The sequence below is a fragment of the Chitinophaga pinensis genome (assembly GCF_007896845.1).
GTDB lineage: Bacteria > Bacteroidota > Bacteroidia > Chitinophagales > Chitinophagaceae > Chitinophaga > Chitinophaga pinensis_C.
Genome location: NZ_VOHS01000009.1, coordinates 57,672 through 115,342, shown reverse-complemented (window position 1 = coordinate 115,342; position 57,671 = coordinate 57,672). Strand labels below are relative to the sequence as shown.

Genomic DNA, 57,671 nt, shown 5'->3' with positions numbered 1-57,671 from the left:
TAATCCCTGTTCTTACCACACCACCACAGTTGGTGATAACAATAGGTTTAGCGGCGGTACCTACGAGGCTGCCGAGCTGAATGAATTCGTAATCACCCGCAGGGATACAGAGTGTATCGCCCGGGTTCAGGCCAAATGCACTCATGGCATCAGGGTAGTACATACCATTACCAATGTTTGGTCTGGCATTCACCCTCTTATTGCCGGTATTGGGTTTTGAAGGTGTGCTCACCTTACCACCTTTCTCATATTGCAGCATCCATTCGTAGACGTTCAGACCATCTTCTTTATAAGAAGGGTCATAGGCTTTGGACCATGCGTCGTGACCGGAAGCGTTGAAAATAGTGAGTTTAGGCTGAGGTGTAGGACTAGGTTTGTAGGAATCCATCATAGAAGTCCAGTCCTTGGAGTATTGAGAAGGAACTACCGGGTCATTTTCATTGTGCAGGAACCACACCGGCACATCATTCTTCGCCATCACTTTGGGAGCGTTGGTAATCTGCTTAGGGTTCATATTACCTGCAACAGCTACAACGGCGGCGGGAATCTGTGCATAGGAATCATTGGCGCTCGCGAAATCTTCCGTTGCACCACCTCCCATACTCAATCCCGTTACATATATACGTTTACTATCAATTCTGAATTTGCCCTTCAGATAATTCACGAGACTCAGCACGTCCATTGGGCTGGGAATGTTCTTAAACTGAGGCGAAGCAACGATAAATGAAAACGATTTACCACCTACTGTAAAAGAGGCTGGAAACAGTCCTTTATCAATGAGTTTAGGCACCCCATTTCTGAGTACCGCGGGCAGGTTGCTTGTACCGTTACCCAGTTCTCCTATCCCATGAATAAAGATCAGTAAAGGAAAAGAGTCCTTACTGGCAGCATAGGATGGCGGAACATATTCATAGTAACCTCCGGAATTTGTAACCCTTGTTCCGGCTAAGGATACCGCAGTTTGTTGTGCGGTGATAGTTAGAGTTGTGAACAGCATAACTGCAAGGCAAGCAGCTAACTTTCTGAACATAGCAATAGTGTACAAATGTTTCATCAGTCAGGTTTTTCAAAATTATATGGTGTGCTTGCGGGGCCTATCCCCGTACCTAAAAAAATGACAAAGCAATCAGTTGAAAGAGGCTAAGGCACGCTGGATGTAATCGTGTACGTTGTCCCGAAAAAAGGTAATCTTCAAAATCGTATCTTTCAGCACGAAATCAAGTTCATAAGGGCGTCTGTCTGATTATTTCTTTACTGGTGAGTTCCAATCATCTGATAATCTTCTACTTCTTTAGTATTTTTCAAGATCCGACGGCAAAGTACAATATTTTTATTTGTCAAATAAAATATTTTTAATATGTAATTAAAGTTAATTATAAAGCATTGAAAAAACTAATATATAATGTGGTAAAAAATATTATATTGATGGGACTGTCGGAAATTAAATTTTGTCAAACTTTTGCATTATGGTAATATTGCATCCGAGGAACATTCTCCCCAAATAACCTTATCCTGTTAAAAAGACCGCAGAAAATTTCAATTCACTGGTTTTATATCATATACATGGGATTTAAATTATTATCGGTAATTAACAACAGGCATTTTCACTCCTTATTAGGTAACCTCGTCTCTGCTTTTCTTAACGTATTATCCTTTGCGATTCTCGTTCGTTTACTATCTCTCTCGGCTTTTGGGGAATGGGTTTTATTCATCGGGACATATACAGTGCTGGACCAGATTCGTACCGCTTTATTACAATCTGGTATCATTAAATTCTATACCGGGTCGGATGAGAAGACTGGCAAGGAAGTGGCCGGAAGTGCCTGGTATCTGGTACTTATACTGACAGTTATTTATCTGCTCCTCAATCTGATTGTAGGTGTCGCCTTATACGGACAATTTGATGAAACATGGCGCTTTTTTATGCGCTGGCTGGGTGTAATGATGGTAGTATCGGTACCATTCAACGTTGCCAGCTGGTTCCTTCAGGCAGAACATCGTTTTGACAAAATATTACAGGTCCGCTTCTGGCAGAACGGTGGCTTCCTTGTATTGATACTCGCTTTTCATTTCTTTAGCACGGTTACCCTGCCGCATGTATTATTCGCCTATATGGCCGGATTGGCAGCTACCAGCTGTTTTACATTAATCAAGGGCTGGACGAAGGTTCGTCAGGTGGTACATAGTACTAAAAAACAGGTAATCGTACTCGTGAAATACGGATGGCTGATCGTCGGCAGTATGATCTCTTCCGGCTTCCTCAACTATTCTGATAACTTTCTTATCCGTACGATGATCAGTCCTGCGGCTGTAGCGATTTACAGCATCCCGCAGAAATTTATGGAGGTGATAGAAATTATCCTCCGCAGCTTTGTCGCTACGGCACAGCCTACACTATCCGGCGCGGCTAACAGGAATGACTGGGCGGGTGTATCTCGTGCCTTCTCCCGTTATACCGGCGTGGTGAGTATTGTGATCATTCCTTTTATTATTGGTCTGATTATTTTCACGCAACCGCTGATCATTATCCTCGCAGACAAGGCCTATCTCCCGGCTACGGATGTAGTGAGAATATTCCTGCTTTGTGCCATCTTCTACCCTATTGACCGCTTTATAGGTGTGGCGCTGGATATGATCAACCGTCCGCTGACCAACTTCTACAAGAACTTCCTGAAACTGGTGCTTAACGTCATTGGTGATATCGTATTTATTCTGCTGTTCCATGACGTGCGTTGGGTAGCATTTGGTTCGCTGTTGAATATGATCATCTGTGTGGTGGTAGGTTACTATATGCTGAAGAAATATGTACCATTCACACTGAACGATATTGTGAAACTGGGTTGGGCAGAATGCCAGACCCTGCTGGGAAAGGTAACAGGGAAACTGAAACTGGTCAAGTAGCCGACGGCTGACGCTGACATAACTTATTATATGAAAATAAGAAGCCCCCGGAATGATCCGGGGGCTTCGCTCCTTTTAAAACAATCCTGTTTATACTAAACTCTTTTCAGCACTTTTGAACGGATGATACTTCTGCAGATATCTGTAAAAGCACGCGTTGCCTCTGCCAGTTCTTTACCCAGCGAACGCTGTGGGAAATAATGCAGCACCATTTCACGTGTCCATGGCTCCTCAAAATATTTCAGGATATCCTTATCATCCGGATTCACGATAAAGTCAAAACTACCTTCCCACTCCACACGCATAGTATGCAGATTAGGATGCGTTCTTTCCATGATTTTATAGCCAATAGACGCCTTTGGCAGATATTCCAGAAACAGATCCCCAAAGTCGAAACTGGTCGGGAAAGAGATCCTTTCCTTGTCTACCATCACTACCTTGTTATCTACCTCAAGCAATACCCATTTGTGGGACTTCTTCGGATACAGGTGTTCACCTAACAGAGAAGGCGTTTCCATATAACCTCTCTTTGCCACGCGGAACTGTTCACGGAGAAATGAATGGGGGTTTTCTACGTGTTCCAGTACGTGATTACAGATCACATAATCAAACTCTTTGTCCTTGAATGGCAGGTTTTCACCATCTGCATTCATGAACTGCTGGTTCTTCAGCACTTTTATATCTCCACTACGATGTGTATTGTCATCTACGTATTTGTCTACCACAACATTCGACCTTGGGTGCGGATTGTGGCCGCCTCCAACCTCAAGTACCCTGTCCGTCTTTTTAATGTCCAGGTCAAAACGGGATTGGGGATTTCTGATTTTCATGCGTAAAGTTTAAGAATATTACAATGGCGCCAGCACTTGCTGATACACCGTTTCAATTTTATGGGTCATATCCCGTACATCAAAGTTTGCTTTCACACAGCGGCCTGCATTTTCCTGCAATTGTGTGCGCAGTGTCTGGTCCTTTATCAGTCTTTCCAGAGCAGTCGCAAGGGCAGCTTCATTTTTAGGTGGCACCAGTAGTCCGGTCACTTCATGCTCTACGGCCTCCCGTGTACCATCCACATCGGAGGCGACGACTGCCTTTGACATGGCCATAGCTTCCAGTACACCGATCGGGAATCCTTCCCAAAGTGAAGGCAGACAGTAAATATCTACTGCATTCAGTACAGCGGGTACATCCTGACGGAAATTATCGAAAACGACCCTGTCTGTAATCCCCAATTCTTCTGCCAGATTCACGGCATCTGCTTTCAGGTCGCCCTCTCCTATCATTAACAAGGTAAGATCCGGAAAGTTGGCGCAGACGCTTGCATAGGCCCTGAGCATACCGAGAGGGTCTTTTTGCTCGGTAATACGCACAATATAACCAATTACAAGGTGATGTGCAGGGATGCCATAAGCGGACTTTATATCGGGATAGCTGCCGTTACGGTTGAACTTGTCAAGGTTAACGCCATTTTTCACTACAGTGGACTTAAAACGGCCAAATTCCCTTACGCCTGTCTGATGATTGGAATCAGACACCGTAATATTGAGTCTGGTACGTTGCGTAATGAACTTTTCAGCCAGAATACGCGCTTTTTTGTTCCAGGCCGGCAGACTGTCATGAAAAGACCATCCGTGAATAGTATAGATCACAGGCAGGCCCAGAGACCGGGCTGCCCAGAGTACATTCGTATTGGCACGGGTACCGTGTACATGCACGATATCCATCTGTTGCTCTTTCAGGAACTGTTTTACTTTTTTCCAGACACCGATATCAAAAGCGCGTTCGGTATGAATGACGTGAGCAGGCACTCCCATCTGGGTAAGGGAAGTGATCATCGGACCATCCGTAAAGGACAGCACAACCGGCTCAAACAGACTCTTGTCGAGATAACGTACGAGGTCCAGCACATGGCTTTCACCCCCGCCGATCTTACCCTGGCGGATGGTTTGTAAAACCCTGATCTTTTTTGTCGCTTCCATCTGTTTACAATTGTTCCATCCACCTGCTGTACCATAACTGGAATACGAGGATGTTCCAGAGTTTCTGGTGGCTCACCTTTCCGCCGTTAAAGTAGTTCTGCTTCAGTGTTTCGATGTGTGAGGGATCAAAGATGCCGGTCTGTTTCAGTTTGGCCGGAGACAGATAGTATTCCATCTGTTCTTTCAGCTCATCCTTAAACCAATGCGTCAGCGGAGCGATAAACGGACGTTTGGGACGGTCCATTAATGTTTTAGGGATATACTGGTGTACAATCTCCTTCAGAATGTACTTGTTGATCTTATTCTTCACTTTTATATGCGCAGGCACTTTCGCGAGGAACTCTACCAGTCTGTGATCCAGCATGGGCTCACGGCCTTCTATGCTGACAGACATCGTTGCTCTGTCCACCTTCACCAGATTATTATCAACCAGGAATGTTTTGTAATCTACAGACAACAAACGGTTCAGAGGATCATTGATATTATTCAGTTCCCCGTTCATATCAAAGTTCGTCTTATAGGTAGAATGTGCTCCACCCAGATAGTTGGCTGCTTCTGATTCCGTAATATACTGGCTGATATACTTCAGGGCCTGTTGCGATTTGCCGGATTTCCATATGAGCTTCATTTTCTCATAACGGCTGGCAAAGTTGTATTGTTTATTGAAGTAAGGGATACTGGCAGGGTCTACCATATTCATCACCTTGCTCACCATACCCTGCAGGGATTTCGGAAAACGTTCGGTATACTGCAGGGACTGATTGAATTTGTTATAACCGGCAAAGAGCTCATCTCCTCCATCAGCAGAAAGAACTACTTTCACCTGCTGAGCAGCCAGTTTGCTGACCAGAGTGGTAGGTACAGTAGAATTATCTGCGAATGGTTCATCATAGATCTCCGGCAGATGTTCCAGAATATTTTTTGCATCAGCAGGACCTACGATCCATTCTGTATGATCTGTACCGAGATGCTGGGCGATTCTGCGGGCTTCTTTAGATTCATCGAATGCGGCTTCTTTATAACCGATCGTGAACGTCTTCAGACGGCTGCCGGAAGATGCCTGTAAGATAGCCGCCACACTGGAGCTGTCATAACCGCCACTCAGAAATACACCGACAGGTACATCGGCTACCATTCTGTAGCGATAGGCGCTTTCCATCAATTCTTTGGTATGACGGATGATGTCGCCCTCATACATGTCTGTAAGTGGCTGGCGATAAGCTTCCAGTACGCTCCAGTATTCGGAGGTGGTCAGTGCTTTATTGGTAAGGGACAGATGCATGAAATGTCCCGGTTTCAGTTTGTGCGTATGTTCGAAAACCGTGTAAGGCGCGGGAATATAACTGTATTGCAGGAAGAGCGACACTGCATTTACATCGATCTTTTTCTCGAAAGCAGGGAAACGGCTGAAGCTTTTCAGTTCTGAAGCAAACAGCAGCACGTTATTGTGCCAGTAGTAGTAAAGTGGTTTTACGCCGGCTCTGTCGCGACAGAAGATGACTTGTTGCTCCTCTTTGTCATAGATCACAAAGGCAAACATACCAATACAACGGTCCACGATCTTCTCTTTCCAGCAATCGTAGCCTTTGATCAATACTTCCGTATCACTGGTGGAAGTAAAATGATACCCATTTTGCTCCAGTTCATGGCGGATTTCTTTGAAATTATACACCTCACCATTAAAGATCATGGTGTATTGTTTATAGTGCATGGGCTGATGGCCACCACTGGAAAGATCGAGAATAGACAGGCGGCGCTGGCCCAGTCCGATTACTGCATTGGGGTGTTCATACACTTCATAGCCACCGTCATCCGGACCGCGATGCAGTAGAGCATCGGTCATGTCTTTCAGTACGGATAGATTGGCTTTTTTGGAGAAATCAATAAACCCTGCTATGCCACACATGGTAAAAGATTTAATTGACGATGTTTTACGTTCCACATAATGCCTTTCCAGAAAGCCTTTAAGTGTTCCTTCTCCCGTTTGAGCAGGAATTGTAACGTATTCTTCGGAATGGTAAACAAGGTCAGGTACAGTAAAAAGATGATTCGGTTCGGTAATGCCACATTTCTACGCATGAACAGTATTCTGTTTCTCGTGAGGTAATATGTCTTTAATGGACTATTCTTACCGGTGGACATTGATTCTTTATGATAGATAAGTGACTTATATTGATAGTAGATCTTATAGCCTTTACGTTTGAATTGCTCGCACCAGTCAAACTCTTCATAGTAGAGGAAATAAACTTCCGGCATGAGCCCCACTTCTTTCAGTACAGCAGCTGTTGTCATCATACCACCACCATGCGCGTAATTGGTAGCGGAGACCTGATCGTACTGGCCCTGATCAGCTTCTTTACAGCCGATCATGCTGTTACGGCCGGTGAATACATCTACCGACTGATAACCGGCATATTCGATCGTGCCTTTATGAAAGTAATAATGAAATTTGGGGCTTACCATGCCTGCATCAGGATGCGATTGAAAGACTTCCTGTAAACCTTCTATGAGGCCATCTGTGAATTCGGTGTCATTGTTCACCAGAAAGATATACTCACCGGTAGCGGCTACTATACCGAGGTTATTTCCACCGGCAAATCCTTTATTGGTCGCGCTTCTGATTACTTTAACAGCGGGATAGGCAGCCTGCAGTGCTTCAGTAGGATCTTCTTTGGATGCATTATCCACGACGATCACTTCCACATTGCGATAACTGTTGCTGCTGATGGAGTGCAACAATTCACAGGTAACGGCGGTGGTATTGTAGTTAACCGTTACGATGGAAACCAGCGGTGTTATGTTATTTTCCTGCGACATTGACCAGGGGGTTATCGATACTTGTTTTGGAATGTTTTGTATGAATGAAGGTCTTGTTGGCGCCTTTAAGTTTAAATACCAGCGCCAGCATAATACCTACCACACGCGGCAGATTCAATATCACGGTGAGCAGATATTTTGAGTAGAATTTACCCGGCAATGGCAACAGCATACTGACAATAAATGCACCAGCTATCATCGCCCATGCATAAAAAGGAACTGTCAGATAATGTCCCAGTATCAGATAGATGAACGTCATAAAGAATACGCCTGCCAGCAACAACATACGAGGCAACAGCATGTTCTGTCCTACAGCCATGTAGAAATAATCTATACGGCCTTTGAGCAGGGCGCGAAAGCCTCTCAGAAAGTACTGGCGCAGGTATACCAGCTGACTGGACAACCAGCGTTTACGCTGATTCTCGAAAGCGGCTGCGTTTTCTACTTTTTCATCAAACATCAGTGCTGATTCAAGGTAGTGGATCTTGTATCCTTTATCTACCAGTAATTGTTGCAGCACTTTGTCGAAACCGCCTGTTGCTTCCGTCTCCTTCAGCGCCTGTTTTATCAGCTGATATTCGAATGCGATACCAGAACCGATGATGGAGGCAGAAAGCCCGAGGGCGTTAGCCCCTTTACGGTTGATGTGATTTGCAATCATTTCATTGGCCGCGTCCAGTATGGCGAACGGCGTGTCCAGATTTTTTGCTACACGTTGCGCCTGAATAGCGTGATAACCTTGTTGAAAGGCGATATTCACTCTCTTCAGGAAATCTCTTGCAGGGATATTATCCGCATCAGCGATCACGGCCATATCGTATTTATCATCGTGCAACTGGGCAAAGGCAGCGTTCAGCGACTTTGCTTTTGTGCTTTTATTGAATGATACAGGTATGACGGTAATGCCCTCAGCGCGTAAAGTCACGATAGTTGCAGGCTGCAGGGAGTCTGCAATAACGATCACTTCGTATTTGTCAGCCGGATAGTCCAGCGATTCATAACTCTGAGCAACGGAGAGGATAACTTCATCCTCTTTGTAAGCAGGTACCAGAACGGCAATCCTGCTGTGAGACAGTGTATCGGCGACAGTTTTGCCTTTCTTTGGAAACAGGCGTCCTGCTACTGAAAACAGGAAGTTATAAAACACGCAAGCCCCCAGATAAATCAGTATAATAAGTTCAATCGTAAAGAGCATTACACGTTGTCTTTTTGTATTAAGGCTTTGGGGGTGTTTGCCATAATCCACATGTCATACCCGAAGTTGTGCTGGTTGGAATAATCGATATCCAGCGCGATTCTTTCTTCAGCTGACATTTCCTTCTTTCCCCTTTTGCTGATCTGCCACAGTCCGGTGATACCGGCCGGAGCAAGGAATCGTTGTGCCCACTCGTCAGTAGTCAGAGTTGATGCCTCATATAATGGTAAAGGTCTGTTGCCTACCAGAGACATATCTCCTATTAATACATTAAAAAGTTGCGGGAGTTCATCAAGACTTGAGTTTCTCAGAAAGGAGCCAAAACGCGTTACGCGCGGATCATTGGACACTTTGTAAAAAACGGGACCGTCACCGCTTTTGTACTGGTTCATGTGCTGCAGCTGTTGTAATTTCTTGTCAGCATCAGCTACCATTGTTCTGAATTTATAAAATTTGAACACCTTGTAGTTTTTACCTGCGCGTCTTGCAGCATAAAAGATGGGGCCTCTGGATTCAAACTTAATAATCGCAGCAATAACGAATAAGACTGGGCTTATCGCGATGAGCGCGGCGCCCGCAACAGTAATATCAAAAATTCTTTTGAGTACCGCGTTGATGGTACGTTTATGATTTTTTCTTTGCGCGGTACCACCTACAACTGTCAGCGGAGGGAATGCGTTCAGTTGTTTGAATTTATTGATGAAAGTTATTTTTGAAGCTAATTTAGGCAAACACTTATCAGTGATAATTTCATCGATGAAAGGATACTGTTTTGCAGCAGCTTTCATCTCGGGGCTTACATTTTCTGTATACAGGAGGAAGGGGATGCAGGCGCAACTGGTCTCCTGCTGGAAAAACTGTTTCCACGCATTCAGTCCTTTATGATTGTCAGTATGAGATCGATAAATGATAACACCCGGTTTCCTGCGAAAGACAGACTGTAGCTGTTCGATCGTCACGATGGCGGTATCATAATCCTGTGCAAAGAAACACTTGTAGCCCTGCTCCTCCAGTTCCGGAGTTTCAATATGTTGCCCTACAAACAGTACGATATGACTGTCAGCAACAATCTGGCGGGGCAGTGTTTGTTCACGTTCTTCAAACTGTTTTGGGGCCGCATTCTTCAATACGCTCAGTTCAGGTGTAAATGTATTCATGCTAACAAAGGAATTAATGGTTACATACTGATTATAACAATATAATTATATGCTAAGAGAAAGCAGGGACATGCTGTGCTTTCAATACATGATCAATTGTATCCAGTAAGATAACCGGATCAAAAGGCTTTTTGATAATCGTTTTGATATTTCCGGGACGGATGTTTGCAAAAGACTCTTTAGTGTCGTGTACGCCGGAAAGCACCATTAAAGGTATATGCTGGTACAGATTGCTTTCTGTCATGAACTCTATGAGTTCCCATCCGTTGATGTTTGGCATCTGGAGGTCTGTGATGACGAGATCGGGGATGTTGCCATTCTTGAGCCAAGCCATTGCAGCCAGACCGTCGCATGCTGATACGACGTTGTATGTTCTGTTTAGCATTACCTCAAGTAAATATCGGATGGGTAAACTATCATCTATTATTAAAACTGTTTTTTTCACCTTTAACCAATTTAATATTACTAATCGATCCAATACCATTTCCGGATATCAGAAGTTTATGTTCGTTGGCTTTAAATTGGATAAGGTTTTATGGAACTAAAAACAGTTTCTCAGGGGATATGAAAGAAATGACTCAAATATGGTTTCTCAAAATACTTACACTAAAGTACAAAAGTAATTGATAAAGTGCAAGCGCTAAAATTTTCTTAAATGATTGTTTATACAACAACGATGTAAAAATATAATACTTTATTCATTTCGCCATATGTTTTTCGTAAACGGCGGCTTTTTTTGGGTGAATGCGCTATAAATTATCGTGAACGGATATTCTTGCGGGTCAGCAGATTATTTTTTTTAAATGTAGCATGCACTGCTGAGAAAATACTGCACATTTATTCTACTTTTGCTCCGGATACCCATGTGGGATTGTTATGTAAACACGCTACAGGCACTCCGATTACCCCTTAACTACTTTGATCTATGACTGTGATCTCACTGATTTTCTGGTGCAGTATTTTTTTAGTTTGCTATAGTTATGTAGGCTATGGTATATTACTATATATAGTAATTAAGATACGTCGTTATTTCGTAAAAATCCAACATATTGGAGACGAAACTCCCTATACCCCCGAAGTAACTTTTATGGTAGCGGCTTATAATGAAGCTGCCTTTATAAAGGAGAAGATCCTGAATACACTTTCATTGAATTATCCTGAGGATAAACTGCAGATCATCTTTGTAACAGATGGTTCTTCTGATGACACCAATAATATAATAAGGAGTTACCCTCGTATCAATCTGCTTTACGAACCTGAGCGTAAAGGTAAGACCATGGCAGTGAATCGTGCCATGAAATATGTAAAGACGCCCTTTGTCGTTTTTTCTGACGCCAATACCTTATTAAATAAGGACGTGGCGCTTTGCCTGATGCGCCATTTTAAAAATGAAAATACCGGTGCGGTAGCCGGCGAGAAAAAGATCCTCGTCGCCGATCAGGCAGAAGCTGAAGGCGCCGGAGAAGGTATGTACTGGAAATACGAATCCCTGCTGAAAAAATGGGACGCTGAGTTGTATAGCGTGATGGGTGCCGCCGGTGAACTGTTTGCCGTGCGCACCTCCTTATATGAGGATATTCCGGCTGATACCATTCTGGATGACTTTATGATCTCTTTCGGTATTAATAAGAAAGGATACCGGGTAGCTTACGCCCCTGATGCCTATGCACAGGAAACGCCTTCCGCCTCACTGGAAGATGAATATAAACGCAAGGTAAGGATTGCAGCAGGCGGTTTTCAGTCTATGAGCCGCTTGATGGATCTGCTGAATTTCTTCCGTTACCCAAAGATCACGTGGCAATATGTGTCACACCGGGTATCCCGCTGGACAGCCGCTCCCTTATGTCTGTTATTAGCACTGCTTACTAATATTATCCTCTGCGCAACAGGTGCCCCATTCGTATATTGGTTGTTTCTGGCAGCACAAATTGGTTTGTATGGCATGGCTTTAGTAGGATATGTGCTGGCCAAACGGCAGGTAAAGAGTAAATTATTCTATATCCCTTTTTACTTCGTCTTTATGAATGTAGCTGTGTATCAGGGTTTCGGCCGTTTTCTTAGAAAAAAACAGTCCGCCGTATGGGACCGTTCACAACGCCAGCTGACCGTGGGCTAACGTGTACCTTTTACACTTACTGTTGAGTTTTTTGTTTCACGAACGTATTTATATCATTCACCGTCAAAAAACAGATTTTCACTAAAAAAGTATCCAACTGTAAAAATATACACTTACTTTTGGAACTTGAACCGAGTACACTAGGCTTATTCCTTATCTATCGACATAAGAGAGCTTCATAGTGTGATATAATTCCTAACCTCATCCTACATAAAAGCCAATCTTGAGAGTTGATCGATTTCTCGTCTGCTCCATTCTAATTTTACCATCTCCTCTGATCTGACCTGCACTACGTGCTTTGGGTTATTATTTTCTATTTCGGCTAATTACCGGGTTCAACCCCGATTGTCCAATAATTTATAATTCTTTTATGAAAAGAACTGTACACTTACTTATCGGCATTCTGATGCTCTTTGCAGGTACGGCTCATGCGCAGCAAGCCTTGAACCCTGCAGATCCCATTGTTGTGTACAACTCAGCCTCACCCCCTACAGCGCCCGCTTTCGGCCGCATCGGGAAGTGGGTTAAAACCACCCGTATGAGTTGGAATACCTCCGACTTCAAATGTTACATTTACAAGGGTCTGAACTTCCGTCTCAAATTCCCTAAGACCTATCAGCATAATGTTGCTGACGGAAAGAAGTACCCGATTTTCGTTTTCCTTCACGGCCGTGGTGAAGGTGGTAGCGTTTATGACAACGAATACCAGCTCCTGCACGGTGGCCAGAACTTCGAAACCCAAACGGACAATGGCAACTTTGACGGATTCCTCTTTTATGGACAAACTGCTGATGGAAACTGGGGCAATGGCCAGTTTGACATCATTAAAGAATTACTGGACAGCTTATCAGTTCAGGTGAAAGGTGACCTCAACAGAGTGGCCGTTAACGGTCTTTCTGCAGGTGGTTACGGCTCCTGGGCCTTCTCAGAACGCTATCCACAATATTTCGCCGCTGTAATGCCAATGAGCGGTATTGCCAATGGCGACGCCACAACTGACAACATTAATAAACTCAAATTTACCTCCTTATGGTACTTCCAGGGAGGTCTGGATAATGCTCCTGCTCCTTATACCGCGAATACAGTTATTACAGCGTACCAGAACGCGGGCGCAGATCTTAAATACACCCTTTACCCCAATCTTGGACATGGTACATGGAATACTGCATGGGCGGAACCAGACTTTATTCCATTCATGAACAGGGCAAACGTACTGAATCCATGGCCACTGACAGGTCGCTCGGAATTCTGTCCCGGCGAAACTTTCAGTCTGGTAATTGGTATCCCTCCTGGTTTCTCTGCATACGAATGGCAGAAAGACGGTAACACGATCCCCAACGCAACCGGTAATAGCATTACTGTCAACTCACTCGGTAGTTACGCTGTAAGAGTAAAAAGGACTACCAACGGCGCATGGTCAGAGTTCTCCCCTACCCCACTCGTTATTAAGACAAAGACGGCTACTGTAACGCCGCCTATTTCTATAGACAGTCTTGCTACCAACGTACTGCCAGCTCCTGATGGCAGCACCACTGTTACATTGAAACTGCCTGCCGGTTATGCCTCTTATGAATGGCGCACTGTAGGTGGTACCACCAGTCTTGGTAATACCAATACCCTGACTGTCGGTGTTGGTCAGTACATCGCACGTGTTACTGAGCAATTTGGTTGTGCAAGCAGCTTCTCCAGTCCTTATAAAGTAATTGCTGCTGCAGGCACTAACCTGCCGGATGCAGTAGGCGGTGCTACTGTGACTTCTATTTCACAGACACAGCTGACACTTAACTGGACAGATAAAGCAAATCCGCAGAACAATGAAACCGGTTTTGAAATCTATCGTACAACGACTCCCGGCAGCAACTACAAACTGGTAGGAAAAGTAGCGGCAGATGTACTGGCATTTAATGACAACGGATTAACATCAAACACGAAATACTATTACGTTATCCGTCCGGTAAATGCGAACGGTGCAGGTCCTGTTTCTACAGAAGCTTCTGGTACTACCCAGACTGACGGTGTGAAACCATCTGCTCCGCAAAATCTGTTAGTAACCAGCACAACCACCAGTTCTGTTTCACTCAGCTGGAGCGCTGCTACTGACGATGTAGGTGTTACCGGATATGATATCTATGTAAATAATGCAAAAGCTTATTCTGTTGATGGTACACAGCTCACTATGGTGACCTATGGTCTGTCAGAAAGAAAAGTTTATAATTTCTATGTAGTCGCAAAAGATGCGGCAGGTAACCTTTCTGCTCCAAGCAATCAGGTGACCGCAGGTACAGTCAATAAGGGCCTCGCTTACAAATATTATGAAGGCACTTATTCCAACCTGCCAAACTTCAACAACCTGACGCCGCTTGAAACAGGCAGATCTGCCAATACCGATCTCACAGTAAGAAACAGAGAAACCAACTACGCGATCATGTGGACTGGTTTCATCACCATCCCTGTTTCCGGTACTTACTACTTTGGTACCAACTCTGATGACGGTAGTAAACTGTGGGTAAACATCCCTTACAGCTACAGTGGTTCTTCTACTGTCAACAACGACGGTGCACACGGTACCACTCAGGTGAGCAGTGCTGCGATGAACCTGAACGCAGGTGTATACCAGATCACTGCCGCTTATTTCCAGGGCACTGGTGGACAGACAATGAACATCCGCTGGAGATCAACAGCGTTAGGCATCAACAGCCTTACCAACATTCCTGATCAGTATCTGGGTGATACCCTGACAATGCCAGGTAATGCGCCTGCAGCGCCGGTAATATTTGGCGCTACCGCTACTGCATTCAACAAAGTGAATCTGAGCTGGACAGACAACAGCAACAACGAAACCGGTTTCGAACTGTATCGCAGCAACACTGCTACCGGTACATACTCTGTAATCGGAAAAGTAAATGCAAATACAACTTCTCTGGTTGATAATACAGTGGCTGCCAATACCCGCTACTACTATAAAGTACGCGCAGTGGGTCAATTCGGCGAATCTGCACAGTCCACCGGTTATCCATGGCTCGCAGTATATCCGTTCAACAACGCCGTATCCGACGTCAGCATCAATGCTAACAATGGTACTGCCAACGCAATGACCTATACTACCACTGATGAGATAGAAGGTACACATGCAGCAGTATTCAACGGCACCAGCGCTTATGTTACCATCGGTGGCAGCAGCAGCGGCTTCCTGCACGATGCGTTCAACGGTCGTACAGTGTCCATGTGGATTAAACCGACAGTGACAGACAACAACCGCATCATCCTTGATATGGGTGGTAGCGACAACGGTCTGGCACTGCGTATCAACGCCAATAAACTGGAAGCTGGTATTGCCAATAACAATGCCCGCACACTGATATCTACCGCTTTCACCAGCACCAACTGGACACATGTTGCACTGGTATTCTCCGGTAGTGGTAGTACAGGTGTACTCCGCATGTATCTCAACGGAGATCTGGCAGGTACCCTGAACACTAACTACAGTGCTGTAGGTACAACTACCAATAACTCCCGTCTGGGTTCAAACAACGGTACCAACGCATTCAACTCCACAGGTACCTTCTACAGAGGTAACATGGACAATGTGGCAATTATCGGTCAGGCACTGACACAGGCTGAAATCAGCCAGTTAGCGGCCCAAACCCTGCCATTCTATAGTGTGGTAACGCCAACACTGCCTGCAGCTCCTGCTACGCCTTCCAATATTGCGGCAAATGCAGCATCTGCATCCAGCATCACACTGAACTGGACAAATACTAATAACGACGCAAACACCAAAGGATTCGACATTCAACGTTCCTTCGGTACCAGCAATACTTTCTTAACAGTAAAGAGCCTTGATACTGTCATCGCCGGCACCAACTCCTACACTGATACAGCGCTGTATGCAAATCAGCAGTATGTATACCGTGTACGTGCAAAAGGCGACGGTGGTAACTCCGCTTACTCTTCCAACGCGACAGCCACTACCGGTAATAATCGTCCGGTGATTCAGGATATCGCTAATCAGTCTGCCCGCTATGATGTGGAAACACGTATCCCGGTTGTAGCAACTGATCCGGATGAAGATGCGATTACACTGTCCGGCGCTAATCTGCCTTCTTTTGTAACACTTGCTTCCGACGCACAGGGTTCCTTCCTGAAAGTAACACCAAACATCGGTCTGCAGGGTAACTACCCTAACCTGGCAGTGATTGCAACAGACGCATTTGGCGGTAAAGACACTGTTACCTTCAACCTCACCATCAATGACAATTACAGCCCTATCATAACCTCAATTGCCAACGTTTCCTTGAATGAGGGCGACGTTCAGCAGCTATCGCTTGCAGCTGCTGATCAGAATGCATCAGACGTGCTCACATGGTCTGGCGTATCTCTGCCCTCATTCATTTCTGTCTCCGGTAACAACCGCTCTGCTACCCTGAACATCAATCCAGGCTATGCAGATGCAGGTGTGTACACCGTGAAAGTGGCAATCGTAGACGGTAATGGCGGTACTGATAACAAAACATTCACCGTTACCATCGCTGATAAGGATCCAAACTATAAATTCTTCGTTCGCTTTAAACATCAGACAGATGCACCGGCTCCATGGAACAACATCACCACGGTGTCAACCAGCAACCTGAAAAATGATAAAGGCGAAACTACCAATGTAGGTCTGCAGTTACTGACCGGCAACTGGTACTCATGGAACGAAGGCGCTGTTACCGGTAACAACAGCGGTATCTACCCTGATGTAGTACTGAGAGAATACTACTTCTTCGGTTCTTACCCTGGTATCTTCAATTCCGATAATTCAATTAATGGTAAACTGACCGGTCTCGACGCCAGCAGGAAATATTCCTTCAAGTTCTTTGCAGGTAGTTCATGGTCTGTACAGGCTAATAACGGTACTACAATATTCACCATGAATGGCGTAAGCAAACCGATCAATGTACAGGGCAATACTTCTGTCACTGCAAACTTTGACAACATTGCACCAAATGCTTCCGGTGAGATCAACTTTAACATGGCAGTAGCTAATGGTACACAGGTAGGTTACCTGGGCGCTATCGAGGTGAACGCCATTCTGGACGACGGTACCGTACCTGCTGCTCCTAAAGACCTGACCGCTACAGAAGCAAACGGTAACGTATCCCTGAACTGGACCAACATCGCTTACAACGCGACCGGCTACAGAGTACACCGTGCTACTGACAGCCTTGGCACATACAGCCTGCTGGGCAGCCTGAACAGCGCAACTGCCAGCGCTTATGTGGATAGCACCGTACATGGTAATACTCACTATTTCTATAAGATCAGTGCTTCCAATTCAGCTGGCGTATCTACTGGTTACAGCAACATTGCAGGTGTGAATGTTCCGGTTAAACCGCCGCATATCAATGATATCGCTGACATTAAACTGAAAGCAGATGCATCTGCACAGTTCAACGTACAGGCACAGGGCGATCTGGGTAATACCGTAACGCTGACTGTAACCGGCCTGCCTGCATTCGGTAACTTCACCGATAATGGTAATGGCAACGGTACCTTCAACTTCAACCCAAGCGCCAATAACCTCGGTAGCTACGTAGTCACCCTGACAGCAACAGACAATCAGGGCGCAGCGTCCAGCAGTACCTTTAATGTGCTTGTTTCAGACAAGAATACAAAGAGCATCTACTTCGACTTCTCATCCAGCAATCCGGCTCCGGCTCCATGGAACAATGTAGCAGGATTCCCATACACAGGCGTAAGATTTACCAACGCACTGGATGAATCAGGTTTTGCTACCGGTATCAACATGACATTTAACGAAAACTGGGAAAATGATGCTACCGCTGCCGGTATGAGCACTTATGACAACTCGGGTATCTATCCGGATAACGTAATGCGCTCTGCGGTATATGATAGCAGAAACATTACCCATACAGTAAAACTGTCTGGTTTGAACAATGCGAAACGTTATAATGTTGTCTTCTTTAGTAGTCTGAACTTCGGTGTGGCTGCCAAAGTAAGATTCACCATCGGTACTGATAGTGTGGTAATTGATCCGGCTTACAACACCTCCCTGACTAAACAGATCAATGGTGTAACGCCAAATGCCAACGGTGAAATCAACATACTGGTAAACAAAACCCAGAATGGCTACTACATGTATATGAACTCACTGGTACTGGAAGAATACGACGCTCTTCAGACACCAGTAGTGAATCCGCTGAACCTCCGTGCAGGAGCAACCGGCGCGAAATCAATCAAACTGGATTGGGCTGACAGAGCCAACAACGAAACAGGATATCAGGTATGGCGCGCCGTTTCTGGTGGCAGCTACAGTCAGGTCGCAACACTCGCCGCAAATACCGTAACTTACACTGATAATAACCTGAGCGTAAACCAGAAATACTATTACAAGGTACGTGCTACAAGCCTCGTTGGTAACTCCGACTATAGCAATGCAGCTGCTGCCACTACTCCTGGTTTCAGCGTACAGGTGAACTTCAGCGAACTGCTGGTAGCCCCTGCCCCATGGAACAACACAGGTATGCGTCCACAGTCAGGTACCGTGATCAGCAACATGAAGGACGGACAAAGTAACACAACCGGCATCGGCATCACCATTCTGGAAAACTTCGATGGTATGTACTCCGCAGGTATGAACACCGGCAACAACAGTGGTGTTTATCCTGACAACGTAATGGTTGAAAACTACGGTCTGTTCCCTGGTAACCACGCAGACTTCAACATCACCGGACTGAACCAGACCCTGAAATATGACCTGGTATTCTTCGGTAGTTCTGTTGAGTGGGAAGACATCACTGGTAAATACACCGTAAATGGTACACAGATGGCATTACTGAATGCATCTATGAACAAGAGCGGTGTTGTAACCATCAGAGATATCTCTCCTGATGCAAATGGTAAGATCCACATCGACGTTGATCCGGGTACCGCAACATCCCGTTATGGTCTGATCGCTGCCCTGACCATCAGAGGTCATATCGATCCGGCTACACAAAATGAAGCTGGTCCGGTTGATCCACAGTCACAGGGTGCAAGACTCACCCTCGGCGACAATACAGTAGCTGTTTCCGCTCCTGTAGCACTGATCAACAAGACAGCTGACTTCGGAGATACGAAGGTTTATCCGAATCCATTTGACAATCAATTTAACGTTGATATAGTACTGAAAGCTGAAACAGCAGTGAGATTAGAGATCTTCGACATGGCTGGCCGACTGATGTACTCAGATTATAAGGGCTCCGTTCCTGCAGGTAATAGCACCCTGCGCATTAATACCGGTTCAAGGATTAGTGCTCCTGGTATCTACCTGCTCCGCATCAGCGGAAAGAATGGAGAAACCAAAATGGTTAAACTGGTAAAGCATTAAGCTTTACCAGTTTTCTCCCAAAAAAATCCGGGTAACCCGGATTTTTTTGCACGCTACAGATGTTAAATAATTACAATTAATATGGATATAATATATTTCGTTAAAGCCCTGCTGAAAAAGAAATGGTGGATCATCGTAAGTACCATCATCGCCATTGTTGCCGCGTTTGTTTTTACCCTCGGCAAACCCCGTATGTATGCCTCAGTAACCCAGATAGCCACCGGATTTACCATTAATGATCAGGTGAAACTCCGTGACGAGAATGTGAACATATTTGAAGCAGATGTAAAATTTGACAACGCCATCGAAACCATCAACTCACCGGTGGTGATCGGTATGCTGTCATATAATCTGTTACTCCATGATCTGACTACTACCAAACCATACGTACAACTTGAGGAGAACGATCTGAAATCGGAAGCCTACAAGAAAGTAGATAAACAGGTTGCTGTGACTATCCTGCGTAACAAGCTGGACTCACTGCAGGTACTCTCCTCTTATAACCCCGTAGAGCGCGATATCCTCGGATACCTGAAACTCTACGGATATGACTACGAGGCCATCCGCAAACACCTGAATGCAGGTCGTGTACAACGTACCGACTATCTGGAGATTGTTTATACTGCAGAAAATCCTGAGCAGGCTGCTTATACTGTTAATACCGTATACCGCGAGTTTATCCGTTATTACAGAAGCATGCGCTCAGAAAGATCTGTAGAAAGCGTTGAATCTTTCGATCAGCTGGCTGTACAAAAGAAAGCTGAACTGGATAAAAAAGTGGAAGCACTGCGTGCATATAAAGCCTCAGAAGGACTGCTTAACGTAGAAACAGCCAGCGGTAATGAACTGGACCTGATCAAACAGTTTGAAAAAGGACTGTCTGACGAACAGGCTAATTATAACACCATCACCTCTTCCCTCGAAAGTGTAAATAACCGTCTGGCTGCCGCCAACTCTGGTAAAACCGTTTATACAAATACTAACAGCGAGATCATCGAACTCCGCAAACAGATCAATGATCTGAATGACGATCTTACCCAGAAAGGGGGTAATGATGATGCCATGAGAACTAAACTGGCTGGTCTGCGCTCACAATTACAGAAGAAACTGGGCGCCGCTACCTCCGGTACACAGAGCGCAACAACCAAAGACGCCCTGCAGCAGGAAAAAGCCAATCTGGAAGCACAGCAGAACGCGTCAAGACTGAATATGAAAAATCTTCAGAGCCAGATCTATAAACTGAGAGGTTCTGTAGGTTCCTATGCCAATAAGGAAGCAACCGTGAGCAGCTTACAATCAGAAGTTGACATGGCGCAGGAGGAATATAATAAACTGAAGGAGAAACTGAATGCTGCACAGGACAACCAGACCACACCTGACCTGAACTTCAAACAGGTACTGAAAGGTCAGCCTGCATTCAAACCGGAATCTTCCAAACGCGTGATCATTATGGGTATGGCAGGGATCTCTGTTTTCCTGCTGACCTCCTTTATCGTATTGCTGCTGGAATTCCTCGACGGCTCACTGAAGTCACCTTCCGTATTTGAGAAACATCTGGATCTTCGTCTGATCAGCAGTGTAAACCATGCTGACCTTAATAAATACAGCATTCTGGAAGTATTGCAACGCACTACATTGCCTGATAAAACAACCAAACAACGTCAGAACACTTTCCGTGAACTGCTGCGTAAACTGCGCTATGAAGTAGAAAGCAGTGGTAAGAAGTCATTCCTTATCACCAGTACAGAATCCCGTCAGGGTAAGACTACGCTGACACAGGCCCTTGCCTACAGCTTAAGTCTGAGCAACAAGAATGTGCTGGTTATCGATACTAACTTCTGTAACAATGATATCACTGTACAAATGGAAGCTGCCCCAACACTGGAGTCATTCTCTGTACCGCCAACTGAATTGAGTATAGACAAGGTGAAGGAAATCGTAACAACCTATGCAGTATCTGGTATTGAAGTGATCGGCTGTAAAGGAGGAGACTATACTCCCTCAGAAATATTGCCGAAAAATAACCTGTTAAACTACCTCCCCTTCCTCACACATCATTATGACTTCATTCTGCTGGAAGGCGCCCCTCTTAACGACTATACCGACAGTAAAGAGCTGGCGCAATATGTAGATGGCGTAATTGCTGTGTTTTCGTCCAAGTTGTCCCTTACGCAGATCGATCGTGAATCCACACAGTTCTTTGAGACACTTGGTGATAAATTCGTGGGAGCCGTACTGAATAACGTACAGGAAGAATACCTCGAATTATAACCAAAAGTTTACCCAAAAATGCAAAGCTTCACCCTTAAGGAACTATTCAACTTTAAACCTCCCGAGGCCAACCGGCTGGGGTGGATTGACTATGCCAAGGGCATAGCGATCATCCTGGTCGTATACAGGCATGTCATCTTCGGACTGAAGGGTAGCGGTGTTATTGTACCTCAATGGCTCATTGATGGCAATAACATGTTCTACAGCTTCCGTATGCCACTGTTTTTCTTTCTCTCCGGGCTGTTCTTCGAAAGAAGCATAGCCCGGAAAGGAGAAACCGGCTTCTTTATCACCCGTGTCAATACATTGTTGTATCCCTATCTGCTGTGGGCATTCATCCAGATCTCCCTGCAAATACTTTTCTCGTCAGTTGTTAACGCCCACCGTACAGGTGCCGATTACCTGAATATTTTGATACAACCCCGCCATCTTGACCAGTTATGGTATTTATTCGCATTATTCAATGTAACCTTACTGTATCTGCTGGTAGCAAAACTTTTCCGCTACGATAAATTTGCCCAGGTACTTATATCCCTGGCGTTGCTGGCCATTGCCCCCCTTGTAAACAGTATCAGTACACTGTACGATATTGCCTTACACTACATCTTTTTCTGTATTGGTAACCTTACAGCAAGTTATTTTTTCTCTGAAAAGACACAGGATAAACTGTCTTCGGCATACGGATTGCTTGTATTGCTCCCTGTTTTCGCAGTGTGCCAGTATTATTTCCTGCATAATCAGCAAATGAACCTGTTCCTGTATACAGGAATAGCACTGGTAGGCAGCCTTTTTACCATCATGCTGTCTTTTCAGCTGGCTAAGTATAAAGCAATGCCTATTCTGAAGACATTCGGACATTACTCATTATATATCTATCTGCTGCACGTGCCGATCGTTTCGGTGATCAGATACTTTATGATCGCCACCACGTTGAGACAGCACATAGTGATTATCTTGTTACTATTGATCTTTATCGCAATCTTTTTTCCATCATCGTTTACAGATTATGTATGCGGCTCAGACTGGGCTTCCTGTTCACAGGCCCCTTTACAGCGCCTCCCTATAATCCGCAGACGGTGGCAACACCGAAAACGCCTTAATATATGGCTGTAAAAAAGAAATATAAACCGGGTATCAGCAGCGCCTTTCATGAGACAATGCTCCTGCTTTTTGTAGCACTCACGATGGTAATGCTATTCCTGAAGATCATGTTTTTTTAAAGTATTCAATTATTATGTACAGTCAGCAGGCTAAGAGAAATACCGTAATATACCTGTTCATCCTGTTATGGGTGATTGCCATACCGGCTATTGCCTATATCTCTTCCATGGACGCAAAGTTCAGCATTGCACTGTTTGGCGCCATCATTGGTCTGGGCCTTGCAGTTGTGAGTGCGATCAATTTCCGTCTCGGTTATTATTTCTATATCGTCATTTCCTTTATCATACATGTGCCGGAGAGAATGGCCAAAACTACTATGCCGGTGGGTGTAGTGATGGACCTCTTTCTCTTGCTGGTATTAGCAGGGGCGATATTTGACAAAAAAAATAAAGAGAAATCAAACATAGAGTACTTTAAGGATCCGCTCTTATTGATATTGTATCTGTATACAGCTTATATGCTGATACAGGTCTTTAACCCGAATATGTTTTCTTTTCAGGGCTGGTTCATCTTTATAAGAGTATATATCCGCAACTTTATTTTCCTGTTCATCACCCTGAAAGTATTAAGTGGCTGGAATGATATCTATAAGTTCTTCAAGTTCTGGCTGGCGCTGACAACAGCAGCCGCATTATATGGTTGTCTGCAACAGGCAGTAGGTTTATTACCTTTTGAAAGGGCATACATTGCGATGAACCCAGACAAGTTCAAAACAGTGATGATACAGGGGCGCGCAAGGATATTTTCCTTTATGGCTGACCCTGCGGCATTCGGTGTGTTAATGGCCTGCAGCACTATTATCTGTATTGTACTGCTGACCGCCAAACAAGCTGTTATTGGTATGCCTAAGAAGCTGATACTGATCTTTATGATCATTGTACATCTGCTGGCACTGGGATATTCCGGTACTCGTACAGCCTATGTAATGCTGCCTGTCGGACTACTCCTTTTCTTCCTCGTAAACCTGCACAACAGGAATACCCTGATCGCAGCAGCCATCTTCACATTCGGTATGCTGGCGCTGCTGTTCGGACCATTCTACAGCAACCCGACCATTATCCGTTTCCGTACGGCTTTTATGGGTAGTCAGGATGAATCGTTGAACCTGCGTGATGTGAACAGACATGGTATACAACCCTATATGTACAGTCACCCTATTGGTGGTGGTGTAATGACGGTAGGTAATGATGGTGTCACCTATAATCCCGGACATCGTCTTGCCGGCTTACAGCCGGACAGTGGTTATCTGCGTGCAGTACTCGAACTGGGCTGGATAGGATTGATCATTGTGTGTCTCTATACTTATATGGGCGTCCACTATGCCGTGAAGAATTACTTCAGGGAAGAACATGAACTCAATAAGCTTTTATTAATAGGCATCGCTGCGGTACTGTATGCTATCCTTGTCGCACAATATGCGCAGGAAGCGGCGGGCCTCGTTGAATCCTCAATATTTCTCAATGCCATTCTAGGCATATCAATTAAAGTAAAGTATAATCTTTCAAAATCTAAATAACAAAGTATGAAAAAGGGACTTTTCGTTATTATTGGCTTGCTCGGTTGTCTGTTCGCAAATGCACAGAGAAGAGAAACAAGCCTTTACATCCCTCTGATCGATTCCCCCGAAGTAGCACAACTGAAAGTCGTATTGGTGGAGCTTGCCATGCAGAACCCCGCTCTGAAAGTACACGATGCAAAACTGAAAGTGAATAAGTACGAGACTAACAAGGCAAAAGCCGGATGGGCCAATATGTTACAGGCATCTGGTAACCTTAACGAGTACACACTGAAGAACAACAGCAACAACGCTACCTTCTTTCCGAGGTACAACTTCTCACTGACTGTGCCTATCGGCAATCTGATCACCATCCCGAATGATGTGAAGATCGCTAAAGCAGAAAAGAAAGTGATTATCGCTATGAAGGAGGAAGAACAGCTGAAAATAAAAGCAGATGTATTGAACGCATACGAACTGTACGCTGCCAACAAAAAAATGATGGAACTGGAAGTTCCTCTGCTGGAAGACGTTTACAACCACTACAAACAAACGGAAGAAAAATTCTCCAGCGGAGATAAAGATGTAACAGTAGAAACACTGAACATCGCTTACAGAAGTTACAATGAAGAAATGGTAAGAAAAGTAATGCTGGAAAGAGATATCAGACAGGCTAAAAATGAGCTGGAAAGATTGATCGGCGTTAGCTTTGAAGAAGCTGTGTTACAGTCACAGGCACGCACCATGAATAAATAAGCGTAATTCCTGATAATGAGATATTATTTTCAAAAACACTACCCGGTTATTGCCACACTACTGTTCCTTACAGTAGTGCTGGCGATTGCCTGTCGTCAGGTACTGGCGCATACGGGTGGCCATTTCTGTTACCCGCTGGACGATACTTTCATTCACATGGCGATCGCAAAGAATTTTGCATTGCATGGCGTATGGGGTATCAATGCGCAGGAGTTCAGCGCAGCCAGCTCCTCCCCTTTGTATACCCTGATACTGGCTACCTGTTTTAAAGTCGGTATCAACAGCATCTGGATGCCATTTTACATCAACGTATGTTTCGCATTCCTGCTGGTATATATGACAGATCGCTTATTACAGCGCTTTAGTCTTAGTGCGCCGGTAAGATGTATTACGCTGCTGGCTCTCGTGATACTGGTACCTGTACCGGTAATGGTAGCCAGTGGTATGGAACACATGCTGCATGCTTTTCTGGCGATGTGGATGTTATATCTGTCTGTTCCTTTTCTGCAACCAGACAATACTACCCGCACACAGGTATTACTGCTTTCATTGGTATCCGGACTGGCTATTCTGGCCCGTTTCGAATCACTGTTCCTGCTGGCAGGTGTGGTAGTTGCGGGCATTTACAACAGACGCTGGCAACAGACAGGCGTTGTGCTTGTGCTGTCTCTGGTGCCACTGATCATCTTCGGTTATATCTCTGTACAGCATGGCGGTTATTTCCTGCCCAACTCAGTACTGCTGAAAGCCAGTAAACTGGCAGGGGGCGGCTCATCGCTGATGAACAGTATACAGGAGATCCTGATCTATAAACTGCTCTATGGTAATAATACGATGGTAAACATTTTTACCAACCGTTATTATCCGGAAGGGTCTTCGTCTCTTTCCGGTACAACTGTAGTAAGGTTATTACTGATCATTCCTGCACTGATACTGGTACTCCGTCCGAATGCAGACAATGTCAATACGATCGGCAAAGTGAAGCAACTGGCATGTATTCCGCTGGTGAACACTTTCCTCCATATGGCACTGGCAGCAGTCGGCTGGCTGTTCCGCTATGAAGCTTATCTCGTAGCAATGGACCTTACGGTTGTGGCCATATTGCTTTATTACTTCGTATTGCAGCTCAGGCATGCCGCAAGGACATACTCTTTGCTTGAGAAAGCGGTTGGTGCTTTCCTCTTATTATTCCTGTGTGCCCCATTGCCATTCAGAGCACTGGGCGCCTTTCATAATCTGCCGGCAGCCGCAGGCAACATCTATGAACAGCAATTTCAGATGGGCACTTTCCTGCATAGCAGTTATGAGCATACAGCCATTGCGGCGAATGATGTGGGTGCGGTAAGTTATCTGTCCAATAATAAAATACTGGACCTCTGGGGTCTGGGAAATAATGAAGTAGCTGCCGGAAAACTGCATGGACAGTATTCTCCGGAGTTCTTACAACGATTCAGCGAAAAGGAAAAAGTGAAGATAGCGGTAGTATACGATACATGGTTTGACAGCAAACTGCTGGAGCAATGGAAGAAAGTCGCCTCCTGGAAGATCACAAATAATGTGATCTGTGGCGGAGACGAAGTCTTCTTTTATGCGGTAGATCCTGCGGAGGCCACTTCGTTATACAACAAACTGGCAGCCTATAAACCGTTGCTGCCACCAAACGTAACAGTCACCTATTATCCCATTCAGCAATAATGCAAACACAGCCAAATTATATTAAAAGTCTGGACGGCATCCGCGCCATCGCCATCTTACTGGTAATGGCTTTCCATTTCGGTATTATCCGTTTTGGCTGGATGGGCGTACAACTTTTCTTTGTGCTGTCGGGATTTCTGATCAGCAGTATCTTACTGAAGGACAAAGAAAGACCGGCCCCATTACCCCAACGCCTTAAAAAATTCTGGATCAGGAGAAGCCTGCGCATTTTCCCGCTGTATTACATCTACCTGACGGTATTTGTGATCATCTGTCTCTTTACGGCTTTTCCTCCCGGATATTTCCACGACCTGCCCTACTTATATTCCTATACCTTCAACCTGACCAGAATCACAAACAGCTGGCATGAAAGCCCTGTATACACGCATTTCTGGTCGCTATGCGTAGAAGAGCAGTTTTACCTGTTCTTCCCATTTGTCATCTTCCTGTTGTCCCGGTCTTCATTACGTGCCCTGTTGGTGGCGGTGCTGATTGCAGGCCCCGTTTTCCGCTGGTCATTTGGTAATTATCTGGCGCAAAGCGGGAAGACCACTTTTGAGATTTTCGACGTCATATACTGGTTTCCCTTTAGTCATCTGGATGCCTTCTTTACAGGAATGGCAATCCCGCTGCTAAGTCTGAAAGACCGTATTAAACGTCCGGAATGGCTGTTTGTACTGGGTTGTGCCCTTGCCCTGTCTGCCGGATTGGTCAATTACTTTACTGAAGGTCACGGTCATTCCCTGCCTACTTCCATGGGTTACAATTTTGGTGATATCAACAGCTATCAGCACGTATGGTATTATACAGTGCTGAATCTCTGTGCAGCCTCTCTGATCCTGCTGCTGGTATCCAGCTATAGCAGCTTTGCAGGCAATTTTATAAAAAGGATATTAGAGAACAACATCCTGGTTGCTATCGGGAAGGTCTCTTACGGTATGTACATTTTGCATTGGGTCATACAAACGCAGCTGGTAGAAAGATGGATCCCTGTCAGCGAAAGCAACAAATACTGGTTATTCCTCGTGGATATTCCTATCGTCTATGCTTTTGCGCTACTCAGCTTTCACCTGATCGAACAACGATTTATTCAACTTAAAGATAAGTTCACTGCCGGCAACACACCGGTAAAGGCAAGCACACTGAGTACAAAACACTAAATGATGAAACGAGTATTAATCCTGGCCCTGTTGATTGTCCTGACAATGGCAGGCGCTCCCGGTCCCCTGGGCGATTTCAGGGAGATCACCGTCCCGACCGATGAATGGCACAAAGTGCCGGCTTTACTGCACGTTCCGCAGGGAAGCGCAAAGGAAAAGTATCCACTGATTATCTGCTTTCATGGCAGAAGTATCGCAGGTCACGACATTTCCAAACTCTTCCGGGAAGGTATTCCCCGTCAGATTAAGGAAGGCCGCAAAATTCAGGCGGTCAATAAGGCAGATGGTAAGCTGTACAAATTTGTGGTACTGGCACCACTCGCTGAAAGCTGGGGGATCAATCCGCCACAGCTGGAATTTATTCTGAATGATGTACTGAAGAAGTATCCCATCGATTCCTCCCGTATTTACCTGACAGGGTACAGCGCAGGCGGATGGTGTACACTGATGTCCATGACAGATACCAAACACCTGACATCCCGTATCGCAGCCACTGTACCTATGTCTCCGGCACCGATGTATCCGGAAAATTACGGTAAGTTCAAACTCGTCACTGATGCAGGCGTACATGCATGGTATTTTGCCGGCACTGCGGAGCCTCAATTTCTCGAAAACAGCATCCGCTGTATAGATAGTACCAACCACTATCAGAAAGGGCTCGTAAAGCTTACAAAACACGATAAAGGGCATACAGGCTGGCATGAGTTCTATGACCCTGCTTACAGGGATAGTATTGACAACATGAGCATCTACGAATGGATGCTGCAATTCAAGCGAAAAAAATGAACAGAAGAAAAGCCATCGGTAGCCTGCTGCTACTCTCCGGAGCCGGCGCGGCCACATGGGCAGGTCTCAGATTCCGTAGTCTCTACAGCACTCCCGCGCTGGACAAACTACAACTGGATGCTTACCGCGAACTGATCACTGAACTGGCGGAAACGATCATCCCGGCAACCGATACGCCGGGAGCAAAAGCCGCAGGCATTACGCCCTTTATTATCAGGATGGTTACAGACTGTACACCTAAAAAAGAACAGAACAGATTTATCGAAGGACTGGAAGAAGTCGATACCTATGCGAGGACGCATTACAAAAAGGCATTTGCACGTTGTACAGCGGAACAACAAGAGGCAGTAGCCGCTCATTTTGAAAAAAGGGACAGGCCTTACAAAGGCATTGCAGGAAAGATCTCCCACAAAGTATTGGGAGATTCCTTCTTCGTTATCATGAAAAAGTACACAGTCATAGGTTATTGTACCTCGATGGAAGGCGCCACACATGGCCTTGCCTATGATTATGTACCTGGACATTACACAGGATCAGTATTACTTAAACCCGGCCAGAGAGCCTGGGCCACAGAATAATAAAAGGTTTCAAATTGTCATTATCCCTACGAAACTAAGAGATACCAGAAAAGCTATACCGCATTAAGGTCTATGTTATGCTTAGTCACGGGGGTGACCAATTGCAACGAAAACGGGACATGTAAACACCACGGTCATGAATCTGAATACGAAAAGCGCACAGCTGCGCACGTATGATGCCATTGTCATAGGATCAGGCATCAGCGGTGGCTGGGCGGCTAAAGAATTATGCCAGCAAGGGTTAAAGACCCTTGTACTTGAAAGAGGTCGGAACGTAGAGCATGTAAAAGACTACCCGACTACCTTGAAAATGCCATGGGAATTTGCTCATGGTGGCATGAACACAGAAAAAAACCGCGAAGAGGATCCTATCCAGAGCGCGGAGTATGACGAGGGAAGCAGGCATTTCTTTGTGCGTGATAAGGACCATCCTTATGTGCAGGAAAAGCCCTTCCACTGGATCAGAGGTTATCAGGTAGGCGGACGTTCCCTTACGTGGGGCCGTCAGAGTTACCGGTTGAGTGACCTTGATTTTGAGGCAAATGGAAAAGATGGTCACGGCGTTGACTGGCCGATCCGTTATAAGGATCTGGCGCCGTGGTATAGTTACGTGGAGCAGTTTGCCGGTATCAGCGGACAAGCCGAAGGGCTTTCGCAGTTGCCGGACGGAGACTTCCTCCCTCCCATGGAAATGAATATACTTGAGAAGCATTTCCGGGAGCAGGTAAAGCAACGTTTTGACGGCCGCTGTGTGACAATAGGACGCGTCGCCAATCTTACCAGAGGCTGGAATGGACGCACGCCTTGTCAATATCGTAATCTGTGTAGCCGGGGATGTCCTTTCGGGGGGTATTTCAGCAGTAATGCGTCTACCCTGCCGGCAGCTGCTGCCACAGGAAATATGACACTCCGACCCTTTTCTATCGTTGCAGAAATACTGTACGATAAAGAAAAAGGAAGGGCCAGCGGGGTGAGAGTGATCGATGCAGACACGAAGGAAGTGATTGATTTCTATGCGAAGATCATCTTCCTGAATGCTTCTACCATCGGATCAGCAGCTATACTGCTGCAATCTGCCTCAGCGGAGTTTCCGCAGGGACTGGGCAATAACAATGACCTCGTAGGCAGACACCTGATGGATCATCATTTCAAGGTGGGCGCGATGGGCGATTACCACGGAATGGATGATCGCTATTATGAAGGAAGAAGGCCTACAGGCATCTATATACCCCGCTTTCGTAATCTGGATGCAACATCCTCCAAAAGCGATTACGTACGCGGTTTCGGTTATCAGGGATATGGAGAACGTGAAGGCTGGATGTATACAGGTCTTACTGAAGATGGCTTCGGAAAGTCATTCAAGGAAAAGTTAACCCATCCGGGGAAATGGGCATTCTGGCTGGGCGCATGGGGAGAAACACTTCCCTATGCAGACAACAGAGTGACGCTGGACGCAACACTGAAAGACAAATGGGGACTGCCACAGGCGAAGATCGCATTTAGTATCCGCGATAATGAAAAAGCGATGCGGAAAGATATGCAGACAAGTGCCATGGAAATGCTGGAAGCAAGTGGCTTCTCCAATATTTCAGGGTTTGACTATAACTATGTCGGAGGAGAATGTGTACACGAAATGGGAACTGCGCGTATGGGGCATGATCCGAAGACGTCTGTGCTCAACGGTAACAATCAGCTGCATGACGTAAAGAATGTCTTTATAACAGACGGTAGTTGTATGACTTCCTCCGCGTGTCAGAACCCCTCGCTGACCTACATGGCCCTGACAGCAAGAGCCTGTGATTTCGCAGTAAAAGAGCTGAAAGCAGGGAATATTTAAACATTGAACTACTTATTGATAAACCGCCCACAAGCACAAAAATGAAGGTGTATCGTTTTGATACACCTTCTGCTTTTATACTGCTAATTACGATCTTTACCTTGTCTGATCCAGTCGATATACCAGTCTTCACCAATATGCGTAGCTGCGATCTTCATATCATAACCTGCTTTGGTAAAGGTTGATTTAAACACACAGTGCCCACCTCTCTTGATACCACCGAAATAACGGGCGAAATAGTAGCCTGCAACGTTCTTGCGTAACTTCAGTTCTTCTTTTACAGCGTCAGGATTTTCACCGTAGTATTTATCTTCGATCTTCTCGAGGCTGAAGCCACTTTTAGTAATATCCTTACGGATGCCATTAAACCATTTCTTCTCAGCGTTCAGATAATCTTCTGAGAAAACGTCGATAGATTTGATATAAGCCATATAAGCATCCACTTCGGCATCTTTGACACTCTTAATAGTATCTCCGCTCATTACAAAACATTCTTTGTAGCTGTACAGTTTTTCTGCGGTAGGTTTTACTTCCAGCAGTTTATACATTTTCTCCATCTTGTCGGTATCCTGTTTGTATTTACCTTGCGCAAAGCCGGCGGTAGCGGCGCTCATACTAAGGAAAAGCAGGATGGCTTTTGGGAAATTCAGTCTGATCATGGTGTATTATGGTTTTTTCTTCTTTAGTTCAAGTACAGCGGATGCAGTAGAGTCAGATCCGTCTCTGAATTCACCACGGATGCTTAATCCGTTTTTAGCCTGTTTAAGGATCTCAAATGGCGTCGGATCAAAGCCATCAGCATCACTGATCACCAGATAGATTTTCCCGGCGCCAGGGCCTCCCGCTTTGCCATTTCTGATCTTCCATCTGATCGCTCTCTCCTGTTTGTTTTTACAATCTTTCTCCTGCTGCCCTACGGTGTATTTGCCGGTCCCATCGGCGTTCAGTTCATATACCATGTCTGTCGCGCAGGCGTCTGTCTCTGCCTCAAATTGTCTGGATGATTTGCCATCCCTGTTGATATCTACAGGATCGTCGAAGGTCAGTGATTTGAAAACGTAAATTCCGGGAACGGCTTCTTTGTCAACCGATTGTGCCATGCATGACAATGAAAGAAGTCCACAGAGGACTGTTAAGGGGAATAGGTATTTCATGATATAGGGTATTGTCCTTTCTTTGCCTCTTATTGGTCTGACTATACTTACTGTACGTTAGTGCTACGTGTACAACGTAGCACTAACGTACAGTAAGTATAGTCTAAGGCTTATTTGTTATAACGTACGCTAAGATAGCAGATATATATCATATTAATAAAATATGAATACAGTATAGTAAGTACTTATACTCAGCACCTCTGACACGTGCATGCTGTAAAAGCAGAAAGGTCGTCCACCAGACGGTGAACGACCTTTCTTATAACTTGTACATTACGACTGATTACAGTGCGAATGCAGCTTTTACTTTTTCTACGTAGTCCAGTTTTTCCCAGGTAAACAGTTCCACTTCTACTTTCTTCTCGTTCTTTTTACCCTTGTTGAACACTTTGCTGACTACTTTGCTGTCGCGACCCATGTGACCGTAAGCTGCTGTATCGCTATAGATAGGATTACGCAGTTTCAGGCGCTGTTCGATAGCGTATGGGCGCAGGTCGAAGATTTCTTCTACTTTTTTTGCGATCTCACCGTCAGTCATTTTAACTTTAGCAGTACCGCGTGTATCGATGAACAGACCACATGGTTTAGCAACACCGATAGCGTAAGAAACCTGTACCAGTACTTCGTCGCAAAGACCGGCAGCAACCAGGTTTTTAGCGATGTGACGGGTAGCATAAGCCGCAGAGCGGTCTACTTTGGAAGGATCTTTACCGGAGAATGCACCACCACCGTGAGCACCTTTACCACCGTAGGTATCAACGATGATCTTACGGCCGGTCAGACCGGTATCACCGTGAGGACCACCGATTACGAATTTACCGGTTGGGTTGATGTGATAAGTGATCTGGTCGTTGAAGAGCGACTGTAATTCAGGTTTCAGCTGTGCTTTAACACGAGGGATCAGGATTTTGATCATATCTTCCTTGATCTTTGCCAGCATTTCACCTTCTGCAGCGAAATCGTCGTGCTGTGTAGAGATAACAATTGTATCTATACGAACAGGTTTGTTATCATCAGAATATTCGATAGTTACCTGTGACTTGGCATCAGGACGCAGGTAAGCAATTTCTTTGTTCTCGCGGCGTACAGCAGCCAGTTCGATCAGCAGTTTGTGTGCCAGATCGAGTGCCAGCGGCATATAGTTTTCAGTTTCGCGGGTAGCGTAACCGAACATCATACCCTGGTCACCAGCACCCTGTTCTTCCGGGTTTTTACGTTCAACACCCTGGTTGATATCAGGAGACTGCTCATGAATAGCAGAGAAGATACCACAGGAGTTAGCTTCGAACATATATTCACTCTTCGTATAGCCGATCTTACGGATTACCTCACGAGCAATTTCCTGCACATCCAGGTAAGCTTCAGATTTAACTTCACCGGCCAATACCACCTGACCAGTTGTTACCAATGTCTCACAAGCTACTTTCGAAGTTGCGTCATAGGCAAGAAAATGATCTATCAATGCATCGGATATCTGATCGGCCACTTTATCCGGATGGCCTTCGGAAACTGATTCTGAGGTAAATAAATAAGGCATAAACTTTTTGAATTTCGGCTTTTAGATTAGTATTGATTCAGTACAATTTACCATTTTTTCGCACTTTGGTGGTATGCTTACTGGTAAACCGCGCCAAAAATAGGAAAAAACTTTGAAAATGAGTTTCCTGTCAATAAAAAAAGCCTCGCTTTTAACGAGGCTTTATCATTTGATGGTAAGTGTTATTTTCCGAGTAGTTGTGTGTACAACTGCAGGTAGTCTGCCAGATCCTCGTTATCCTTTTTGTAAGGAAGGATGATCTTGCCTTTTTCCGCCTTCAGTTCATCTACCACTTTCTTTTCAGTTTTTTCTCCGGCCAGTACAACTGCGTCGGCGTATTTACCTGCGCCTCTGTTCAGTGCACTGTTGGTACCTTCTTTATACAATTCCAGGTCTTTTTCTTTGATCTGGGTACTGATGGTTGCCTTTTTAACGAAGCCGGCGCCGAGTTTCTCCTTGAAGCTGTTCGGCTCCATAGAGTAAACCACTTTAGAGTGGGCAAATACCGGTTCTTTCTTGTAGGCAGTCTTCAGATATAAAGGGATCAACGAAGTCATCCATCCGCTACAGTGAATAATGTCAGGCGGCCAGCCGAACTTCTTCACCGTTTCCAATGCTCCTTTACAGAAAAATACTGCACGGGCTGCATTATCGTCATAGAATTGCTCGTTTTCATCCGTAAATAAGGTCTTACGTTTGAAGTAGTCCTCGTTATCCAGGAAATACACCTGTAAACGGGCGTTCGGCAAAGAAGCTACTTTGATAATCAATGGATAGTCGTCACCCTCAATCACAATGTTAATGCCAGACAGTCTTACCACCTCGTGTAACCGGTGCCTTCTCTCGTTGATAATGCCAAACCGGGGCATGATCACCCGCACTTCCAGACCGGACTCATTGGACTTAATTGCCATTTTATTGACCATGTTCGCATAATCTGTTAATTCCAGATACGGCGACATTTCCTGAGCAATAAAAAGAATTCGTTTCTTTGTGGACATCTAATGCTGATATTAATGCAGTAATTTTAAATTTGGTTTGCAAAATTACGGATTTTTAACGGAAGAAAAGACAAATTGGCACTTTTAACATCCTTTTAAGCAATAAATTATGTATCTGTTCAAGCGGAAAGACGATCTCGGAAGGCTTTTATCAACAGCTAAGAAAGAAGGCAAACGTATTGGTTTTGTGCCTACTATGGGGGCATTACACGAAGGGCACCTGTCCCTTATCGCCGCAGCAAAAGAAAATAGCGATCTGGTAGTTTGCAGCATATTTGTCAATCCTACACAGTTTAATGATCCGGCCGACTTCGAAAAATACCCTATCACTATAGATCAGGACGTCACATTACTGACTGCCGCCGGCAACGATGTCCTGTTCCTGCCATCTGTGCAGGAAATGTATCCTAACGGACTGGCACCCGAGATGCACTATGACTTCGGTCCGCTGGAAACAGTACTCGAAGGGGCACACCGTCCGGGACACTTTCAGGGCGTTGGGCAGGTGGTACACAAATTACTGGGTCTGGTACAACCCGACAAATTATTCATGGGACAGAAAGACTTCCAGCAATGCCTGATTATCAATCGCTTGATAAAATTGCTCCAGCTGGACGTAGAACTGGTCATCTGCCCTACCAAACGCGAAGCTGACGGACTGGCCATGAGCAGCCGCAATCTTCGCCTTAATCCGGCTGAAAGACAAAATGCCCTTCATATTTCCCAGGCCCTGAATGGGATAAAGGCACATATTCACGACGCGCCTTTAAAAGAACTGTCTGCCCAGGGTATCGGCGAACTCGAAAGCAACGGTTTCGACGTGGACTATCTGGAAATGGTCTCCATACAGCCTGACGGCAACATCAGCTTCCCGGCCACAGCAGGTAAGGATCCTTTATATGCGGTTGTTGCAGCAAAGGAAACAAGCAGCGGCGTCAGACTGATAGATAACATGCAAGTTAACTGATCAACGCGAAATAAATACAGTACTCAGCCTCAAACCGGCCACAGTCCACGTGTCTGTGTTGGCCTAAGCGCTGTATTATATTTTTTCCCTAATTTTGCTGACACACTAGAACCCACAGGAGTGGGATATATTTAACATGCATATTGAAGTACTGAAAAGTAAGATCCACCGCGCAGTTATCACTGAAGCAAACCTGCAATACGTAGGAAGCATTACCATTGATGAAGATCTCATGGACGCTGCGAACGTTATTGAATACGAAAAAGTACAGGTAGTGAACGTTAACAACGGAGAGCGCCTCGAAACCTATATCATTAAAGGCAAACGCGGATCCGGCGTTGTCTGTATGAATGGCCCCGCTGCCCGCCTCTGTGCGGTTGGCGATATTGTAATCATTATCTCTTACGCATCTATGGACTTTGAGGAGGCTAAAAAACATACTCCTATCGCCATTTTCCCGAAAGAAAATAATAAATTGTAACCGCTGATCCCAAAAAATTACTATTACTATGCCCAAATTTGTGAAGTTTATCTGCTTTTTAGCCATTGGGCTGGGATTAGTTTGGCTTGTTACACATAATCTTACTGATAAGGAAAAGGACGATATATTCAGTTCACTGCAGCGCGCCAATTACTGGCTGCTGATTCCCGTGATCATTGTCGGTATTGCCAGTCACTGGTATAGAGCTGTACGCTGGAAACTGATTATGGAACCTCTGGGATATCATCCCGGCACCTTGAATACCTTCTTTGCTGTCATGGTAGGTTATCTGGCTAATCTGGCCGTACCCCGTCTCGGTGAAGTCACCCGTTGCGGTATCGTAGCGAGGTATGAAAAGATTCCGGTTGACAAACTTGTAGGTACCATGATTGCCGAACGCGCTGTTGACATGCTCCTATTACTGATCCTTATGGTGATCACGGTAGTCATCCAGATAGACGTAATAGGCGGTCTGTTCCTCAACGAAATATGGCTGCCCATTGAAAACAAGCTGGGTGCTGCCGGCAGTTCCCGCTCTCTGATACTTGCCGGCATTGCTGCCGGTGTGATCCTGTTGGGGTTTATCGGCTTCCGGCTGATTTCCCGCTCCGGTATCGGTATCAAGATCCGTGCATTGGCACATGGCGTATGGGACGGTATCCGCTCCATCGGCAAAATGGAAAAGAAAGGCTTGTTTATCTTCTACTCTATATTGATCTGGGCAATGTACTTCGCCATGATGTACCTTGGCTTCTATTGTATGGAAGAAACCCGTTACCTCGGATTAAAGGCGGCCCTCGCAGTCCTGATCATTGGTAGCGTAGGTATGATCGTTACACCGGGTGGTACCGGCGCCTACCAGTTTCTGGTACAACGCACGCTGATGGTATATGGGGTGCTCGATACTTCAGCATATGCCTTCGGTTGGATAGTATGGTCTGCACAGACCCTGCTGGTGCTGATCGTGGGACTGGGTAGCCTGATTGCGTTACCGTTGATGAATAAGCCGCAGGAAGCGACCGGCGGGCAGAAATTAGGAATTAACAATTAGGAATGAAGCATTGGCGGTGATGAGGAGCCATCTGGCTTACAACAGGGTCTTCACAAAAGCTGTCAATCTGATTATTCTTTGATAAAGACTATAAGAAAGGTGCTGATCAATCGTCAGCACCTTTTTATTTGCAGGTTCAGTACACAATATAGACCTCTTTGAGGACGCCACCTGATCTACTGATACTGAATACCTTGCATGCATCAAGTCCACCTTATGTGCGTATCAGGTCCATCTTCCGGACGCCTTTTCTACCGCTTTTATTCGCCCCCATCCCCTATCAGGTCCATCTCATATGCGTATCAGGTCCACCTTTTGTCCATGTCTTCCCCCTCTCATGGATGCACATTGTGTAACATTCCTTTATTCATGCGCTATTCCTGCGACAAGCGACGCTCCTTCCACTGACAACTATACATCATAGCCTCCTGCACCCTCCGCCCTTATAATCCGGTGATTTATACATCATAACATAGAAATATGGCATGGATTTCCTGCTATAAATTGATGAGGCACGCAGCAGAAATCCTTATCTTTAAGAAAAGACAGCGGAAATTTAACATACGATGTTATTCAAAATATGTATTGTTGCGATTAGCAGTGTAATCACAACCGTTAATCAGCTTTCCGATGCGATTGTCTAATAGTGAGCATATAGATACTAATTTTCAAGATCCTGTGATGGAAAAGAAAAGCAATAGCAAAAAAATAGCACCAATAGCTAAGAAACCAAAGATTATTGCCAGGGACATCAGCTGGTTGGCATTTAACGCCAGGGTGTTGCAGGAAGCCTCCGATAAGAGCGTTCCTCTCCTTGAGCGTATCCGCTTTCTCGGTATTTTTTCCAACAATCTGGATGAATTCTTCCGCGTACGTGTTGCAACCCTGAAAAGAATGCTGCTGGTAGGCAAGTCTACCCGCATGCACCTCGAAGAGAACCCCGACGAGATTCTGGATGGTATTCAGGATAAGGTAATTGACCAGCAACGGGAATTTGACCGTATCTGGGAAGGGATAGAAGATGAACTGAAAGAACAGAAGATCTTCATCCGTACCGAAAAACACCTGAACAAAGAACAACAGAAGTTTGTCCTGAACTACTTCAATGAAGAAGTACGTACCAATATCATCCCCCTGATGATAGAAAGTATTCAGCACTTCCCCTTCCTGCGTGATAAATCCATCTATCTCGCAGTAGTGTTGGCCAGACAGGATAACTCTGTCAGACAGAAGTTTGCCCTGATCGAGATCCCGACCTCTATCCTGCCACGTTTTATCATCCTTCCATCCAAAGATGGTGAGGAAGATATCATGCTGCTGGAAGACGTGATCCGTTTCAGCTTACCGCATATCTTCTCTTACTTCGGCTTCGATAAATTCTCAGCGCATATTATCAAGGTGACCAGAGATGCTGAACTGGATATCGATAATGATATCTCCACCAGCCTCATTCACCAGATTGAAAAAGGACTGAAAGACCGTCGTAAAGGGAAACCTGTACGATTCGTTTATGATAAAGACATAGACCCGCTGCTGCTGGAATATCTGATGCGCCGCCTCGGTCTTTCCGGGAAAGACAACCTCATTCCCGGCGCCCGTATCCATAACTTCAAGGACTTTATGGATTTCCCTCCCGGCGTATTTAAGGAAAGAACAAGTCCGCAGCGCAAAAGCTTCATACATCCGCTCTTTGCGAATGCATCCAGTGTGATGCACGTCATCCAGATGCAGGACGTGATGCTGCATTTCCCTTACCATTCCTTCGATACGATTATCGACCTGTTAAGGGAAGCCGCGATCGATCCGAATGTGACCAGTATCAAAATTACCGCTTACCGTCTTGCGAGAAATTCCAAGATCGTGAATGCATTGGTGAATGCCGTGCGTAACGGTAAACAGGTAACGGTCGCATTAGAACTGCGTGCGCGCTTCAATGAGGCAGATAATCTGGAATGGAAGACCCGTCTGGAAGACGAAGGTGTGAAAGTATTGATCGGTATCCCCGGATTGAAAATACACGCCAAATTGTGTGTGATCAAAAAACGTATCGGTACCAAAACTGTACAATGCGGCTTTGTCAGCACCGGTAACCTGAATGAAAAGACGGCAAGGGTGTATGGAGACCATTGTCTGCTGACAGCTAACCGGAACATCCTCGCTGACATCAACCGTATATTCAGTTATCTGGAAAACAGCAAACATGATATCAAGTTGCTGGAGGCATGTAATACCCTGCCGGTAAGCCCTTACAGTATGCGTCCTTTCTTCCTGCGGATGATTGACAAAGAGATCAAGAACGCCCGTCATAAGAAAGGTGGTTCTATGATTATCAAAATGAACTCTCTCTCCGATCCTGAAATGATCAGCAAACTATATGAAGCAGCAAAAGAAGGTGTTGATGTCAGTATGATCATCAGAGGTATCTGTTGCGCATATACGGAAAATAAAAAATGGAAGAAAGATATCACTGCTGTCAGCATTGTTGATGAGTATCTGGAGCATGCCCGTGTATTCTCCTTCGGTAAAGATTCGCAGGAGAAAGTATACATCGCATCCTGCGATTGGATGCTGCGCAACCTTGACCACCGCGTAGAAGTAGCCATTCCGATCTTTGATCCGGCGATACAGCAGGAACTGAGAGATATTCTCGCCATTCAACTGAGCGGTAATGTGAAAGCAAGGATACTGGATAATGAACAGAAGAACGAATACAAACGCGATAGTAGCGGGAAGAAGATCAGGTCACAGATAGAGATCTTTAAGTATTTACATGAGAAACAGTATAGTTAATCTGCATGAAGAATTAAAAAGTAAGGATTAAGAATTGGCCTCATTAAGTGACGCTAATGCTCAATATAAGCTGAATGTGTATATCAGGGTATTGTTGGTACAGTATTTAGCTTTAGGGCATTTTCGTATGAATGTCAGCTATGTTTGACCCAATTCTTAATTTTTAATTCTTAATTCCTAATTGATCTTTATTTTTGCGCCCATGAAGCTTGCTGCCATTGATATCGGGTCTAACGCTGCAAGGCTGCTTATTTCAGAAGCATCGCCTAACAGCCAGGGCCGGATGGATTTTACTAAAGTCAACCTTCTCAGGGTACCGTTGCGTCTGGGTCTTGATGTATTCAGCGAAGGTGCGATTTCTGAGAAAAGAGCAAATCATCTGCTCAACACGATAAAAGCCTACAAACTTTTGCTGGAAGTATATGAGGTAAAGTACCTGAAAGCATGTGCTACCTCAGCCATGCGGGATGCTTCTAACGCAGCACAAATATTACAGGATGTCAGACAACAGACCGGTATAGACATCAAAGTCATTTCCGGTCAGGAGGAAGCTTCTTTCCTCTACGAAAGTCACATTGCAGAAAATCTGGATAAAACCCGCTCCTACATGTATGTCGATGTAGGCGGAGGTAGTACGGAAGTCACCATCTTCAGCAATAACAGTCTTCGCTATAAAGAATCTTTCAATATCGGCACTATCCGCCTGATGCAACATCAGGTAAAGGATGATCAATGGCAGTATATGAAAGACACGATCAAATCCCGTGTGAAGGGGCTTGGTACAGTAACGGCCATCGGTTCTGGTGGTAATATCAACAAGATCTTCTCGCTCTCCAAGCGTAAGGAAGGTAAGCCGCTTACACTGGAAGTACTGAAAGACTACTATAAAGAATTCAACGGTTTCAGCGTTGAAGAACGTATCCATCTATACAATCTGCGGGAAGACCGCGCCGATGTAATTGTCCCTGCGCTGCAGATCTACATCAATATCATGCGTTGGGCAGATGCCGAAGAGATCTTTGTGCCTAAGATCGGGCTTGCAGATGGTCTGATCCAGTCTCTGTATGCTGAGATTAGCAAGTAATTGATAAATAATGGTTACCTTACCGCCCATTTTCTCATCAATAATCTGTCATTCAGATGTCAACGCACAAAGAAGTTAAACGGATCACAACGCACATATTACAGAAAATGAAAAATGATGGAGAGAAGATCTCCATGCTGACAGCTTATGATTATTCCATGGCGCGCATCTTTGACGATGCCGGTATGGATATCCTGCTGGTGGGCGATTCTGCCGCCAACGTAATGGCGGGTTATGAAACGACCTTACCCATCACGCTGGATCACATGATCTATCATGCAGCTTCTGTAGTAAGAGGAATCAAGCGGAGTTTTGTTGTCGTAGACCTGCCTTTTGGTACCTATCAGGGCAATTCCAAAGAAGCACTGGCCTCTACCGTGCGTATTATGAAGGAAACCAGCGCACATGGTATCAAAATTGAAGGCGGTGAAGAAATTATCGAATCAGTAAAACGTATCATTTCTGCGGGTGTACCGGTAATGGGTCACCTCGGATTGACACCTCAATCCATCAATAAATTCGGCACCTACAGTGTAAGAGCAACCGAAGAAGCAGAAGCCCAGAAACTGTTGAAAGACGCGCTGCTTTTACAGGAAGCAGGCTGTTTTGCCCTCGTACTGGAAAAGATCCCTGCGATGTTGGCCAAACAGGTGGCTGAAAGCCTCCAGATACCGGTTATCGGCATTGGCGCCGGCAAATATGTAGACGGTCAGGTACTGGTGATGCATGACATGTTAGGTATCAACAAAGATTTTAAACCCCGCTTCCTGCGTCGTTATCTCAATTTATATGACGAAATTTACAAGGCGTCACAGCAATATATCCACGACGTGAAAGCAAAAGACTTTCCGAACGATAACGAACAATACTAAAATCGTTTTATGTTAGACTATGTTCTTAGCGGTCTGATGCAACGCTATCAGGAACGTGTTCCTGATGTTGCCGCCATTATTGCCGCCATGATCACTGAGAATCTGATCCAGGTTCCGGAAGACATTGAGAATGACCATATTGCCTTCCGTACAATAGGGGTACCCGAACTCGGGATACAGTCGCTGGAAAAGATCTTCCTCCACTACGGTTACACCAGAAGAGATGCGTATCACTTTAAGGCAAAGAAGCTGGACGCATACTGGTATGCGCCTCCTGCCCCCCACTTTCCCCGCATTTTCATCAGTGAATTACGGGTGAAGGATCTTAGTCCGGAAGCGCAACAGATCATCACCAGCTACACCAAAGAAGTACTGGTAGATCCTGTCAGCAATCTGGACCTGAATGACGGACCGGCAGTGGACGCCTTCCTGCACAGTGCTCTCTGGCGCACGCCTACTTTGGAAGACTACCAAAAGCTGGCAGCGGAGAGTGAATATGCAGCATGGGTGATCTATAACCGTTATTACCTGAACCATTTCACGATCAGTTTACAAAACCTGCCGCCGGGTTATAACACGGTGGCCGACTTCAATAAATTCCTCGAAAAAGAAGGATTTACGCTGAATGACTCCGGCGGTAAGATCAAGGAAAGTCCGGATCACCTCCTGTTGCAAAGCAGTACAGTCGCCAAAATGATTCCGGCTACCTTTGCCAATAATGAAGTGCAGAAGATTGCAGGCTCTTATGTGGAATTTGCCGAACGCAGGGTACTACCGGAGTTCGCCCATCTTCCGGCCGATCAGATCACCCGCGAAAAACGCAGGGAAGGATTTGAGGCAGGCAATGCAGACCGTATTTTCGAAAGTACATACAGTTCACAAACGAATAAATAATCAGTTAAGGCCGGTCAGTATCCTGTCCGGCCTAGTTATTTTGTTAATCTTATATAGCTCATTATCAATAGCCTGATCTATTGGTGTACATCAAAACAATAAAAACAGCATACGCATGATACAGGACATTCTGCAACAGTTACAGATCGGCAATGTGAATAGTGGTGTCAGCACAGGTATCAACTGGCTGGATGCGAAAGGCGCCGTGATTGACGCATCTTCTCCTGTCGATGGACAACACATTGCTACCGTAAAAACAGCCAGCCGTGAAGACTATGATACGGTCATCGCTACCGCTCAGGCAGCCTTCAAAGAATGGCGTTTATGGCCGGCTCCCCGTAGAGGTGAAATAGTGCGCCAGGTTGGCGAAGCACTCCGGCAAAACAAAGAAGCACTTGGTAAACTGGTTTCTTATGAGATGGGTAAAAGCCTGCAGGAAGGATACGGTGAAGTACAGGAAATGATCGATATCTGCGACTTTGCAGTAGGCCTCTCCCGTCAGTTACACGGGCTAACCATGCACTCGGAGCGTCCCGGTCACAGAATGTATGAGCAATGGCATCCTTTGGGCATTACAGGCATTATTTCGGCCTTTAACTTCCCAGTCGCAGTATGGAGCTGGAATGCGATGCTTGCATGGATATGCGGCGATGTGTGCGTCTGGAAACCATCAGAAAAAACGCCTTTGTCTGCCATCGCCTGTCAGCACATTATACAGGATGTACTCAAAACGAATAATGTTCCGGAAGGTGTTTGCTGTCTCGTAGCTGGTGGTCGTGATACCGGAGAATGGATCGCTGCGGATACACGTATACCATTGGTATCAGCTACCGGATCTACGCGCATGGGTAAAGCAGTAGGTAGTGTGGTGGGCGCCCGTCTGGGTCGTTCTTTGCTGGAACTGGGTGGTAACAATGCGATTATCATTACAGCAGATGCGGATCTGGATATGTCGCTCATCGGTTGTGTATTCGGTGCGGTTGGTACTGCCGGACAACGTTGTACCAGCACCCGCAGACTCATCATCCATGAAAGTGTATATGATGCATTTACACAGAAACTGGCAAAAGCTTATCAGCAGTTGCGTATTGGTAATCCTCTGGATGAGCACAATCATGTTGGTCCGCTGATCGACAAAGATGCTGTCAGTCTCTATCTCGATACTATCGAAAAAGTAAAGGCACAAGGCGGTAGTTTCCTTGTGGAAGGTGGCGTATTATCCGGCGATGCATATAGCTCCGGATGTTATGTAAAGCCTTGTATTGCGGCTGTAGAGAACGCCTACCCTATTGTGCAGCATGAGACCTTTGCGCCTGTGCTGTATGTCATGAAATACAGCAAGCTGGAAGACGCAATCGCGATGCAGAACGACGTGCCACAGGGACTATCTTCTGCTATCATGACACTCAACCTGCGTGAAGCGGAATTATTCCTTTCTCAGGCAGGATCTGATTGTGGTATCGCCAATGTAAACATCGGTACTTCCGGTGCGGAAATCGGTGGTGCATTTGGAGGTGAAAAGGAAACAGGTGGTGGCAGAGAGAGTGGTTCTGATGCGTGGAGAGCATACATGCGCAGGCAAACCAATACGATTAACTATTCGACGCATTTACCACTGGCACAGGGGATCAAGTTTGACCTGTAACCAAATTTCAGTCAGCCGTCAGCAAACAGGCTCCTGCAGGCAGCGTTTACTGTTAAAGATATCATAAAAGCGCGGGCGTCCACAATTGTGGACGCCCGCGCTTTTATGATAATAAGATTCAACTAATCAATATGTTATCTGTTGACAGATCAATCTCCGGAGTATTTCATTGCTGATTGCAGACCGGTAATTTCTGATTGTAAACACAATTTCCTCATTACTCTTCCGTTTAATATGCGGATAACTTTTAAACTAATATTATTTAGCATATTCACAATTGCATGTGAGTGACAACGTAGATCAAAAGAATAGCGAGGTTAGAGAACCTCGCTTTTTCGTTAAACGGAAACCATGCTTATGAGAATAGTCTTGACTAACTAATAGAAAGTTATCAAGTACTCTTCCAGCTCTAAATATTACACTTTTTTCCGGAAATTCATATTCTACTTTTGTGGTATTTGCAAATTTTTTTTGACGAACGGCAAAATGAATTGCTGATATCAATACAGTAGCGACTTTCGTGGCAACAGGCGTCCACTTTCTCCCTGAAAAATTTCTCTCATATTCCTTTAATTGTTAAATTAACAGTAAATAGGTGACTGAACTAAATTACAGGTACTTTTAAGCTATTGTCACACATACGCGGACGACTATCCCGTTCATTAGCTGCTGGCACGTTGTTTCTGTCGTTCATCACTTTAGATAACCCGATCCCTGACATTTTGCATACCTTTAACCTAATTTGGTTTTTGATTTGTAAAGTTTATTGAGAAAAAAACAGACTGATGAAATCTAATAAAGCTATGGCAGTCATGGCTGGTGTTGTGTTGATGGCTGCTCTGACCGCTAACCCGACTTATGCCCAAACCACAGCGATCCCGCGAAACTGGCACTTACTGAATTATGCGCAGGATAGTGTATTCGGTACCGGCGTTGAGAAGGCCTACAACGAGTTACTAAAAGATAAAAAAAGCACCCCTGTACTGGTTGCGGTGATCGATTCAGGTATCGACACCCTGCATGAAGATCTTAAATCCATCCTTTGGGTTAATCCAAAAGAAATCCCCGGCAACGGTATTGACGACGATAAAAACGGCTACGTGGACGATGTCCATGGCTGGAACTTTCTCGGCGGTAAAGACGGTCGCAGCGTAAAGGAGGATTCCGATGAAGCTACCCGCGAATACTACCGGTATAAGAACCTTTATGGAAATCCGGACTCTGTGCTGGATAAACAATCCAAAGAGTACCTCTACTGGCAGAAACTGCAGGGTAAAGTAGTGAAACCTTCTGCCAACGAAGCAAAGGTGACTTATAAGACCATGCTGAAACTGCAGGAAAGTCTGCGTAAATGCGAAACACTGCTGACAGGTTATCTGAAGCAGAATGATTTCACAGCCGCAAAACTGGACAGCATTCAGACTGCTGACGCAGATGTAATGGTTGCCAAGAAGTTCATGCAGCGCATCTTCCAGAACACCGGAGAAGAAAATATCAGCTACTCCGAACTGAAATCTGAGTTTGATGAATACCTCGCTGATCTGAAACATAAAGCGGAAGCAGCTGAAAGTGAAGGTCCGGCGGATAAACGTGCAGACATTATCGGTGATAACATCAACGATATCAATGATAAATACTACGGTAACAGTGATGTGATGGGACAATTTGGTTTCCATGGTACACACGTTTCCGGTATCATCGCAGCTGTAAGAGGCAATGGTGTTGGTATGGATGGTATCAATGATAACGTACGCATCATGATGGTGAAAGCGGTTCCTGACGGGGATGAACGTGATAAAGATGTGGCACTGGCTATCCGTTATGCGGTTGACAATGGTGCGCGTGTTGTGAATATGAGTTTTGGTAAAGGCTTCTCCCCTCACAAAGACTGGGTAGATGCTGCGGTTAAATATGCAGAAGAAAAAGGCGTATTACTGATACATGCTGCGGGTAACGATGGCAGTGACAATGATGTTGTTGACAACTTCCCGAATCCTGATTTCGCAGATCATTCTCCGAGAGCAAATAACTACATTACTGTTGGTGCAAGCGGCAATGGCAGAGGCAACAGCAAAGTAGCCAGCTTCTCTAACTACGGTAAGAAGAATGTAGATATTTTCGCACCGGGTGTACAGATCTACTCGACAGTTCCCGGTGGTAATAAATATGGCGCCGCCAGCGGAACCAGTATGGCAGCCCCTGTTGTTGCAGGTGTGGCAGCACTGGTACTGGCTTATCATCCAAACCTGACTGCGCAGCAGCTGAAATATATCCTCGTAAAATCTGCTACGCCGTTACCGGATGGCACTACCGAGGTAAATAAACCGGGTGCCGGTGATACCAAAGTACCTTTCTCAGATCTGTCTATCTCCGGTGGATTAGTGAATGCTTATGAAGCATTGAAACTGGCGGATACCATCGATACCGAAAAGGGTACCAATCCAAAGAAAAAGAAGAAAGCAAAGATGGAGTCTATTAAAAAAGGCTAATCATTCATAAAATAAGAAAGGGGTGTCTGAGTTGATCAGACACCCCTTTCTTATTTTAAAACACTTTTATTTTACTAATCTCCAGCTCAACGGATACTTATAGAATATTCCGTTACTCGCTTTTGATGCTGCAATCGCTGAAAACACAATATTCACTACAAACACAACCCCTCTCGTCCCATGAAACAGGGAGAACTGTTTGAAATCCCAGTAATAGTAGTTGAATCCGGGTCTGCCCCAGCTCCACTCCCAGTGGTTGATCATACCTAGTACATTGAGCCCTACGTTGATGATGCTCAGGGTGATCTGAAAGTTCAGCGCTTCTTTACCGGTTTCACTCAGGAACTCGGATTCATTACGCTTGATCAGCCACAATACCAATGGTGCAATGATATTGCCTGCAGGTGGAATGAACATCATACCGGCGATACCAGCGAGGTGCATGGCGAGTGCCCAGTTTCTTTCTTCTTGTTGTTTCATAAAAGGTATATAATTCGGGTTATGTCTTCAGGGTTGTTTCTTCTGGTTGATAAGCACAGCAATGTATAAAAACAAAAACTACAAACCTATAAGCCGGATTCTGTTCTCCTTTGCAGGAGACGCTATCATTTATCTTCGATACCGTTCACACGGCACCTGTATCTGCCTACCCTCGGTCATCGGACGAGTAGCCCTAAGCGACCGTATACATGGCATTTCAACACGCAAGGTTTACCCTCCCAATATGTTGCCATACCAGAACGTGGGCTCTTACCCCACATTTTCACCCTTACCTGCGCTGCTTACGCAGACAACAGGCGGTAATTTTCTGTGGCACTGTCTGTACCGCTTTCCTCTCTTTTGACGGAGAAAAAAGCAGCCCCACCCGTTAGGTGGTGCGTTACTCTATGTTGTCCGGACTTTCCTCATCTGCCTTTCGGCAGAAGCGATAGCACGGTTTGTAGTTTCTGCAAATGTAATAGAAAACCTGGCATATGCCTAGTGCCGGAAAAATATCTCCGTAGCACCATAGCCATAGCGGGGATGATATTCGTTAACAAACCTTTCTACCCCGGGTGTTTCCCTGAGAATGGCATGTATTTCATCCTTCAGTTTGCCTTTTCCGACCCCATGAATCACGATCATGCTATGCTGGTGATGTGCGATAGCCAGTTCCATGTAATGGACGAACTCGTTCAACTGTATGGCAAGGATCTCAATGTTCTTCAGTCCCTTCCATTCCTTTACCAGTTGTTCAATATGCAGGTCAAGTTCATACTTCGGTTGCTGGGGCGCTTCCGGCTGCACCTGTACTGGTTGTCCGCTGCCACTGTTACCCGCTGCAAATGCACCAACACTGGATGGATCAAAGTAAGGCTTGTCATTCTTGCTCTTCTCCGGATACTTTTCAAAAAGCACCTGCGTCAATGTAGCATCTCTTCTGGCCTGTAACTCAGACAACTGCAGGAACAGCTGTTTAGCCTTTGGCTTCCACGTTTTCGGGAAGGAAGATGCCAGTTTATCGTTTTTCTCTTTTGGGAAAAACACAAATTCCAGCCGCGGACTGTCATTCAGCGACTCAAACATCAGATCGGAAAGGTAGAAATTGCCGAAAGGCTGGATCTCATTACGGATCTCCAATTCCATGCTATTGCGCAGCCATACCTGAAAATTAAAACGGTAAGCCTCGTTCGTCTCATTGAGCAGATGAAACTTCAGGGATTGTACATGCTCTTCATAGGCATCCAGACGGAATACCGGCAGGATTGAAAGGAACATACCTCTGCTCATACGGATATTATCTTCGTATTTCTTTTTTTCCGGCTTAATATCATAACCCTGGATCCGCTGTTGTGGTGGAGGCGGAGCCGGCTTCGGATTCGTAAAGCGATGAAAATACGGGAAATCGATCTGGTCGAGGTATACAGGAAAAGTCACCTTTCCCACTTCTACCATTACCATATCATTATTGATAATGTCTACGACTGTCCCCTCCTCTTTGGAATGCAGGAGTAATATCTTATCACCAATCTCAAACTTCATACTTGCAATGCCGCGATGGTCATACAAATTTTATGGAACTGTTGTGAAAAAGCAGTCCACATCGCGAATAGCAAAGATAACTATCAATTAGGAATTAGAATTAAGAATTAGGAATTGGGGTAAAAAGTGCTTTAAAGCAACTTTGAAACAGACAATATCATAACCGCGCATCGGATCATTGATCCATGCACAACGGATGGATATCAGGAGTGACTAAGCAAATGGTTATCAGCTGACTATTATCTACATAGCAGTATACGTTCACGGTGTGACATCTCATTCACCGTAAACACCTGATATAACCGGATTCCTGATGTTTAATTCCTAATTCTTAATTGATACTCATGCCGGGTGACGGCGCATATATTCGTCAAACGAAATGGGGCCGCTGCCCTCCACAAGGAAGAAGACAAGTAACAGCAGAACAAGGATAGAAAGGCCGGCTTCACCATGTACACTAAATAACCCCGTAGAGGTATGTACAAAAAAGATGGCACCGATTAAGACGGGAATGTTGGCAAGGATCGCCACACGTGTAAGTAAACCGAAAATGATAAGTACTCCTCCAGCCAGATGAGCAAAGACAATGTAGTGAGCAAGCCAGAACGACATTACTGTGAGGACCGGATTTTCGTTGATCACAGCTTTAAGAACATCGATATTTTGTATGAAAACCACCCCTTTGTAGAATAAAAAGACTCCAAGGAGCACACGTATAGCATCCAGCCAACGCGGATGATGCGTCTCGCCCCAACGGTCTATTCGTTGTAGTAGATTCATAAAACATGATTTTAAGATCAAAGAGCTAACCGAATATACGAAATAAAGTTGACTAAAGCAATAGTCTGTATGACGGAAGCAACTATCTCCTAAAATATTGATATGCTTATGCTTGTGCCAGCTTACTCCTTCTGAAACCGTAACCGAAGTAAATCACCAGACCGATCAGCAGCCAGATGGAAAACACCACCCAGTTTCTGAAACCGATCTCGGTCATCAGATAGAAACAGCTCAGCAGTCCTAAAACAGGAATCAGTGACAATTTGTGGCGGATAGAAAGGAACGCAAATATCAGCGCAGCTACCACAAAGAAGAAGAAAGGAATATTATGTTTCCACACATCCCAGCCACCTGCAAAAGAAAAACGTTGTGGCAGTTCATTGCGGAAAATGTATGCAAAAATGAGAATGATCGCCGGTACAATAAACTGACCATTGATATACGGCAGTCTGAAACGTTTTGAATGCGGATCTTTCTCCTGTTTGGGCAGCAACAGTACACCACCACATACAAGGATAAAGGCAAATAAAGTACCGATACTGGTCAGATCAGTTACTACCGTCAGGTTAAGGAACAAAGCAGGTATACCTACCAGAAAACCTGTTACGATCGTTGCAAAAGAAGGTGTCTTAAACTTCGGATGGATGATACTGAAACGCTTTGGCAACAGACCATCACGACTCATACTCATCCAGATACGTGGTTGTCCGATCTGGAATACCAGCAACACACTCGTCGTTGCTACAACGGCACTCACGGAGATCAGAAAACTTACTTTCGGCAGGTTTACCGCATTAAACACAAATGCCAGCGGATCTTCCACTTTCAGCTGTGTATATGACACCATACCTGTCAGTACAAAGGCAATCAGAATATATAATACTGTACAGATCACCAGTGAGTAGATCATCCCTTTGGGCAGGTCCCTCTGTGGATTTGCACACTCCTCGGCTGTCGTACTGATCGCATCAAAGCCTATATAAGCAAAGAACACTGCAGATACACCCTTCAGGACACCTGAAAATCCATTTGGCATAAATGGCGTCCAGTTGTCAGTGTTGACAAAGAAAGCACCCACAATAATTACAAAGAGTATCACCAGTATCTTCAGTCCTACCATGAAATTCGCGCTGCGTTTGCTCTCTCTGATACCTACAAATGCCAGATACGTCACCAGTACCACAATGATAAAGGCCGGCAGGTTCAAAATCACCGGCAGTCCGAATATATGCGGCGCAGCAGCATACAACTCAGGGGACGCACTATCATAATTGCTTGTCAGCCACTCCGGAAAAGACAGGTTGACACCCAGCCCTTTTCCTACCCCTGCCAGCAGGTTATTGAAGTACCCGCTCCATGAAATAGCAACCGCAATATTACCAATGGCATATTCAAGGATCAATGACCAACCTATAATCCAGGCGGCTATTTCTCCGAACGTGACATAAGAATAAGTATATGCACTGCCCGATACCGGTACGCGGGATGCAAACTCCGCATAACAGAGCGCAGAAAATCCGCAGGTAACAGCAGTAATAATAAATAATAAGGAAACACCGGGGCCACCATGAAAAGATGCCTCACCGATCGTAGAGAAGATCCCTGCACCGATAACGGCTGCAATGCCCAGCGCAGTAAGGTCCTTCACCTTTAATACCTTGTTGAGTTCTCCCCCTCCATGCGCATCCGTTAAACCATCTTGAGCATCTTTGAGTATACTGATAATAGATTTCTTACGAAAAAGCGATTTGGACATCCGGTAATTAGGTTCAGGTTTAGCTAATGCGCGAATATATATAAATTAGCCGATAAGCAAACTTTCACCCGCTTTTTGATTATAAAAAACGCTGTTGCGGACAAAAAACATTGTATATAAACGGCTAAAAAAGCAAAAGGCCATCCGTTTATGACGGACAGCCTCTTTATCTGCAATAATATTACTATGAATAATTAACTGCTAGTGTTCGCGGTTCAACAGGAAATTCGCCAGCTCAATCAACGGTCCCTTCCTCGAAGAAAGCACCGCTATGCTTTCCAGATGTTCAAATGCCAGCTGTTGAAAACGGTCTTTCTCCTTTTCCGCCCAGGCATCTACTTTACAATCATGGAATAATTCCAATACCTGATTCACTTTATCATCCGGACTGGTCGCCAGTAACTCCTTCAGTTTCTGATGTTGTGCCGGATTACAAAGTTCCAGCGCTTTCAGCAACAGGAATGTCTTTTTATTGACCAGTATATCTCCACCCTGTTGTTTACCGAATTTCTCCGGATCACCGAAGGCATCCAGATAATCATCCTGAATCTGGAAGGCAATCCCTATGTTTTTGCCGAACTCGTAAATATGCCGCTGATTGTAATCGCTGCCACCACCGATGATAGCGCCCATCTGCAGACTTGCAGCCAGCAATACGGAGGTCTTCAGTGCGATCATCTTCACATAATCGTCGTATTTCACCTGTTCCGGCTCCATTTCTTCGAAGTCCATATCGATCTGCTGTCCCTCACATACTTCAATAGCTGCCTTGTTAAATGCGGTGATCAGCTTCTGTTTGTAATGTGGCTGTACTTTGTTCAGGTACTCATATACCTTGATCAGCATCACGTCTCCGGCCAGAATAGCAGCGGTATCCCCGTACAGGGTATGCACGGTAGGCTGATTACGGCGCAGTGGCGCTTTGTCCATGATATCGTCATGCACCAGAGTAAAGTTATGGAACAGTTCAACGGCGGTACCGACATGAAAAGCATCCGGGTGGATCTCGTCAAACAGTTCATTTCCCATAATAGACAATATCGGTCTTATGCGCTTGCCTCCTATATTTAAGATATGACTGGCAGCGTCATAGAGTTTCTTTGGCTCCTTCGGGAAATGTTCCTTGCTGAAATGTTCTCCAAACTGAATGGTTAAGTCTTTGAATGAATGCATGGTGTGATATCTATAAACGGCTCTAAGTTATATAAATTATGACTTTTTACGGGAAGAGGAACCCGGCTTCTTTCCGGATGCCGGTTTCTTCTTCGAAGTAGTTTCTTTCTTTTTGCCTTTTGGCGCCCTTGATGATTTCTTATCTGTAGCCGGTTTACGGGAAGACCTTACTCTTCCGCCAGCGAATACATCAGCAACACTGCCTTCCGGCTCTACAAGGTCGTAGTCCAGCTGGCGTTTCACCAGATTGGCAGCGACTACCTGTATCCTCACTTTATCACCTATACGGATCTTTTTGCCGGTGAAGGATCCCACCAGTGAATATTCATTCTCATCGTATACGAACTCGTCTTTGGTGCTCATGCTGTGGATGCTTACCAGACCTTCACATTTGGTATCTACTGTTTCCACCCAGAAACCAAAGTGTGCCACACCACTCACTACCCCATCGAATTCTTCTCCGATGTACTGTTGCATGTATTCCACCTGTTTGTATTTGTTAGCCGCTCTTTCTGCTTCCATGGCCTTACGTTCCATTTCGGAGGAGTGCTTACATTTCTTTTCCATCTGTTTGTCCGGATGGATATCGTGGGACAGGCACTGCTGCAGCACACGATGTACCAGTACGTCCGGATAACGGCGGATCGGTGAGGTAAAGTGACAATAATGTTCGAAGCCCAGTCCGTAGTGACCGATATCGTCTGTCGTATAAGCGGCTTTCGCCATTGTACGGATACCGAGGGTCTCCAGTACATGCTGTTCCGGTTTACCATGCGCCAGCTGCAACATTTCATTGAAAGAGCGGGCCAGTTTCTCGAGATTATCGACTTCCAGTTTGTGACCGAACTTGCGGGCAAAGGCGGAGAACATTTTCAGTTTTTCCTCATCCGGCGTATCGTGTACACGATATGGGAATGGTACATGCTGGTTGGTACCGATACGGATATTGTATACGTATTCCGCCACGGTCCTGTTAGCGAGCAACATCAGTTCTTCAATCAGCTGATGCGCCTCTTTGCTTTCCTTGATCACGATGCCTATCGGCTTCGCGTTTTCGTCCAGCTGGAAACGGACCTCCTGTGAAGAGAAATTGATCGCACCATTCTCAAAACGCAGCTTACGCAGGGTCTGGGAGATCTTATTGAGCAAGAGGACCTCATCCTTGTAAGGGCCCTCTCCTGTTTCGATGACTTCCTGTACCTGTTCGTACGTAAAACGGTGATCGGAATGGATCACGGTACGGCCAATCCAGTTTTCTTTGATCTCTCCTTTCTCGTTCATCTTGAAGACAGCGGAGAAAGTCAGTTTATCTTCATGCGGACGCAGGGAACAAAGCTCATTGGAGATCTTTTCCGGCAGCATCGGCAATACGCGGTCTGGCAGGTATACGGAGGTCGCACGTTTATCGGCCTCTTTATCAAGCGCGGTATCCGGCTGTACATAATGGCTGACGTCAGCGATATGCACCCCTACTTCGTACCAGTTACCACGCAGTTTACGGATAGAGATGGCATCATCAAAGTCCTTCGCATCTACCGGGTCAATAGTAAAAGTGAGGACCTTGCGGAAGTCTTTCCTTTTCTTCACTTCTTCCGCATCGATGTTCTCCTGAATCTGATTCAGTTCTTTCAGCACTTCATCCGGGAAGCTGAGCGGGAATCCGCTTTCGATCAGGATCTCTTTCATAGCCAGATCGTTGGTATTGCTGGCATCCAGCACTTCCACGACTTCCCCTACCGGCTTGCGGGTCTTTTCGCCCCAGGCCACTACACGAACGACGGCTTTATCGCCGTTCTTCGCATCTTTCAGGGAATTGGCAGGGATATATATATCAGGCATGAACAGCCCTTTTTCCGGTATCAGGAAGGCAAAGCCTTTATTAACCTGCAGACTGCCGGTGAATTCGATCTTTTTACGTTTAATGATCTCCGTTATCACACCTTCCATACGGCCTTCATTCTTGCCCTGTTTGATCACATCGACAAGCACTTCATCTCCATCGAGGGCGGTGTTGAGATTTTTCTGGCGGACCATTACATCCTTCTCCTGTCCTTCTATAATTACAAAGGACATCCCGGAGCGGGTTATCTGAACAGTCCCCCTGAAGGTTTTCTTCTGGCTACTGTGTTTTTGAGGTTTTTTCTTTTTTGTCATTCTCGTAACGTTTAATCATGGTTACTTCCAAACTGATCCACGTAAGTAAAAATATAATTATTAAATGAATCTCCTTCCCCGAACAGGAAAGATATTTCCACCGGCATAACGGCGATGGGTAAATTCAAAGGACGCAGCTGTTCTGACAGCAGTTGTAGTCTGACGGCGTCTTTTTCGGTTGTTACCACCAGTTTATTGCTACCGGGCAGGTTCTCCAGTTCCCGGTGTATTTTCTCCAGATCAGGGACGGAATAGTAGTAATGATCCGGAAAAGAGAGCAGAAATACGCTTTTACAGGTTTCTTTTAATCGCTGTAAAAGCGGCTCTGGTCTTGCGATACCACAAACAAGCAGTACGGTGGTATCAGCAGGAGCTGTTACCGGTGTGCCACTGAACATATCATATAAGTCGCCATAGGTCAGAGAAGTAAAAAACAGTTGCTGATGCGGCAGAGGAGCAATCTCCTGCCGGATGGCGGCTTTTTCGGTGTCAGACAGTTGTGGCGGACACTTGGACACAATGATACAATTGGCCCTTTCATAGCCCTTACGGCCTTCGCGCAGGCGACCGAAAGGAACTACATGGTCTTTGGTGAAACGGCGTCCGTATTCGGTGATCAGGATATTCTGACCCGGTTTTACAGAACGGTGCTGGAAAGCATCATCCAGCAATATCACCTGTGTTTCGGGACGTTCTCCCAGCAGCTGGGGTATGGCCAGCATACGTTCTTCCCCTACGCAGACAGCTATTTCGGGAAACTTCTGATGGAACTGCATCGGTTCATCTCCCAGCTGAGCGGCGGTGCTGGCGTGATCAGCCAGCAGATACCCACTGGTACGCCGGTTATATCCCCGGCTTAAGGTGGCTACCTGATGATTATCTTTCAATAGCTTAATGAGGTACTCCACATGAGGCGTCTTCCCCGTACCACCTACCGATAAATTGCCTACGGCTATTACGGGCAGATCAAACTCTACTGCCGTCAGCATATTACTGTCGTACAAGCGGTTACGTACCCACATTACCAGACCATAGAGCAGTGAGAAAGGGTATAATAAGACTTTCAGGTGTTTCAGCATTTTAGCTCTTTTTGAAATAGTAAATTGTTTGCGGCGTTACGACCATATCCAAAGGCACGTCGTTTTCGCCTGCGTCGGCGATCGCCTCTACCGGTTCGAACAATGACAGGCCGATAGTGGTTACTGTTGGCGAACATTGTTTCAGGAAACGGTCATACATCCCTTTTCCGTATCCGACCCGCTGTCCTTTTTTATCGAAAGCGAGCATAGGAACGAATACCAGGTCCATTTCGGCAGGCAGCAATGTAATGCCTCCGGCAGGTTCGGGTATCCCGTAAGCGTTTTTTACCAGCACGGTATCCGGTTTCCAGAGAAAGTGTTCCATCGTTGCATTACGCATATCCGACCTGGACAATGCCCATTGTAATGCAGGATATGCCTCTCTGGCCCAGTCCACCAGTGCGTGCGTGTCCGCTTCTTTCTTTTCAGTGATGGGAAGAAAAATGTGTGCCATGCTGAAATTGCTGTAATCCAGCAGCCGGCATTGGTGCAGTAACTCCCGGTTAAGGGTGGCAATCACATCGTCCGGAAGGTTCAAACGTTTTTCCAGGTATTCCTTTCGTATATCCTTTTTTGTTAACAAGTGGATCAGAATTGCCCCAAAGATAACTTTTCTGCCTGTTCCTTCACAAATGCCCTGTCAACCAGCGCAGTGTGAGGGATCCTTCCCAATAGCGGGTAACCGCTCCATTCTACAACTTCCGTTTCATTGGTATGATATGCTCCGCTGAAAATCCACCCCAAAACAGGGATACCACGTTGTTTCAGTACCTGTGCGGTCAATAATGCGTGGTTGATACTCCCCAGATAATTCTGGCTCACGATAATGACGCTGGCTTTTAGTTGCGCTATAAAGTCGATAGTAAAGAGCTGCTCTGTCAACGGTACCATCAGTCCGCCGGCGCCTTCAATCACCAAAGGTCGTCCGGAAGGCTGTATTCCCCCTACCTGTGCGACCACCTGTGCCACATCAATCTGAATGTTTTCCAGTCTTGCCGCAAGATGTGGCGAAGCCGGGGCTTCCAGACGATATGCTTCCGGGTGACAAACCGTCACAGGATTGGATATCAGACTTTTCACCGTATCAGTATCCGTCCCTTCTGATAACCCACTCTGTATCGGTTTCCAGTAATCTGCCTGTAGCGCTTCCACTACGCAGGCGGAGGTCACTGTTTTCCCTACCCCGGTCCCTATACCGGTAATAAATATCCGCTGACTCATGACATGCAAAGATAGTATAATAGGTATTAGGTTGTTCCTCTGTCAGAAACCTTCGGGGATTGGTTTCGGGTTTTGGTCCTTCGGCTATTAATACCGATTGTGTATAAAAGGTAACCCGGGGATAAGCCGTAGATACCCCGTAGATAAGCCGTATATAAGTCATTCCTATAGGTATGGCTTATATACGGCTTATCTACGGGACATCTACGGCTCAAATATTGATTATCAATAAGATAAAGACGATA

At 45.4% G+C, this 57,671-nt stretch carries 42 protein-coding genes and 1 other RNA gene (1 of these 43 only partly in view); 21 read left to right on the top strand and 22 right to left on the bottom strand.

The window, feature by feature from the left end; translation table 11 throughout:
• Positions 1-1,054, bottom strand: partial view of a PKD domain-containing protein gene (locus FEF09_RS11770; protein WP_146305294.1) — the start only. The gene continues 4,262 nt to the left of window position 1, outside the view; the window shows 1,054 of its 5,316 coding nt (coding positions 1-1,054); it begins with the start codon at positions 1,052-1,054; its stop codon lies off the left edge, out of view.
• A gap of 509 nt (positions 1,055-1,563) precedes the next feature.
• Between FEF09_RS11770 and FEF09_RS11765 the strand changes: the two genes are divergently transcribed.
• Complete coding sequence (locus FEF09_RS11765; RefSeq protein ID WP_146305293.1) at positions 1,564-2,901, top strand: lipopolysaccharide biosynthesis protein; 1,338 nt, start codon at positions 1,564-1,566, stop codon at positions 2,899-2,901.
• Positions 2,902-2,996: 95 nt separating this feature from the next.
• On the opposite strand, the gene FEF09_RS11760 is transcribed toward FEF09_RS11765, so the two are convergent.
• Genes FEF09_RS11760 through FEF09_RS11730 form a run of 7 tightly spaced genes read right to left on the bottom strand, consistent with a single transcriptional unit; the run spans position 2,997 to position 10,533 of the window.
• Complete coding sequence (locus FEF09_RS11760) at positions 2,997-3,731, bottom strand: class I SAM-dependent methyltransferase (protein WP_146305292.1); 735 nt, start codon at positions 3,729-3,731, stop codon at positions 2,997-2,999.
• Between the two features lie 18 nt (positions 3,732-3,749).
• Complete coding sequence (locus tag FEF09_RS11755) at positions 3,750-4,880, bottom strand: glycosyltransferase family 4 protein (protein ID WP_146305291.1); 1,131 nt, start codon at positions 4,878-4,880, stop codon at positions 3,750-3,752.
• Between the two features lie 4 nt (positions 4,881-4,884).
• The gene (asnB, locus tag FEF09_RS11750; protein ID WP_146305290.1) at positions 4,885-6,786 is read right to left on the bottom strand and encodes an asparagine synthase (glutamine-hydrolyzing); all 1,902 of its coding nucleotides are present in this window, start codon (positions 6,784-6,786) and stop codon (positions 4,885-4,887) included.
• Entirely contained in the window at positions 6,774-7,697 is a 924-nt protein-coding gene (locus FEF09_RS11745) for a glycosyltransferase family 2 protein (RefSeq protein WP_146305289.1), read from the bottom strand. Before FEF09_RS11745 ends, asnB begins: the two co-directional genes overlap by 13 nt.
• Positions 7,681-8,892: a glycosyltransferase gene (locus tag FEF09_RS11740; protein ID WP_146305288.1), complete on the bottom strand. Its 1,212-nt coding sequence runs from the start codon at positions 8,890-8,892 to the stop codon at positions 7,681-7,683. Before FEF09_RS11740 ends, FEF09_RS11745 begins: the two co-directional genes overlap by 17 nt.
• Positions 8,892-10,049, bottom strand: coding sequence for a sugar transferase (locus tag FEF09_RS11735; protein WP_261387426.1), 1,158 nt, complete (start codon positions 10,047-10,049; stop codon positions 8,892-8,894). Before FEF09_RS11735 ends, FEF09_RS11740 begins: the two co-directional genes overlap by 1 nt.
• 52 nt (positions 10,050-10,101) lie before the next feature.
• The gene (locus FEF09_RS11730; RefSeq protein WP_012791341.1) at positions 10,102-10,533 is read right to left on the bottom strand and encodes a response regulator; all 432 of its coding nucleotides are present in this window, start codon (positions 10,531-10,533) and stop codon (positions 10,102-10,104) included.
• A gap of 441 nt (positions 10,534-10,974) precedes the next feature.
• Here FEF09_RS11730 and FEF09_RS11725 point away from each other — a divergent pair, with 441 nt between their 5' ends.
• From FEF09_RS11725 to FEF09_RS11675, 11 genes are all read left to right on the top strand, one after another.
• A complete protein-coding gene (locus FEF09_RS11725; protein WP_146305287.1) occupies positions 10,975-12,165 on the top strand; it encodes a glycosyltransferase family 2 protein in 1,191 nt (396 codons plus the stop codon).
• A gap of 370 nt (positions 12,166-12,535) precedes the next feature.
• On the top strand, positions 12,536-19,537 hold the full coding sequence (locus FEF09_RS11720) for a fibronectin type III domain-containing protein (protein ID WP_146305286.1): 7,002 nt from the start codon (positions 12,536-12,538) through the stop codon (positions 19,535-19,537).
• An 81-nt stretch (positions 19,538-19,618) separates the two neighbouring features.
• Positions 19,619-21,808 carry an exopolysaccharide transport family protein gene (locus tag FEF09_RS11715; protein ID WP_146305285.1) on the top strand — a complete coding sequence of 730 codons (2,190 nt, stop codon included), beginning with the start codon at positions 19,619-19,621 and terminating at the stop codon, positions 21,806-21,808.
• 18 nt (positions 21,809-21,826) lie between these two features.
• Positions 21,827-22,921 (top strand): acyltransferase family protein, encoded by a 1,095-nt coding sequence (locus FEF09_RS11710; RefSeq protein WP_146305284.1) that lies wholly within the window; start codon positions 21,827-21,829, stop codon positions 22,919-22,921.
• Between the two features lie 121 nt (positions 22,922-23,042).
• The gene (locus tag FEF09_RS11705) at positions 23,043-24,485 is read left to right on the top strand and encodes an O-antigen ligase family protein (RefSeq protein WP_146305283.1); all 1,443 of its coding nucleotides are present in this window, start codon (positions 23,043-23,045) and stop codon (positions 24,483-24,485) included.
• A gap of 6 nt (positions 24,486-24,491) precedes the next feature.
• Positions 24,492-25,220: a TolC family protein gene (locus FEF09_RS11700; protein WP_146305282.1), complete on the top strand. Its 729-nt coding sequence runs from the start codon at positions 24,492-24,494 to the stop codon at positions 25,218-25,220.
• A 15-nt stretch (positions 25,221-25,235) separates the two neighbouring features.
• Positions 25,236-26,915, top strand: a complete 1,680-nt coding sequence (locus FEF09_RS11695) for a hypothetical protein (RefSeq protein ID WP_146305281.1) — start codon at positions 25,236-25,238, stop codon at positions 26,913-26,915.
• Positions 26,915-28,075 carry an acyltransferase family protein gene (locus FEF09_RS11690; RefSeq protein WP_146305280.1) on the top strand — a complete coding sequence of 387 codons (1,161 nt, stop codon included), beginning with the start codon at positions 26,915-26,917 and terminating at the stop codon, positions 28,073-28,075. Before FEF09_RS11695 ends, FEF09_RS11690 begins: the two co-directional genes overlap by 1 nt.
• A gap of 3 nt (positions 28,076-28,078) precedes the next feature.
• Positions 28,079-28,861 carry a hypothetical protein gene (locus tag FEF09_RS11685; RefSeq protein WP_146305279.1) on the top strand — a complete coding sequence of 261 codons (783 nt, stop codon included), beginning with the start codon at positions 28,079-28,081 and terminating at the stop codon, positions 28,859-28,861.
• A complete protein-coding gene (locus FEF09_RS11680; protein WP_186774304.1) occupies positions 28,858-29,439 on the top strand; it encodes a gluconate 2-dehydrogenase subunit 3 family protein in 582 nt (193 codons plus the stop codon). Before FEF09_RS11685 ends, FEF09_RS11680 begins: the two co-directional genes overlap by 4 nt.
• Positions 29,440-29,575: 136 nt before the next feature.
• Entirely contained in the window at positions 29,576-31,276 is a 1,701-nt protein-coding gene (locus tag FEF09_RS11675; protein ID WP_146305277.1) for a GMC oxidoreductase, read from the top strand.
• 83 nt (positions 31,277-31,359) lie between these two features.
• Here the strand turns inward: FEF09_RS11675 and FEF09_RS11670 are convergent, their stop codons facing one another.
• From FEF09_RS11670 to FEF09_RS11655, 4 genes are all read right to left on the bottom strand, one after another.
• Positions 31,360-31,935: a hypothetical protein gene (locus tag FEF09_RS11670; RefSeq protein WP_146305276.1), complete on the bottom strand. Its 576-nt coding sequence runs from the start codon at positions 31,933-31,935 to the stop codon at positions 31,360-31,362.
• A gap of 6 nt (positions 31,936-31,941) precedes the next feature.
• Positions 31,942-32,376 (bottom strand): hypothetical protein, encoded by a 435-nt coding sequence (locus tag FEF09_RS11665; protein ID WP_146305275.1) that lies wholly within the window; start codon positions 32,374-32,376, stop codon positions 31,942-31,944.
• Positions 32,377-32,713: 337 nt separating this feature from the next.
• Positions 32,714-33,967 carry a methionine adenosyltransferase gene (metK, locus tag FEF09_RS11660; protein WP_146305274.1) on the bottom strand — a complete coding sequence of 418 codons (1,254 nt, stop codon included), beginning with the start codon at positions 33,965-33,967 and terminating at the stop codon, positions 32,714-32,716.
• Positions 33,968-34,149: 182 nt separating this feature from the next.
• The gene (locus FEF09_RS11655) at positions 34,150-34,968 is read right to left on the bottom strand and encodes a glycogen/starch synthase (RefSeq protein WP_146305273.1); all 819 of its coding nucleotides are present in this window, start codon (positions 34,966-34,968) and stop codon (positions 34,150-34,152) included.
• Positions 34,969-35,077: 109 nt separating this feature from the next.
• On the opposite strand from FEF09_RS11655, the gene panC reads away from it, so the two are divergent.
• The 9 genes from panC (at position 35,078) to FEF09_RS11610 (ending at position 47,241) form a co-directional block, all read left to right on the top strand.
• Positions 35,078-35,935: a pantoate--beta-alanine ligase gene (gene panC, locus FEF09_RS11650; protein ID WP_146305272.1), complete on the top strand. Its 858-nt coding sequence runs from the start codon at positions 35,078-35,080 to the stop codon at positions 35,933-35,935.
• A gap of 136 nt (positions 35,936-36,071) precedes the next feature.
• The gene (gene panD, locus FEF09_RS11645; RefSeq protein WP_012791323.1) at positions 36,072-36,416 is read left to right on the top strand and encodes an aspartate 1-decarboxylase; all 345 of its coding nucleotides are present in this window, start codon (positions 36,072-36,074) and stop codon (positions 36,414-36,416) included.
• Between the two features lie 28 nt (positions 36,417-36,444).
• Complete coding sequence (locus FEF09_RS11640; RefSeq protein WP_146305271.1) at positions 36,445-37,467, top strand: lysylphosphatidylglycerol synthase transmembrane domain-containing protein; 1,023 nt, start codon at positions 36,445-36,447, stop codon at positions 37,465-37,467.
• Positions 37,468-38,148: 681 nt separating this feature from the next.
• Positions 38,149-40,257, top strand: a complete 2,109-nt coding sequence (gene ppk1 / locus FEF09_RS11635; protein WP_186774308.1) for a polyphosphate kinase 1 — start codon at positions 38,149-38,151, stop codon at positions 40,255-40,257.
• A 202-nt stretch (positions 40,258-40,459) separates the two neighbouring features.
• A complete protein-coding gene (locus FEF09_RS11630; protein ID WP_146305270.1) occupies positions 40,460-41,341 on the top strand; it encodes an exopolyphosphatase in 882 nt (293 codons plus the stop codon).
• 56 nt (positions 41,342-41,397) lie between these two features.
• Positions 41,398-42,213 (top strand): 3-methyl-2-oxobutanoate hydroxymethyltransferase, encoded by an 816-nt coding sequence (gene panB / locus FEF09_RS11625; RefSeq protein ID WP_146305269.1) that lies wholly within the window; start codon positions 41,398-41,400, stop codon positions 42,211-42,213.
• 9 nt (positions 42,214-42,222) lie between these two features.
• A complete protein-coding gene (locus FEF09_RS11620) occupies positions 42,223-43,107 on the top strand; it encodes a DUF1338 domain-containing protein (RefSeq protein WP_146305268.1) in 885 nt (294 codons plus the stop codon).
• Between the two features lie 115 nt (positions 43,108-43,222).
• The gene (locus tag FEF09_RS11615; RefSeq protein ID WP_146305267.1) at positions 43,223-44,752 is read left to right on the top strand and encodes an aldehyde dehydrogenase family protein; all 1,530 of its coding nucleotides are present in this window, start codon (positions 43,223-43,225) and stop codon (positions 44,750-44,752) included.
• A 785-nt stretch (positions 44,753-45,537) separates the two neighbouring features.
• On the top strand, positions 45,538-47,241 hold the full coding sequence (locus FEF09_RS11610) for a S8 family serine peptidase (protein ID WP_222596949.1): 1,704 nt from the start codon (positions 45,538-45,540) through the stop codon (positions 47,239-47,241).
• Between the two features lie 66 nt (positions 47,242-47,307).
• Here the strand turns inward: FEF09_RS11610 and FEF09_RS11605 are convergent, their stop codons facing one another.
• The 10 genes from FEF09_RS11605 to bioD form a co-directional block, all read right to left on the bottom strand.
• On the bottom strand, positions 47,308-47,721 hold the full coding sequence (locus FEF09_RS11605) for a DUF4870 domain-containing protein (protein ID WP_146305266.1): 414 nt from the start codon (positions 47,719-47,721) through the stop codon (positions 47,308-47,310).
• A 73-nt stretch (positions 47,722-47,794) separates the two neighbouring features.
• Positions 47,795-48,186: RNase P RNA component class A (gene rnpB / locus FEF09_RS11600), an RNA gene on the bottom strand.
• A gap of 33 nt (positions 48,187-48,219) precedes the next feature.
• Positions 48,220-49,263, bottom strand: a complete 1,044-nt coding sequence (locus tag FEF09_RS11595; protein WP_146305265.1) for a Smr/MutS family protein — start codon at positions 49,261-49,263, stop codon at positions 48,220-48,222.
• Between the two features lie 342 nt (positions 49,264-49,605).
• Positions 49,606-50,043, bottom strand: coding sequence for a DoxX family protein (locus tag FEF09_RS11590; protein WP_146305264.1), 438 nt, complete (start codon positions 50,041-50,043; stop codon positions 49,606-49,608).
• A 106-nt stretch (positions 50,044-50,149) separates the two neighbouring features.
• Positions 50,150-51,799 (bottom strand): amino acid permease, encoded by a 1,650-nt coding sequence (locus tag FEF09_RS11585; RefSeq protein ID WP_146305263.1) that lies wholly within the window; start codon positions 51,797-51,799, stop codon positions 50,150-50,152.
• Between the two features lie 201 nt (positions 51,800-52,000).
• The gene (locus tag FEF09_RS11580; RefSeq protein ID WP_146305262.1) at positions 52,001-52,972 is read right to left on the bottom strand and encodes a polyprenyl synthetase family protein; all 972 of its coding nucleotides are present in this window, start codon (positions 52,970-52,972) and stop codon (positions 52,001-52,003) included.
• 36 nt (positions 52,973-53,008) lie between these two features.
• Positions 53,009-55,126 (bottom strand): ribonuclease R, encoded by a 2,118-nt coding sequence (rnr, locus tag FEF09_RS11575; RefSeq protein WP_146305261.1) that lies wholly within the window; start codon positions 55,124-55,126, stop codon positions 53,009-53,011.
• Positions 55,127-55,137: 11 nt separating this feature from the next.
• Positions 55,138-56,205, bottom strand: a complete 1,068-nt coding sequence (gene lpxK / locus FEF09_RS11570; RefSeq protein ID WP_146305260.1) for a tetraacyldisaccharide 4'-kinase — start codon at positions 56,203-56,205, stop codon at positions 55,138-55,140.
• Position 56,206: 1 nt separating this feature from the next.
• Positions 56,207-56,788 (bottom strand): 5-formyltetrahydrofolate cyclo-ligase, encoded by a 582-nt coding sequence (locus FEF09_RS11565; RefSeq protein ID WP_186774303.1) that lies wholly within the window; start codon positions 56,786-56,788, stop codon positions 56,207-56,209.
• 5 nt (positions 56,789-56,793) lie between these two features.
• Positions 56,794-57,426, bottom strand: coding sequence for a dethiobiotin synthase (bioD, locus tag FEF09_RS11560; RefSeq protein WP_146305258.1), 633 nt, complete (start codon positions 57,424-57,426; stop codon positions 56,794-56,796).
• Positions 57,427-57,671: the final 245 nt, after the last annotated feature.

What these genes read in the sequence shown, in the direction of transcription:
- FEF09_RS11765 (WP_146305293.1), top strand. Translation starts at nt 1,564, where the DNA reads ATGGGATTTAAATTATTATCGGTAATTAACAACAGGCATTTTCACTCC.
- FEF09_RS11760 (WP_146305292.1), bottom strand. Translation starts at nt 3,731, where the DNA reads ATGAAAATCAGAAATCCCCAATCCCGTTTTGACCTGGACATTAAAAAG.
- FEF09_RS11755 (WP_146305291.1), bottom strand. Translation starts at nt 4,880, where the DNA reads ATGGAAGCGACAAAAAAGATCAGGGTTTTACAAACCATCCGCCAGGGT.
- asnB (WP_146305290.1), bottom strand. Translation starts at nt 6,786, where the DNA reads ATGTGTGGCATAGCAGGGTTTATTGATTTCTCCAAAAAAGCCAATCTA.
- FEF09_RS11745 (WP_146305289.1), bottom strand. Translation starts at nt 7,697, where the DNA reads ATGTCGCAGGAAAATAACATAACACCGCTGGTTTCCATCGTAACGGTT.
- FEF09_RS11740 (WP_146305288.1), bottom strand. Translation starts at nt 8,892, where the DNA reads ATGCTCTTTACGATTGAACTTATTATACTGATTTATCTGGGGGCTTGC.
- FEF09_RS11735 (WP_261387426.1), bottom strand. Translation starts at nt 10,049, where the DNA reads ATGAATACATTTACACCTGAACTGAGCGTATTGAAGAATGCGGCCCCA.
- FEF09_RS11730 (WP_012791341.1), bottom strand. Translation starts at nt 10,533, where the DNA reads ATGGTATTGGATCGATTAGTAATATTAAATTGGTTAAAGGTGAAAAAA.
- FEF09_RS11725 (WP_146305287.1), top strand. Translation starts at nt 10,975, where the DNA reads ATGACTGTGATCTCACTGATTTTCTGGTGCAGTATTTTTTTAGTTTGC.
- FEF09_RS11720 (WP_146305286.1), top strand. Translation starts at nt 12,536, where the DNA reads ATGAAAAGAACTGTACACTTACTTATCGGCATTCTGATGCTCTTTGCA.
- FEF09_RS11715 (WP_146305285.1), top strand. Translation starts at nt 19,619, where the DNA reads ATGGATATAATATATTTCGTTAAAGCCCTGCTGAAAAAGAAATGGTGG.
- FEF09_RS11710 (WP_146305284.1), top strand. Translation starts at nt 21,827, where the DNA reads ATGCAAAGCTTCACCCTTAAGGAACTATTCAACTTTAAACCTCCCGAG.
- FEF09_RS11705 (WP_146305283.1), top strand. Translation starts at nt 23,043, where the DNA reads ATGTACAGTCAGCAGGCTAAGAGAAATACCGTAATATACCTGTTCATC.
- FEF09_RS11700 (WP_146305282.1), top strand. Translation starts at nt 24,492, where the DNA reads ATGAAAAAGGGACTTTTCGTTATTATTGGCTTGCTCGGTTGTCTGTTC.
- FEF09_RS11695 (WP_146305281.1), top strand. Translation starts at nt 25,236, where the DNA reads ATGAGATATTATTTTCAAAAACACTACCCGGTTATTGCCACACTACTG.
- FEF09_RS11690 (WP_146305280.1), top strand. Translation starts at nt 26,915, where the DNA reads ATGCAAACACAGCCAAATTATATTAAAAGTCTGGACGGCATCCGCGCC.
- FEF09_RS11685 (WP_146305279.1), top strand. Translation starts at nt 28,079, where the DNA reads ATGAAACGAGTATTAATCCTGGCCCTGTTGATTGTCCTGACAATGGCA.
- FEF09_RS11680 (WP_186774304.1), top strand. Translation starts at nt 28,858, where the DNA reads ATGAACAGAAGAAAAGCCATCGGTAGCCTGCTGCTACTCTCCGGAGCC.
- FEF09_RS11675 (WP_146305277.1), top strand. Translation starts at nt 29,576, where the DNA reads ATGAATCTGAATACGAAAAGCGCACAGCTGCGCACGTATGATGCCATT.
- FEF09_RS11670 (WP_146305276.1), bottom strand. Translation starts at nt 31,935, where the DNA reads ATGATCAGACTGAATTTCCCAAAAGCCATCCTGCTTTTCCTTAGTATG.
- FEF09_RS11665 (WP_146305275.1), bottom strand. Translation starts at nt 32,376, where the DNA reads ATGGCACAATCGGTTGACAAAGAAGCCGTTCCCGGAATTTACGTTTTC.
- metK (WP_146305274.1), bottom strand. Translation starts at nt 33,967, where the DNA reads ATGCCTTATTTATTTACCTCAGAATCAGTTTCCGAAGGCCATCCGGAT.
- FEF09_RS11655 (WP_146305273.1), bottom strand. Translation starts at nt 34,968, where the DNA reads ATGTCCACAAAGAAACGAATTCTTTTTATTGCTCAGGAAATGTCGCCG.
- panC (WP_146305272.1), top strand. Translation starts at nt 35,078, where the DNA reads ATGTATCTGTTCAAGCGGAAAGACGATCTCGGAAGGCTTTTATCAACA.
- panD (WP_012791323.1), top strand. Translation starts at nt 36,072, where the DNA reads ATGCATATTGAAGTACTGAAAAGTAAGATCCACCGCGCAGTTATCACT.
- FEF09_RS11640 (WP_146305271.1), top strand. Translation starts at nt 36,445, where the DNA reads ATGCCCAAATTTGTGAAGTTTATCTGCTTTTTAGCCATTGGGCTGGGA.
- ppk1 (WP_186774308.1), top strand. Translation starts at nt 38,149, where the DNA reads ATGGAAAAGAAAAGCAATAGCAAAAAAATAGCACCAATAGCTAAGAAA.
- FEF09_RS11630 (WP_146305270.1), top strand. Translation starts at nt 40,460, where the DNA reads ATGAAGCTTGCTGCCATTGATATCGGGTCTAACGCTGCAAGGCTGCTT.
- panB (WP_146305269.1), top strand. Translation starts at nt 41,398, where the DNA reads ATGTCAACGCACAAAGAAGTTAAACGGATCACAACGCACATATTACAG.
- FEF09_RS11620 (WP_146305268.1), top strand. Translation starts at nt 42,223, where the DNA reads ATGTTAGACTATGTTCTTAGCGGTCTGATGCAACGCTATCAGGAACGT.
- FEF09_RS11615 (WP_146305267.1), top strand. Translation starts at nt 43,223, where the DNA reads ATGATACAGGACATTCTGCAACAGTTACAGATCGGCAATGTGAATAGT.
- FEF09_RS11610 (WP_222596949.1), top strand. Translation starts at nt 45,538, where the DNA reads ATGAAATCTAATAAAGCTATGGCAGTCATGGCTGGTGTTGTGTTGATG.
- FEF09_RS11605 (WP_146305266.1), bottom strand. Translation starts at nt 47,721, where the DNA reads ATGAAACAACAAGAAGAAAGAAACTGGGCACTCGCCATGCACCTCGCT.
- FEF09_RS11595 (WP_146305265.1), bottom strand. Translation starts at nt 49,263, where the DNA reads ATGAAGTTTGAGATTGGTGATAAGATATTACTCCTGCATTCCAAAGAG.
- FEF09_RS11590 (WP_146305264.1), bottom strand. Translation starts at nt 50,043, where the DNA reads ATGAATCTACTACAACGAATAGACCGTTGGGGCGAGACGCATCATCCG.
- FEF09_RS11585 (WP_146305263.1), bottom strand. Translation starts at nt 51,799, where the DNA reads ATGTCCAAATCGCTTTTTCGTAAGAAATCTATTATCAGTATACTCAAA.
- FEF09_RS11580 (WP_146305262.1), bottom strand. Translation starts at nt 52,972, where the DNA reads ATGCATTCATTCAAAGACTTAACCATTCAGTTTGGAGAACATTTCAGC.
- rnr (WP_146305261.1), bottom strand. Translation starts at nt 55,126, where the DNA reads ATGACAAAAAAGAAAAAACCTCAAAAACACAGTAGCCAGAAGAAAACC.
- lpxK (WP_146305260.1), bottom strand. Translation starts at nt 56,205, where the DNA reads ATGCTGAAACACCTGAAAGTCTTATTATACCCTTTCTCACTGCTCTAT.
- bioD (WP_146305258.1), bottom strand. Translation starts at nt 57,426, where the DNA reads ATGAGTCAGCGGATATTTATTACCGGTATAGGGACCGGGGTAGGGAAA.